The 46,239-nt window shown below is 52.4% G+C and carries 44 protein-coding genes; 23 read left to right on the forward strand and 21 right to left on the reverse strand.

Annotated features, from left to right (window positions below; genetic code table 11):
- The first annotated feature begins 53 nt into the window (after positions 1 to 53).
- From J1781_RS15660 to J1781_RS15670, 3 genes are all read left to right on the forward strand, one after another.
- A complete protein-coding gene (locus tag J1781_RS15660) occupies positions 54 to 275 on the forward strand; it encodes a YdgH/BhsA/McbA-like domain containing protein (RefSeq protein ID WP_129990942.1) in 222 nt (73 codons plus the stop codon).
- Between the two features lie 192 nt (positions 276 to 467).
- Entirely contained in the window at positions 468 to 1,034 is a 567-nt protein-coding gene (locus tag J1781_RS15665; RefSeq protein WP_238483559.1) for a phosphatidylinositol kinase, read from the forward strand.
- Positions 1,031 to 1,504 (forward strand): helix-turn-helix transcriptional regulator, encoded by a 474-nt coding sequence (locus tag J1781_RS15670; RefSeq protein ID WP_217157607.1) that lies wholly within the window; start codon positions 1,031 to 1,033, stop codon positions 1,502 to 1,504. Before J1781_RS15665 ends, J1781_RS15670 begins: the two co-directional genes overlap by 4 nt.
- A 59-nt stretch (positions 1,505 to 1,563) precedes the next feature.
- On the opposite strand, the gene J1781_RS15675 is transcribed toward J1781_RS15670, so the two are convergent.
- The 3 genes from J1781_RS15675 to J1781_RS15685 all read right to left on the reverse strand — a co-directional run bounded on the left by J1781_RS15675 (position 1,564) and on the right by J1781_RS15685 (position 4,250).
- Positions 1,564 to 1,884 carry a DMT family transporter gene (locus J1781_RS15675; protein WP_129990941.1) on the reverse strand — a complete coding sequence of 107 codons (321 nt, stop codon included), beginning with the start codon at positions 1,882 to 1,884 and terminating at the stop codon, positions 1,564 to 1,566.
- 173 nt (positions 1,885 to 2,057) lie between these two features.
- Positions 2,058 to 3,524 carry a sensor histidine kinase gene (locus J1781_RS15680; protein ID WP_217138831.1) on the reverse strand — a complete coding sequence of 489 codons (1,467 nt, stop codon included), beginning with the start codon at positions 3,522 to 3,524 and terminating at the stop codon, positions 2,058 to 2,060.
- A 3-nt stretch (positions 3,525 to 3,527) separates the two neighbouring features.
- Positions 3,528 to 4,250 carry a response regulator transcription factor gene (locus J1781_RS15685; RefSeq protein WP_129953692.1) on the reverse strand — a complete coding sequence of 241 codons (723 nt, stop codon included), beginning with the start codon at positions 4,248 to 4,250 and terminating at the stop codon, positions 3,528 to 3,530.
- A gap of 153 nt (positions 4,251 to 4,403) precedes the next feature.
- Here J1781_RS15685 and J1781_RS15690 point away from each other — a divergent pair, with 153 nt between their 5' ends.
- Genes J1781_RS15690 through J1781_RS15700 form a run of 3 tightly spaced genes read left to right on the forward strand, consistent with a single transcriptional unit; the run spans position 4,404 to position 6,161 of the window.
- Positions 4,404 to 5,030, forward strand: a complete 627-nt coding sequence (locus tag J1781_RS15690) for a cytochrome b/b6 domain-containing protein (protein WP_129953693.1) — start codon at positions 4,404 to 4,406, stop codon at positions 5,028 to 5,030.
- A 9-nt stretch (positions 5,031 to 5,039) separates the two neighbouring features.
- A complete protein-coding gene (locus tag J1781_RS15695) occupies positions 5,040 to 5,843 on the forward strand; it encodes a molybdopterin-dependent oxidoreductase (RefSeq protein ID WP_129953694.1) in 804 nt (267 codons plus the stop codon).
- Between the two features lie 51 nt (positions 5,844 to 5,894).
- Complete coding sequence (locus J1781_RS15700) at positions 5,895 to 6,161, forward strand: pentapeptide MXKDX repeat protein (RefSeq protein WP_129953695.1); 267 nt, start codon at positions 5,895 to 5,897, stop codon at positions 6,159 to 6,161.
- 113 nt (positions 6,162 to 6,274) lie between these two features.
- Here J1781_RS15700 and J1781_RS15705 read toward each other — a convergent pair whose 3' ends face one another.
- Complete coding sequence (locus tag J1781_RS15705) at positions 6,275 to 6,664, reverse strand: hypothetical protein (protein WP_129990938.1); 390 nt, start codon at positions 6,662 to 6,664, stop codon at positions 6,275 to 6,277.
- Between the two features lie 158 nt (positions 6,665 to 6,822).
- Between J1781_RS15705 and J1781_RS15710 the strand changes: the two genes are divergently transcribed.
- Together J1781_RS15710 and map are read left to right on the forward strand one after the other, a co-directional pair.
- Positions 6,823 to 7,077: a ParD-like family protein gene (locus J1781_RS15710; protein ID WP_129953697.1), complete on the forward strand. Its 255-nt coding sequence runs from the start codon at positions 6,823 to 6,825 to the stop codon at positions 7,075 to 7,077.
- A gap of 37 nt (positions 7,078 to 7,114) precedes the next feature.
- Complete coding sequence (gene map, locus J1781_RS15715; protein ID WP_377427219.1) at positions 7,115 to 7,870, forward strand: type I methionyl aminopeptidase; 756 nt, start codon at positions 7,115 to 7,117, stop codon at positions 7,868 to 7,870.
- Positions 7,871 to 7,931: 61 nt separating this feature from the next.
- Here map and J1781_RS15720 read toward each other — a convergent pair whose 3' ends face one another.
- Together J1781_RS15720 and J1781_RS15725 are read right to left on the reverse strand one after the other, a co-directional pair.
- Positions 7,932 to 8,414, reverse strand: a complete 483-nt coding sequence (locus J1781_RS15720) for a PadR family transcriptional regulator (RefSeq protein WP_238483256.1) — start codon at positions 8,412 to 8,414, stop codon at positions 7,932 to 7,934.
- A gap of 2 nt (positions 8,415 to 8,416) precedes the next feature.
- Positions 8,417 to 9,229, reverse strand: a complete 813-nt coding sequence (locus J1781_RS15725; RefSeq protein ID WP_217233856.1) for a siderophore-interacting protein — start codon at positions 9,227 to 9,229, stop codon at positions 8,417 to 8,419.
- A gap of 417 nt (positions 9,230 to 9,646) precedes the next feature.
- Between J1781_RS15725 and J1781_RS15730 the strand changes: the two genes are divergently transcribed.
- The 3 genes from J1781_RS15730 (at position 9,647) to J1781_RS15740 (ending at position 13,903) form a co-directional block, all read left to right on the forward strand.
- Positions 9,647 to 12,019, forward strand: a complete 2,373-nt coding sequence (locus J1781_RS15730; RefSeq protein ID WP_408004161.1) for a TonB-dependent receptor domain-containing protein — start codon at positions 9,647 to 9,649, stop codon at positions 12,017 to 12,019.
- Positions 12,020 to 12,167: 148 nt separating this feature from the next.
- On the forward strand, positions 12,168 to 13,202 hold the full coding sequence (gene dctP, locus J1781_RS15735) for a TRAP transporter substrate-binding protein DctP (RefSeq protein WP_014341798.1): 1,035 nt from the start codon (positions 12,168 to 12,170) through the stop codon (positions 13,200 to 13,202).
- A gap of 314 nt (positions 13,203 to 13,516) precedes the next feature.
- Positions 13,517 to 13,903, forward strand: a complete 387-nt coding sequence (locus tag J1781_RS15740; RefSeq protein ID WP_013578081.1) for a methionine-R-sulfoxide reductase — start codon at positions 13,517 to 13,519, stop codon at positions 13,901 to 13,903.
- A 211-nt stretch (positions 13,904 to 14,114) separates the two neighbouring features.
- Here the strand turns inward: J1781_RS15740 and bamA are convergent, their stop codons facing one another.
- Both bamA and J1781_RS15750 read right to left on the reverse strand, forming a co-directional pair.
- On the reverse strand, positions 14,115 to 16,538 hold the full coding sequence (gene bamA, locus J1781_RS15745) for an outer membrane protein assembly factor BamA (protein ID WP_217219959.1): 2,424 nt from the start codon (positions 16,536 to 16,538) through the stop codon (positions 14,115 to 14,117).
- 221 nt (positions 16,539 to 16,759) lie between these two features.
- Complete coding sequence (locus J1781_RS15750) at positions 16,760 to 17,692, reverse strand: fructokinase (protein ID WP_129953702.1); 933 nt, start codon at positions 17,690 to 17,692, stop codon at positions 16,760 to 16,762.
- A gap of 250 nt (positions 17,693 to 17,942) precedes the next feature.
- Here J1781_RS15750 and J1781_RS15755 point away from each other — a divergent pair, with 250 nt between their 5' ends.
- The 4 genes from J1781_RS15755 (at position 17,943) to J1781_RS15770 (ending at position 23,453) form a co-directional block, all read left to right on the forward strand.
- Positions 17,943 to 19,523: a carbohydrate porin gene (locus tag J1781_RS15755; RefSeq protein WP_129953703.1), complete on the forward strand. Its 1,581-nt coding sequence runs from the start codon at positions 17,943 to 17,945 to the stop codon at positions 19,521 to 19,523.
- A gap of 73 nt (positions 19,524 to 19,596) precedes the next feature.
- The gene (locus J1781_RS15760) at positions 19,597 to 20,970 is read left to right on the forward strand and encodes a sucrose-specific PTS transporter subunit IIBC (RefSeq protein ID WP_129953704.1); all 1,374 of its coding nucleotides are present in this window, start codon (positions 19,597 to 19,599) and stop codon (positions 20,968 to 20,970) included.
- Positions 20,967 to 22,376, forward strand: a complete 1,410-nt coding sequence (locus J1781_RS15765) for a sucrose-6-phosphate hydrolase (protein WP_217233858.1) — start codon at positions 20,967 to 20,969, stop codon at positions 22,374 to 22,376. Before J1781_RS15760 ends, J1781_RS15765 begins: the two co-directional genes overlap by 4 nt.
- A 30-nt stretch (positions 22,377 to 22,406) precedes the next feature.
- Positions 22,407 to 23,453, forward strand: coding sequence for a LacI family DNA-binding transcriptional regulator (locus J1781_RS15770; RefSeq protein ID WP_129953706.1), 1,047 nt, complete (start codon positions 22,407 to 22,409; stop codon positions 23,451 to 23,453).
- On the opposite strand, the gene J1781_RS15775 is transcribed toward J1781_RS15770, so the two are convergent.
- On the reverse strand, positions 23,445 to 24,092 hold the full coding sequence (locus J1781_RS15775; protein ID WP_129990931.1) for a hypothetical protein: 648 nt from the start codon (positions 24,090 to 24,092) through the stop codon (positions 23,445 to 23,447). The two genes, J1781_RS15770 and J1781_RS15775, sit on opposite strands and share 9 nt — an antisense overlap.
- A gap of 272 nt (positions 24,093 to 24,364) precedes the next feature.
- Between J1781_RS15775 and J1781_RS15780 the strand changes: the two genes are divergently transcribed.
- The 3 genes from J1781_RS15780 to J1781_RS26515 all read left to right on the forward strand — a co-directional run bounded on the left by J1781_RS15780 (position 24,365) and on the right by J1781_RS26515 (position 27,363).
- Positions 24,365 to 25,594: a sensor histidine kinase gene (locus tag J1781_RS15780; RefSeq protein WP_129953708.1), complete on the forward strand. Its 1,230-nt coding sequence runs from the start codon at positions 24,365 to 24,367 to the stop codon at positions 25,592 to 25,594.
- Positions 25,595 to 25,611: 17 nt separating this feature from the next.
- Entirely contained in the window at positions 25,612 to 26,664 is a 1,053-nt protein-coding gene (locus J1781_RS15785; protein WP_129953709.1) for a response regulator transcription factor, read from the forward strand.
- A 225-nt stretch (positions 26,665 to 26,889) separates the two neighbouring features.
- Positions 26,890 to 27,363 (forward strand): BMC domain-containing protein, encoded by a 474-nt coding sequence (locus tag J1781_RS26515; protein ID WP_129953710.1) that lies wholly within the window; start codon positions 26,890 to 26,892, stop codon positions 27,361 to 27,363.
- Positions 27,364 to 27,432: 69 nt separating this feature from the next.
- Here J1781_RS26515 and pduF read toward each other — a convergent pair whose 3' ends face one another.
- From pduF to pduL, 12 genes are all read right to left on the reverse strand, one after another.
- Positions 27,433 to 28,242: an MIP/aquaporin family protein gene (pduF, locus tag J1781_RS15795; RefSeq protein ID WP_217218754.1), complete on the reverse strand. Its 810-nt coding sequence runs from the start codon at positions 28,240 to 28,242 to the stop codon at positions 27,433 to 27,435.
- 55 nt (positions 28,243 to 28,297) lie between these two features.
- Positions 28,298 to 29,215 (reverse strand): glycyl-radical enzyme activating protein, encoded by a 918-nt coding sequence (locus tag J1781_RS15800; protein WP_217233859.1) that lies wholly within the window; start codon positions 29,213 to 29,215, stop codon positions 28,298 to 28,300.
- Positions 29,216 to 29,292: 77 nt separating this feature from the next.
- Positions 29,293 to 31,839: a glycyl radical diol dehydratase GrpM gene (gene grpM / locus J1781_RS15805; RefSeq protein ID WP_217233860.1), complete on the reverse strand. Its 2,547-nt coding sequence runs from the start codon at positions 31,837 to 31,839 to the stop codon at positions 29,293 to 29,295.
- 62 nt (positions 31,840 to 31,901) lie between these two features.
- Positions 31,902 to 32,207: a BMC domain-containing protein gene (locus J1781_RS15810; RefSeq protein WP_129953714.1), complete on the reverse strand. Its 306-nt coding sequence runs from the start codon at positions 32,205 to 32,207 to the stop codon at positions 31,902 to 31,904.
- Positions 32,208 to 32,216: 9 nt separating this feature from the next.
- Positions 32,217 to 33,755: an aldehyde dehydrogenase family protein gene (locus tag J1781_RS15815; protein WP_217233861.1), complete on the reverse strand. Its 1,539-nt coding sequence runs from the start codon at positions 33,753 to 33,755 to the stop codon at positions 32,217 to 32,219.
- 42 nt (positions 33,756 to 33,797) lie between these two features.
- Positions 33,798 to 34,583 carry a propanediol utilization microcompartment protein PduB gene (gene pduB, locus J1781_RS15820; protein WP_129953716.1) on the reverse strand — a complete coding sequence of 262 codons (786 nt, stop codon included), beginning with the start codon at positions 34,581 to 34,583 and terminating at the stop codon, positions 33,798 to 33,800.
- Between the two features lie 21 nt (positions 34,584 to 34,604).
- Complete coding sequence (gene grpH / locus J1781_RS15825; RefSeq protein WP_095925478.1) at positions 34,605 to 34,886, reverse strand: propanediol utilization system shell hexameric protein GrpH; 282 nt, start codon at positions 34,884 to 34,886, stop codon at positions 34,605 to 34,607.
- 199 nt (positions 34,887 to 35,085) lie between these two features.
- Complete coding sequence (gene tdcD / locus J1781_RS15830; RefSeq protein WP_217233862.1) at positions 35,086 to 36,297, reverse strand: propionate kinase; 1,212 nt, start codon at positions 36,295 to 36,297, stop codon at positions 35,086 to 35,088.
- An 11-nt stretch (positions 36,298 to 36,308) separates the two neighbouring features.
- The gene (locus J1781_RS15835; RefSeq protein WP_217219577.1) at positions 36,309 to 36,800 is read right to left on the reverse strand and encodes a GlcG/HbpS family heme-binding protein; all 492 of its coding nucleotides are present in this window, start codon (positions 36,798 to 36,800) and stop codon (positions 36,309 to 36,311) included.
- A gap of 9 nt (positions 36,801 to 36,809) precedes the next feature.
- A complete protein-coding gene (gene grpN / locus J1781_RS15840; RefSeq protein WP_217233863.1) occupies positions 36,810 to 37,076 on the reverse strand; it encodes a microcompartment shell vertex protein GrpN in 267 nt (88 codons plus the stop codon).
- Between the two features lie 13 nt (positions 37,077 to 37,089).
- Positions 37,090 to 37,785, reverse strand: coding sequence for a flavoprotein (locus tag J1781_RS15845; protein WP_331252984.1), 696 nt, complete (start codon positions 37,783 to 37,785; stop codon positions 37,090 to 37,092).
- Positions 37,782 to 39,521 (reverse strand): phosphate propanoyltransferase, encoded by a 1,740-nt coding sequence (pduL, locus tag J1781_RS26345; RefSeq protein ID WP_205952640.1) that lies wholly within the window; start codon positions 39,519 to 39,521, stop codon positions 37,782 to 37,784. Before pduL ends, J1781_RS15845 begins: the two co-directional genes overlap by 4 nt.
- A gap of 266 nt (positions 39,522 to 39,787) precedes the next feature.
- Between pduL and J1781_RS15855 the strand changes: the two genes are divergently transcribed.
- From J1781_RS15855 to J1781_RS15875, 5 genes are read left to right on the forward strand one after another with little or no spacing between them, the layout of a single operon-like run.
- Positions 39,788 to 40,606: an ATP-binding cassette domain-containing protein gene (locus J1781_RS15855; protein WP_217219578.1), complete on the forward strand. Its 819-nt coding sequence runs from the start codon at positions 39,788 to 39,790 to the stop codon at positions 40,604 to 40,606.
- Entirely contained in the window at positions 40,606 to 41,421 is an 816-nt protein-coding gene (locus J1781_RS15860) for an ABC transporter ATP-binding protein (RefSeq protein ID WP_217233864.1), read from the forward strand. The genes J1781_RS15855 and J1781_RS15860 overlap by 1 nt, the downstream gene beginning before the upstream one ends.
- Positions 41,422 to 41,425: 4 nt before the next feature.
- On the forward strand, positions 41,426 to 42,664 hold the full coding sequence (locus J1781_RS15865; protein ID WP_129953723.1) for an MDR family MFS transporter: 1,239 nt from the start codon (positions 41,426 to 41,428) through the stop codon (positions 42,662 to 42,664).
- Positions 42,665 to 42,677: 13 nt separating this feature from the next.
- On the forward strand, positions 42,678 to 44,186 hold the full coding sequence (locus J1781_RS15870) for an ABC transporter substrate-binding protein (protein ID WP_217233865.1): 1,509 nt from the start codon (positions 42,678 to 42,680) through the stop codon (positions 44,184 to 44,186).
- A complete protein-coding gene (locus tag J1781_RS15875; protein ID WP_217233866.1) occupies positions 44,186 to 45,985 on the forward strand; it encodes an ABC transporter permease subunit in 1,800 nt (599 codons plus the stop codon). Before J1781_RS15870 ends, J1781_RS15875 begins: the two co-directional genes overlap by 1 nt.
- Positions 45,986 to 46,239: the final 254 nt, after the last annotated feature.

Here is a 46,239-nt window from a genome sequence, read left to right on the forward strand (position 1 = left end):
CTCATCGAAGGCACATGGCCTTCCCCAAACAAACATTGAGAAGGAATTACATCATGAAATCTATCAAAACTTTCGTTGTTGCTGCTGCACTCGCCACGGTTTCTTTCGCCAGCTTCGCAGCTGAAATCGGCACTGTATCTGCTTCTGGCAATACGTTAGAGGGTCTGGAATCCACCTTCGCAGCCAAAGCCGCTGCCGCTGGTGCAACCTCTTATAAAATCATCGAAGCCGGTGGTCAGAATCGTCTTCACGGCACTGCCGTATTGTACAAATGATTTGCTGAAGTCCTGAGATACAAAACAAAAGCCGCTCCTTTTACGAAGCGGCTTTGTCATTTAACATGAGAAATAATGAGTGATATAAAACGCAATAAATTCAAAAAACCTTATAATGGGTGTTTTAGGTAACGTTAAATAGACTATTCTTTATTAACGAGTAATATACCACTCATAAGTAAAGAGGATCTTATGGAAGAATTAACGTTACAAGCTTTTCTCAATAATGAGTGGGTTGATATTGCTAACATCACCTTTCCCGACAGCGAACAAAACAACTATCGCCTGACTGAACTTAATTATCTTTTCGATTATGCGATCGATAACCTAGACCGGGACGATAACCGCGCCGTATCACTTAATCATCCGGTTGCTCTCTTTTTTGAGGATGACGGTCAGCGCGGTTGGCTGAAGTTTCTCGATGACATCATTCCCAGCGGCTCCAGCCGTCGTTATTGGGCCAACTATCTTGACCTCGAAGGGCTGACCGCTGATGAGCAAAATTTTGTATTGCTCAAGCATGGCACCCTGTCCCCTGTCGGTAATCTGCGCATAAAAGAGTCATTACCCGAATATAACCCGCTGGCTGAAAAGCTTTTCTTCACTGTAGAGGATGTTAAAAACCGGGCAGGTGACTTTCTGGACTACGCACAACAGCGCGGTGCAGCAGCCGGTGGCATACCGCAACAGATCCTGCACATGCCTGCGATAAGTTTCAGTTTTATCCCTGAAAAGTTACGCCGCTGGGGGTTGCTATGAAAGAATCAGACATCGCGGCTCATTCTGCGAGAAATACCATTGATAAAATACGGGCGAAACAAAATGACGCGAATCATTCGCGGCGTGATGCCGGACAAATGCTGGCTCAGGGAAAAACCTCTTCCACGGTAAAAAAACAAACCCGGCGAAGAGTATCAAGCCTGACGAAACCGGTCAGCGCCAATGACAGAAATGAAGCCCGACTCAACATCATGCGGGCGTTACTTTTGGGTGAAATAACGCAGGGACAAGCGTTAAAAGCATTGCGGATCACTGTGCTGGGATTAAAGCAGGACACTTTTGCGAAATTGGTTTCCGTATCGCGTAAGTCACTGTCAGAAGTAGAAAATGATAAAGGAAATTATACTCCTGACATCATCAACAGACTGTTCAAACCCTTTGGTCTGAAAGTCGGGCTGGTGCCTGTTTCTCAGCAGATATTCAGGACTCTCTTTGAGAGCAGTGAGTAAGATGTAAAAAAAGCCGCTCCTTTTACAGAGCGGCTTTGTCATGTTTCGCGTTCCCGCTGCTATCCTTTCGTCGCCACTTTCAACAAAATGACCCCGGCGAAAATCAGCAGGACGGCGATGACGCGCAGTGGATTAAGGCTTTCGCCGAACATCACTACACCGAGAATAAATGCACCGATGGCGCCGATGCCGACCCAGATGGTGTAAGACGTGCCGAGGGGCAGCGTTTTCATGGAAATCGCCAGCAAAACGACGCTGAGTATCATGAAGAAAACGGTAAGAATACTGGGAATAAGACGGGTGAAACCATGAGATTCTTTCATCGCGGTCGACCAGACCACTTCGAAAATACCGGCGAAAAGCAGATAAACCCAGGCCATAAAATTTCCTTAAAACACGCAAGGTCGTCCCTGCATCAGTATGGCTGAGTCTCTGGTCGTCCAGTCAGCATGAAGAGTGGGGATTATAGTTCACTCTTTCCTGACTTTACAAAATCTACGCCTCAGGCGGAAAAGTTTCCCTTCGGTTCCGTTCCGAATTAATGGAAAACACTTTAAACCGGGACGGAAAACTGAAAACAGGCACCGTGTTTCGGTTGTTCAATCAGTCGGATATCGCTGCCGTGGAGTTGCAGAATGCGGCGGACAATCATCAGCCCCAGCCCGCCCGCGCGGTGTTTATTGGTACTGAGAATTGACGGACGCACGAACAGGCTGTCTTTCAGTTCCGGCGCAATCCCCGGCCCGCTGTCTTTCAGTTGCACCATCACCTGCCCTTCCTGTTTCCACAGTTTTATTTCGATCACCCCGCCTTGCGGCGTAAAACGAATGGCGTTATCCAGCAGATTAGTCAGCACCCGTTCAATCATGCCCAAATCGGCATTCACCAGCGGAATACCCGGCGTAATATCGGCCAGTAATTTTTGCCCGCGGGTTTCGGTCGCCAGTTCAAACTTCTGAAAAACATCCTGCACTAATTCACTCAGTGAGAAAGGTTCTTTCTGCGGTTTCACGACGCCATATTCCAGCCGTGCCAGCTCAAATAATTCCTGCGCCAGTCGCCCGACTTTTTTACTTTGCATCAGGGCAATATTCAGGTAACGCTGCCGGTCTTCATGACTCAGATGGTCTGATTTGACCGACAACGTTTCCAGATATCCGTGCAGGGAAGTCAGCGGTGTGCGCAGGTCATGGGAAATATTGGCGATAAACTCCCGTCGCTGCTGATCCTGCACCATCAGGCTTTGCCATTGCTGATCGATGCGTTTTGCCAGTGCGACAAACGCCTGTTGCAACTGCGTGACTTCATCGCGGGCAGCGCCTGCCGGTGCATCGCCTTTTGCCAGCGCCTGGATCGCTTCCATGCCACCGGTATCAAGTTGGGCAATCTGCGAGGTCAGTTTACGCACCGGGCGCGTCACCCAGCGGAATGCCAGCGCACCGGCCAGCAGGCCAAACAGCGCCACCAACCCCATAGACCGCAGCGCCAGAGAAATCGCCGACTGGTACTGCGCGTCGCTGGTCAGCGCGGTGTATTGGTCACCGAGAAGCACGATATACACATACCCTTTGATGATACCGTCTACCCGTAACGGGGCGGCGCTGAATACCTGACGCGTTTGCGGATCCCGCGGATTCTCGCCATATACCGGCATTTTCGCACCGTTGAGCAACGCGTTAACCGGTGTTAAGTCGATCTTCTGCTGTTGCAGTCGCCCGGGCGGTGCCGCATTACCGACGATATTGCCGTCTTTATCGAGCAGATACACTTCAACGCTCGGGTTCACCGCCATCAGTTGATCAAACAGCGTATGTACCGCTTTGGGATCCCAGTTTCCCTGGCTGAGCAGCGGATTATTTGCTGCAATCTGCGTCGCCAGATTGGCCGACAGACGTTGGATCACCGACTGGCTGTACTGATTACTCGAGCGCACCTGCATGTAGCCGGAAAACGCGCAACACGCGATCAGCAGCACCATAAACACCAGGGTCAGTCTTTGCGCCAGCGTGAGATTTTTCATGATTTACCCTTGTGCTTCTTCAGCAGAAGACACGAATTTATAACCTTTTCCCCACACGGTCAGAATACGTTCCGGCTCGGCCGGATTGGCTTCTATCTTAATGCGCAGACGGTTGATATGGGTGTTTACCGTATGTTCATACCCTTCATGTTCATAGCCCCAGACCTGATTTAACAGGCTGAGCCGGGAGAACACTTTGCCGGGATTTTTGGCAAAGAAATACAACAGATCAAACTCGCGCGGCGTCAGTTCAACCGGCTGATGGTTCAGCATCACGTCCCGTGCAATCGGGTCGATGACCAGACCGGAAAAACTCAGCGTACCGGCATCCATTTTCATATTACGGCTCATGGCTTCCTGCCGCCGGAACAACGCCTTGACCCGTGCGACCAGTTCCAGCATGGAGAAAGGTTTGGCCAGGTAATCGTCCGCGCCCAGCTCCAGCCCGAGGACACGATGCACTTCGCTGGAACGTGCGCTGATAATAATGATCGGCGTGTAACGCGTCATATTACGGGCGCGGCGACAGATTTCCAGACCATCGATACCCGGTAGCATCAGGTCGAGGATCAGCGCGTCCCAGCCGCCTTTTTCCAAATGTGCCACGCCCAGATTGCCGTCAGCAGCATGGGTAATTTCATAGCCTTCATCGCGCAGATGCAGGCTGAGCAGTTCCGCGATATCCCCGTCATCTTCAACGATCAGGATCTTCTTCGTCTTATCCATGTGTTATCCCAAAACGTGGCATTCCCCAATGGTTTGAGTCTACACAAGCAAAGCCCGCCGAGTTATCACATTTTATTTAACTTTGCGTGAGGTCTCGGGGAACAAATCCGCTCAATACTCGCTACATCACAGGACGGACAGCCGGATTTCATCATGACAATACACACGGACTTACCCGATCAGGCCAAACAAAAACCCGCCATCGTGCATCCATTATGGCTGCGGCTGTCGCACTGGCTGAACGCGCTGGCGGTGCTGATTATGGTGACCAGTGGCTGGCAGATTTATAACGCCTCACCGCTGTTTGATTTTGCTTTCCCGCCGGGGGTCACATTGGGTGGCTGGCTCGGCGGCGGAATTCAGTGGCATTTTGCCGGTATGTGGCTGTTCGGCTTCAACGGCCTGTTTTACCTGCTGATGAACATTTTTACCGGACGGATGAAACGAAAATTCTGGCCGCTGACGCCGCGCGGCATCTTCAATGATTTGTGTGCTGCCCTGCGCGGCAAGCTGAAACACGACGACTTACGTCACTACAACATGGTGCAGCGCGCGGCATATGTGTTCGTGATGTTCGACGGCATCGTGCTGGTACTTTCCGGGCTGGTGGTGTGGAAATCCGTGCAATTCCCGTTGCTGCGCGAACTGATGGGCGGCTTCGATACAGCGCGTTACGTACATTTTCTGGCGATGGCTTCGCTGGTGGCATTTGTGGTGCTGCATATCGTGATGGTGGCACTGGTGCCGAAAACGCTGATTGCCATGCTGCGCGGTCGCTGAGGAAAGCCCATGAAAAAACTCATTAAAAAAAGCATCAGCCAGATTTTCAGCACCGCCGACAGCGAAGCGATTGTACAGGAAGCCAAAAAACAGATTATCCGCGAACTGGATGCGCCTTCCCGTCGCCTGTTTTTACAGCGCGGGCTGACGCTCGGCGGCGTCGCGATGCTGACCGGCTGCGATATCAGCGATAACGCCAGCGTGGAAAACGCACTCGGCAAAATCTCCGGTTTCAATGATCGCGTACAGGGCTGGCTGTTCGGCTCAACGCGTCTCGCGCCGGTGTATGCCGAATCGATGATCACCCGTCCGTTTCCGTTTAATGCGTTCTATGCCGAAGACGACGCGCCACAAGTCGACGGCAACGACTATCGCCTGAAAATCGCCGGTCTGGCACTGGATAAACGCGAATGGTCACTGCCAGCGCTGTACAAAATGGCGCAGGTCAGTCAGGTGACGCGACACATTTGTGTCGAAGGCTGGAGCGCGATTGGCAAATGGGGCGGCGTGCCGTTCGGTGATTTTCTGCGCCTGATTGGGGCAGATCTCACGGCGGAATATGTCAGTTTCAAATGCGCCGACGAGTATTACACCAGCATTGATATGGCGACGGCGCTGCATCCGCAAACCCTGTTGGCGCTGACTTATGACGGCCAGATTTTACCGCGTAAATACGGTTTTCCGATGAAACTCAGAATGCCAACCAAACTCGGCTACAAGAATCCAAAACATATAGAAGTGATTGAAATTACAAACAAATTTACCGGCGGCTACTGGGAGGATCAGGGCTACAACTGGTTCGGCGGAAGCTGAACATTATCCATAAAACCCTTTGTATATCAAAACCTAAGAGAAGGATTTACCATGAAAAAGTTAACTGTAATGATGATGTCGGCTTGTCTGATGATGGGCGCAGTGAGCACCACTTATGCCGCTGACGCAATGGCGAAGAAAGACACCATGGGCCACATGTCGAAAGATTGCATGAAAAAAGACAGCATGAGCAAAGACAACATGGCGAAAGACAGTATGGGCAAAGACTGTATGTCGAAAGATCACATGAAGAAAGACAGCATGTCGAAAGATTCCATGTCCAAAGACAACATGAAAAAAGGGGCAATGAGCCAGTAAAGCGCTTTCCCCTTCGACTCTGTAGCCAAAACGCCTCCGTCTGTTCAGCGGGGGCGTTTTGTTTTTTGTTAAACCTGAATAACCCGATGATGAAGTCTTAATTCAAATATTCATTACTTTGTGGCACTGGACGCCAGGCGAATCTGAATATCATTGTTGAGATTATTCACCCAATGGTTATAACTGCGGTGGATCTCGCCTTTCTCTGCCAGCAGGTTAGTGCTGCCGACATAATTAATGGTGTAGCCGCTGGTGTTATAGGTAATACGGATATCGGCTTTGTGCTCACGGTTATTCAGATGACCGTTAATTACGCCCGGTGCGCCATCCGTCATTATCCAGCCACGTTTTTGTCCTGCGTCGATAATAGCGGTCCTGATCTGACTTTCTGAATTATGTGTTACCAGCGTGGTATGCGGCGTGGATACCGGCTCGGTACGCGCGCAGCCAGAAAGCGCCATGACACAAACAAGGCCGATAAGTAACTTACTTGTAGATTTCATGTGAACCTTTTAGAGTGAAAATTTCAGATAAGAGATTGAAAAGTCACCACAATATACGCCAATGTCCCAAAGGTGTCATGAAACGTGCCGGTTGAGTTTAATCTATTTTATGCGTAGTATATAAAATATATATGATTCGTATACTGCTGAGGCAACCCATGGGTATCATTAAGATTTCAGAACTGATGCACGAGAATTTGCGTATTGCCAGCATGGCTTATACGCGTTCGATGAACGCACAGGCCGAGCACTGGATGAAAATTGGCATGCTGATGGAAACGCACCCCGACATGACGCACAGCGAAATTTCGCAATTGCTGGTGCGGTGTAGCGTGGAATCGGATGAAAACGCAGGCAGTATCCGCACGTTGTTAAACGTGGGCGCCACACACAGGAAGGCAAGCAATGAATAATGCTTTAGATAGCCGGTATTTCGTCAATAATAACCGCATGGTCAAAACGCCGGAAGGCCTCGATAAAGCCCGTATTGCCGGCAAACTGGCAGCGCGTGTATTGCATATGATCACACCCTACGTTGTACCGGGTGTCACCACCAATGAACTGGATCGCATCTGCCACGATTTTATCGTGAATGAATTGCAGGCGATCCCGGCCAATATCGGTTATCACGGCTATCAGAAAACCACCTGTACCTCCGTCAATCACGTCATTTGTCATGGCATTCCTTCTGACAAAGCGCTGAAAAAAGGCGACATCGTCAACATCGACGTGGCGCTTATCAAAGACGGCTGGTACGGCGACACCAGCCGTATGTATTACGCGGGCGAACCGGGTATTCTGGCCCGCCGTCTGGTAGATACCACGTTTGAAGCGATGATGGCGGGCATTGAAGTGGTGCGTCCGGGTGCAACGCTTGGCGATGTGGGTTATGCGATTGCCGCTGTCGCCAGACGCGAAGGTTTTTCCATCGTGGAAGAGTATTGCGGACACGGCATCGGTATGGGTTATCACGAAGATCCGCAAGTGCTGCATTACGGCGAGCAAGGCCGCGGACTGGTTTTACAGGAAGGGATGTTATTTACCATCGAACCGATGCTGAATGCCGGTAAAAAACAAAATAAAGTCATGCCCGATGGCTGGACCGTAGTCACCAAAGACCACTCGTTATCCGCACAGTGGGAACATATGATTGCGGTAACGAAAACCGGTTACGAGATCTTAACGCCGTGGCCTGAAGAGATGTGACTATCCTGAAAGTATAAAGCCTCCGACCGGAAGGCTTTATACTTTCTTTCTGAGGTGCGGCTTAACTGCGCTCAATTTCTTTGGTCGCACGATCTAATGCATCCGTGATTTTATACAAGGTTTCCTGTTCGATCGGGCCTTTCGCCAGCCGCAGATTAAGCGCCATGCGGATATTATTTATCGCACGCTGCATTTCCGGAATACTGCGATTGTTTGACAAAATCGCCAGTGAATGCAGTTTCTCTGTCACTGAGCCGAGCAGTTCTTCCTGCCCGGCCAGTGACTGCGCACCTTCCGGTGTGATCGAATATTGCTTCTTCCCGCCCTCTTCCTGGCTGGCTGAAATCAGCCCCTGTTCTTCTAAAAATGTCAGATTCGGATAAATGATACTGGCACTCGGCGTGTATTCACCTTTAGATAATTCTTCAATGGCTTTGATCAGCTCATAACCATGGGCGCAACGCCGCTGCAAAAAATGCAGCATCAGCAGACGGATATCACCCGTTTCGAACATTCTTTCACGGCGGTGTTTATGATTCATCATCGTTACTTATTATGCCAATAAGCCACACAACGCACGAAGTTTGGATCGAGTCCGCAGGTTTCAACGAAATAGTCATTCAGCCCTTTCGCGAATTTGCCTTCACCGGTCGCCCAGATGTAGTAATCACTTTCCGGCAGAAGCAGGCTTTTCACCTTCTTCACGACCGCATCCTCTTCCTGATAACCGCCGTGCGTATCGCTGATAATCCAGTCGATGCTGACATCATTTTCTTCATCTAAGTAGCTGACACAACTCACATCTCTCACTTTCGCCAGCACGGTGATATTGGCATCTGAACCGGCCTGTTTCAGTTCGCGCAGACGGCGTTTCACCGCCGGAAGACCGGTTTCGTCGCAGATATAGAGCTGCCATTTGTAACCGGCAGGAATAATCAGTGAACCACGCGGTCCGCCAATGATCAGTTTATCGCCCGGCTTTGCGCCGGCCGCCCATTCGCTGGCGACACCACCGTCGTGAATATAAAAATCCAGTGTCAGTTCGTTGCTCTGAGCATCAAAGTGCAGCGGCGTATATTCGCGGTTCAGCGGGCGTGCTCCTTCACCCCACACAATGCCTTCTTCGGTCACTGCCGATGGCGTAATCACATCCCCCGGATTTGCCGGAAAAAACAATTTGATATGGTCATCAAAGCCGCCTGACGTAAAACCTTTCAGCGCGTCACCGCTTAAAATAATCCTTTTATAACAGCCTGATAGGCTTTCACTCTGTTTGACCGTGATATGACGGAAAACCAGATCATTTTTGACACGGACCGGCAAGTTTGCGGCAGGGGTTTCAGTGCGATGTTGTGCCATCAGTTTCTCTCTTATGCGTAAGTTTTGTTGAAAGATATATCTTAGTTATATTTTATTCAACCCCACAAAGTGTAATGCGCTGTCTTCTTTTCCCTGTGTTTTTCACCTCACCTTTATCTCTCCCTGAGAACAGACGGGATAAATTTTGTTAAGGAATGCATTTTTTTATATCATTTTGTTGATAACAATTATCAGTATCATTATCATTCTCAAAAAGCCAGGGTGGGCGTTGACGCCAGGTAAGCCCATACTTTATAAGGATAATGGCTTTTTCAGGGAAGAATTGAATGCAGATGACCAGTGCGTCTGTTTTGTCGAAAGGCAGTAAATGCGAGCAGAACTCTAAAAATTAGTGCAGGACAAAAACAAATGTTCACATCCTTTACACAGCAGGGTTTAGTGAAAAACGTCATTTTCATGGGGACGATTCTCACCACCACATTTCATGTAAATGCAGCGGAAGCCGTGAAAGACAATACCGATCTCACCGCAAACAATACGCAATCTTCTGAAGCCATCAAAAAAAAACCGGCGGTGCGTACAGCTCAGGATCTGGCGCAGAACAATGAAGAAGTCATGACGGTCACCGAAACGATGCCGGATAAAAAACCGGGTTCGAAAACCACCCTCACAGCAGCCGAAATGCAGCGCAAAGGCGGTAATGATTTCGGGACTATTATGCGTTATGAGCCACTGATCGCCGCGACCGGCGCGAGAGGCGGCTCCGGCAACGGCAAAAGCGGTTTTGACCGTAGCGGATATACCGGCTATAACATTCGCGGCCTGGAAAGCAACCGCGTAGGCATTGATGTCGACGGTATTCCGCAGCCAAGCGCCACCGGGCGCAGCTACGTCAGTCGTGCGGGGCTGAATACCTTTGGTATTGGCCGTGATTACATTGACCCGTATATTTATGGTCAGGTGGATATTGAATCCGGTGCCACATCAGCCGACCGTGCCAACACCTCAATCGGTGGTGCCGTTTCCTTCCTGCCAAAATCTGCCGACGATTACCTGCGTCCGGGCAAGGAAACTTATTTCGGTTACCAGTCTGATTATGATTCCTCAGACCGTTCCTGGCACAACGGCATCACCGCTGCCGCCGGTGACGAAACCCTGCGTGGCCTGATCGCCATCAGCCGCCGCGACGGTCAGGAAACCAGCAACAACAGCGGAACGCTGGATGCGTATCCGGCCAACTGGCACTCTGACGCCATCATGACGTCGGTAATCTGGCAGCCTAATGACGCCCATAAAGTCACAGGCACCCTTGATTACTACGAAAAAGTAAACCACACCCATTACGATACCTGGAACAACGCGGGCAGCGCGATTCTTGGCACCGCACAGCAGCAAAGTAACACCCGCCGCTGGGGTGCAAGCCTGAAAGACGAATGGACGCCGTTCAACGATTACGTGGATGCCATCGTCTCGAAAGTCTATTACCAATATACTCAGGCGCACGACAACACTTATCTGCCAAACGAAAGCAAGCAGATGATGAATGTCTACTCGAACTACGACGTAAACACCTACGGCGCAGAAACCAGCTGGCTGAAAACGCTGGGTCGCCATGAGTTAAGTGCCGGTATCAACGGTCGCGTGTCCAACACCGAACGTCCGTTCCGCGAAAGCCCGGACCAAAGTGCTTTCACGACCATCATGCAACCGGAAGCCAACAGCCGGACGTATATCCTCGGCGGCTTCCTGCAAGACACCGTTAAGTTTGACCTCGGCGGCCATAACTTCTCTGTAGTGCCTGCGGTGCGTGTCGCATATCAGAATACCAAGGCACAAAATCTGTCAGACTTGTCTAACAGCATCGTTTCTGAAGATCAGGTTTCCACCCTGTACGGTAAAGCCAACTCCGATACGCAGGCTCTGCCATCGCTGGCCTTCACCTATGACATCACCCCTAAACTGATGACTTATCTGCAGTACCAGCGCGGCGCGCAGTTCCCGGATGCCAGCCAGCTTTACGGTTCCTGGAACCTCGGTTCTAACTATGCAGGACGTGGTCAGTATGCGCTGATCGGTAACACTGACCTGAAAACCGAAACCAGCAATAACTTTGAATGGGGTATGAAAGGCGAAGCCACGGAAGGCGTGACCTTCAGGACTTCCCTCTTCTATAACACCTACAAAAACTTCATTGCTAATACCCGTTACACCCGCGCGGGCAGCCCGGGTATGTTCACCAACGTGCCATCCAATATCTATACAATTTATCAGGCAGAAAACCGCGATGAAGCGTTTATCTACGGTGGCGATCTGAGTACCAAAATTAACTACGGCACCTGGTTTAGCCGCGTTGATGGCCTGAGCACCACCTTCGCACTGGGTTATGCCAAGGGTGAATCGAAATCCAGCTACGACGGTGACAAATACGTGGATCTCGACAGCGTACCGCCAATGAAATTTGTGGCAGGCGTGGCATGGGATGCGCCATCCGGCGTCTACGGAACCGCCCTGACGGCAACCTTCGTGAAAGGCAAAAAAGCCGAAGCGACCAGCCGACAGAGCTATACCAATGCCGGTACGCCAATCACCGGCTCCACCACCGAATACATGAATGTGCCGGGTTACGGTATGGTGGATGCAACGGCCTACTGGAAAGTCGCGAAGAACGTCAAACTCAGCGGCGGTGTTTACAACATCACCGACCGCAAATACTGGGATTACCTGAGCAGCCGTACGCTGACCGAAACCACTAATCAGGATGAATATAATAAAGCGCTGGCCGTGATGCCGGGGCGCAGCTTCCAGCTGGGTGTGAACGTCGATTTCTAACCGATAATACTCAACCGGGCAAAATCAGGAGCGTCATGTGCAAACATGACGCTTTTTTAATTTTACGCAAATAACCTGTTTTCACGCACGTCCACATTGGGGTTCAGCAAATAAACTCTGGTTTTACCCAACCGAAATGTGAGATTACATGGACTTAATCAGAAAACCTCTGGCACTTGCCCTCGCTTTACTCTTGTTACCGGCGGTTGTTTCTGCCACGACCTTGCGATACACCGATCACGAACCGCTGGGCGCAATGCGCACCCGCTTTATCAAAGATGTATTATTTCCGGCGATTGAAAAAGAATCCCATGGGCGCCTGAAAATTGAAGAGCACTGGGGTGGCGAACTCTCTACCGGCTACGATGCATTGCGCACTGTGCGCGAAGGAAACAATGCAGATATTGGCATTGTGGTGCCGGAATATACCGCCAAAGAGTTACCACTGCATCAGCTTTTCAAAAGTTTTCCGACAGGGCCATCCGGCGATAAACAGATAGCGTTCTTCCGCCGCGTATACGCCGAAATCCCAGCCTTCCCCGCTGAACTGGCAAAGAATGGTGTGGTAGATATTTTTCTCTCAACAGGTTATCCGGTGGCCTTTTTCAGCACACATCCGCTGGAGAAACTGCAGAATATCAAAGGCACCGCTTGGCGTTCAGCCAGTTTTTGGCATCAGAACTTCCTGCGTAATGCGGGCGCGACCCCAGTGACCACACCGTGGGGCGAACAAACGGTAAATGCATTTAAGACCGGTAAACTCGACGGCATTTTGGTCAACATTGACAGCGGTTATGATCTGAAAATCCAGAAGATGGCACCGGAGGTTATAGTCTCGAAAGAACTGTGGTTGGGTCATCTTTACCTTCTGGTGATGAACCATAAAGTCTGGAACGGACTGGCGCAGGAAGATAAGGACGCCATCACCCGCGCCGCTAATACCGCTTATAAAGTTGCCGGTTCGATGATGGATCACAGCGTTGAACCGCAACTGGATGCCCTGCGTAAAGACGGTGCAAATGTCCGCGTTCTGCAACACAGTGAAGTCACGTACTGGCAGGAAGTGACTGGCTATCAGGACATCCAGGCCAACTGGGTGAAGAACCAGGAAGCCGCTGGTGTTAAGGATGTCGCATCCACCCTGCAAAAAGTCAGTAAAGTCATGGAAGAAGAGATGAAGTAAAAATGCCTTATTCTGCGGCAGGAGGGGATCCCCTGCCAGGATCCCATTCTGATTATCAGGTTCTCTGAAGCAGCGCTGACGCCATCTGTATTATCTGCCGGTACTGGCTGAGCCGCGTTCTCTGTAGTCGGCGCAGGCTGATCTGATCACCCTGTGCAGCAGACCGATTTTAAAAACCGTATCACCCCGTGGCAGACGCTGCGTAGCGGCGTCAAACAACACGGTTTGGCATGAAGGCACTTGCAGCTTGATATATCGCCCCAATATAGAGCTACACTATAAAGTTGCAATGTCACCTGCCAGGAGCAATGATAATGAACAGAGAACTGAATGATTTTGAACGTTTTGTCATCGAAAACAAAGGGACAGAGCGCCCGAATACCGGTGAGTATAACGACCACTTTTCACCGGGCCGTTACGTCTGTAAAAGATGTTCTGCACCGCTGTATTCCTCAGAACACAAATTCGAATCCCATTGCGGCTGGCCAGCTTTCGACGATGAAATTCCGGGTGCGGTAGAACGTGTGCCGGATGCCGATGGCCGCAGAACAGAAATTGTTTGTGCGAACTGTAAGGCACATCTGGGGCATGTCTTTGAGGGAGAATATTTGACCGAGAAGAATCTGCGCCATTGTGTAAACTCCGTTTCAATGATTTTTGAAAGTGCCGACGCGCAGGGAAATTACCACAAAGCAGAATAATCGCTTATTTCTGATGTGATAAACCCATAAAAAGAAGGGCCGCACAGGGGCAGCCCTTAAAAGGAAGAACTCCAACAATATTATAATGGCATGATGTTTTACCCTAAGGGTTGCTCAATAAACATCATGCCGGCATTATAATTGAATCTGATTTATTTTCTATTCTCATTGCGTCTGTAAAAAGTAATAACTTTGTAAGACGGATTTATTATCACCACGTTTTACCGATATTAAACTGGAATTGCTCAGCGCTGTCCCCTTCATATTTCACCAGCGGCTGCGCATAAGAGAATACCAGCGGGCCAAGCGGGGATTGCCATTGCAGCGCTATACCACTGGAAACACGAATATGTGTCGGGTCACTGTAATCCGGAATACCCGCGGCTTCGGTCGCTGAGGTATTTTTCCATTTTGTATCCCACACCGTGCCGGAGTCGACAAATAGTGATGTACGGACCGAACTGGCGTATTTCTCGCTGATGAACGGCGTCGGCACATACAGTTCCGCGCTGGCAATCGCCATCGCATTACCGCCCACCGCATCAGTCGATTTGGTCACCGGACAGGTGGAATACGAGTTGTCAGCGCTGCTGCATTTGTAATACGCCGCTTTCGGCCCGATGGTGTTGGAGGAGAAACCGCGAACCGAGCTGGAGCCGCCCGCGTAGAAGTTGTCGTAGAACGGCACTTCGTTGCTGCCAATGCCTGCCGCATAACCGGCTTTGGCGCGGCCCATTAATACCCAGTCCGATTTGTCGCTCAGCGGGATGTAATGGTTGGCATCGAAGGTGATTTTGTAATAGCTGTCGTCCGAGCCCGGCGTGGTAACTTTTGCTACCAGACTGGCGCGCGTGCCGGATGACGGGAAGAAGCCGCGGTTAAGATCGTTATACGCCCAGCCGGCGCTGGCGAAGAAGTCATTGGTGCTCAGTTGTGCATCACTGCTGGTAGACGTCGTCACCAGCCCCGGCTGTACGCCGCTGGCATTGAGATAGCGCCAGACCGCCACCTGCGGCTCCATATCACTCAGCGTACTGTGAACGTAATCCAGCCCCAGATTCAGCGTATTATTTTCGCTGACCGGCAGACCGAGATTCACTCCCGTGCCGTAACTTTGCAGGTTATACGCCGCCAGATCGTTATCTTCTGCGTCGTAATGGTTGTAGAACACTTTACCGCCGAGGCTGATACCATCAACGGTGTAATACGGGTTAGTCGCCGAGACTTCGACATAAGTCTGATAAGCGTTGCGTGTACCGCTGAAGCTGACCGTATTACCGCTGCCCAGCCAGTTATCCTGCGTCACACCGAGTTGATAACTGATGCCACTGTCAGTGCCGTAACCCACACCCACGTTGAATGTACCGGTATTGCGTTCTTTGACTTTGTAAACCACATCAACCTGATCTTGTGAACCCGGTACCGGCTGCGTATCCACATCGACCGACTCGAAATAGCCGGTACGGTTCAGCCTGTCTTTGCCCTTTTGCACCAGATCATTGCCCAGCCACGCGCCCTCCATCTGGCGCATTTCACGCCGCAATACTTCATCTTTCGAGGTGTCATTACCTTCAAAACGAATGCGTCGCACCGAATAACGGTTGCCGGTATCCACGCTGATACGCAGTTTCACGGTTTTATCCGTTTCATTAATGTCGCTTTGCGTCGTGACATGCGGATAGGCATAGCCGTAGCGGCCCAGCAGATTTTTGATATCACTTTCCACTGTGGTGACTTTCGCGCCGTTATACCACTCACCGGCAGGAATAGTGGAAAGTGTTTCAATTTCGGAAGAATGTCCGGCCATATCACCGGTCACCACCACGCCGGACACGGTATATTTCGCACCCTCGGTAATATTGACGGTAATATAAATTCCTTTTTTATCCGGTGTTAAACTGACCTGGGTGGAATCAATATTAAAACGGGCATAACCGCGGTCGAGATAAAAACTGCGAAGTGTTTCTAAATCACCTGATAATTTTTGTTTTTCATATTTTTTATCGCCAATCACATTCCACCACGGCACCTCATCGCGCAGCTGGAAATGGGCGATTAAATCGTCACTGGTAAAAGCTTTATTGCCCACAATATTGATTTGTTGAATTTTTGCCGACACACCTTCGGTAAAAACCAGTTTCACGTCCACGCGGTTACGCGGCAACGGCGTCACCACCGCTTTTACACTCGCGCTGTATTTGCCGACGCTGTAATAAAAATCCTCCAGCCCCTTTTCAATCGACGAAATGGTGGTGCGGTCCAGCGCTTCCCCGACGCGGATCCCTGAGGCTTCGAGGTTCTGCTGCAACATTTCATCCTTTATGGCTTTGTTGCCTGAGAACGTAATGCTGGCAATCGTTGGCCGTTCTTTCACCTGGACAATCAGCGTGTTGCCATCTTCAAGCACCTTCACATCGTCAAAATTGCCGGTCGCAAACAATGCACGGATCGTCTGGCTGATATCGTCATCGGATACCGTATCTCCCACGCGCACAGGAATGCTCAGCAACGCCGCACCCACAGTGACCCGCTGCAATCCTTCGACGTGAATGTCTTTTACGACAAACCCGCCGGCAGCAAAAACCGGGACACTGCTGAACAGCAGCGACGCTAAGAGTAATTTTTTCATTGTCATGTGATCCGTGCTCGCCGTTTTTCAACTCACAAAAATTCCTGTTAACAAAAGATTTTGCTATCAGAAGAAATAACCTCGCTAACAGACTGTGAGATATAGGCGAGGTTCAGCGGCTAACTTTTGATTTTCGTAAAACATGACATTGGATTACGCATTACTTACATTCTTTTCGCCGGAAGAACAGTTGCAGTCCGCGTAAATTCATCGGGCGCGGACCCGGTTTAAGACGAAAACGCCTTTAAGGTATCGCTATCGGGTAATGCGGTCATTGCGCCTCTGGCAGTGGTGGCCAGTGACCCGCATGCCAGTGCCTGCCGGATAATAGATTGCCAGACATTGTCCGACCTCAGCGGCCAGTGTTGCGCCAGTCCGGCCAGCAATCCGGCAACAAATGCATCTCCGGCACCGGTGGTATCCACGGCCTTCACTTCGGGCGCGGGGTAGTGTTTCAGACCCGCATTATATTTCCGGTAGACCGAAACCCCTTGTTTCCCCTGCGTGACCAACAGCAGTTCGGGTTTATACACGTCGCACAGGCGCAGTACCCCTTCTGATAACAACGCTTCACCCGTCAGAAATTCCAGCTCATCCTCTGAGATTTTAATCACATCAGCCAGCGACAAGGCGCGGGCAAGATTGTCACGCAACAGGCCTTCATCAGACCACAAGTCATGCCGGATATTGGGGTCAAAACAAATATACCCCCCTGCTGCTTTCATTTTTGCCATAGCCAGAAAGGCGGTAGAACGTGAAGGTTCCGCAGATAATGCTATCGAGCATAAATGTAAAAAATCCCCGGGCTTGAAAGCCGGGATGTCGTTGGGCTGCAGAAAGAGATCAGCGCCCGGACGTACCATAAATGTGAAGGTACGCTCTCCGTCAGCATCGTTTTCCACGACGACGGTGGAGGTTCGGTGATGAGCATCAAGGTACATACAATCAATATTCACCCCCTCATCACTGAGTGTTTTTCGCAGAAACTTTCCGAACGGATCGTCACCCACACGTCCGATAAATGCGCTGTCACCTCCGAGGCGGCGGATCCCGACGGCAACATTCGCCGGTGCCCCGCCCGGACATTTTAATAAGCGGCCATCTTCTTCAGCGATCAGATCCACCACGGCATCGCCCAATACCCAAACCCGGTTAGTCATCTTCATTCCTTTTTTAAATCCTGATAAATCGTCTGTTGATAAAATAGAAGAACCGGTTTAGCTATTCAAGTGCAAATGAAATTTCAGGCTTAGAGAACATTTTGCCAGCAAGATCACAATCCCACGACAAGACCTTAAAAATTCATTGCCTGCATGCCATGCGAATGCTTATTGTGCTCAGGAAAACCAGTTTAGCAATTTAGCTAAACAGTTTTCCCCATAATAATTAAACCTCTTCTGAGTGATAAAAATGATGATGAAACCCCGCTATCTTGCTGTTGCAATTGGATTAATTTTGTCATGCACCGCCCAGGGCGCCGATATTTCAGCCAGTGCCATTGAAGCCCGCTTTGCCGCGTTAGAAAAAAGACTACAAGTCGCCGAAAATCGCGCCGCCAAAGCAGAGAAACGTGCCACTGAAGCTGAACAGCAGGTCAAAACACTGGAAGCGCGCACAACCAGTAATGAACAACAGACACGGCTCGTGGCGAAGGATGTTGAGACGACCGGGCAAAAAACAGCAGAGGTGGCTAAACGTACTGAAACGTTAGTCGCTGACAACAATAAAAACAGCAGTGATAACAGCGGGTTCAAATTTACGGGATATGCACGTTCAGGCGTGATCATGAATGATTCGGGGACCTCAACAGAAAGTGGTCCTTATGTTACGCCTGCCGGGCAAACTGGCGGTGCGGTAGGACGTCTGGGCAATGAAAATAATACCTACGTCGAGCTGAATCTGGAGCATAACCAGACGATGGCCAGCGGCGCGACCTCCCGTTACAAAGTCATGCTGGCTGATGGTCAGCGCAGCTACAACGACTGGACCGCAGCCACCAGTGAATTAAATATCCGTCAGGCCTTTGTTGAACTCGGTTCTTTACCCACGTTCAGCGGCCCCTGGAAAGATTCCACCCTCTGGGCGGGTAAGCGCTTTGACCGCGATAATTTCGACATTCACTGGCTTGATTCCGACATCATCTTCCTGGCAGGCACAGGCGGCGGGATTTACGACGTTAAATGGGGGGAGAACCTGAAAAGTAACTTCTCGCTCTACGGAAGAAACTTTGACGATCTTGAAGACAAGAATAGCGATGATACCCGCATCGAGAATTACATTGTTACGGCCAATAACTATGCCGGACCTTTCCAGTGGATGCTAAGCGGGCTGCGGGCCAAAAACAATCAGGATCGCGAAAATACCGGCACCAGGGGGGTCACCAATGCGGCGGATACCGGCTTCCATACCCTTCTGGCGTACCACGGCGACAGTTTTTACGGCCTGCGTGAAGGGACATCCAAAACAGCACTACTTTATGGTCACGGGCTGGGAGCAGAGGTGAAAGCACTGGGCTCTGACGGACATCTGACTGACGATGCCAGTACGCTTCGTCTGGCCACATACGGTATCACGCCGATCAGCAAAAACTGGAGCATCGCACCGGCTGTTCTGGCTCAGCAGAGTAAAGACCGCTATGTCTCCGGAGATAACTATAAATGGCTGACGTTTAATACCCGGCTGATCCAGCAAATTACTGAGAATTTCGAGCTGGCGTATGAAGGCAGCTATCAGTATATGGATCTCGATCCGCAAGGTTACAGCGATTACAACAAAGTGAAAGGGGGTTTCTACAAACTAACCTTTGCACCGACTTTCAAGGTGGGCGATATCAGCAACATGCTGAGCCGTCCTGAAATACGCTTCTTCGCCACCTATATGGACTGGAGCAAAGAACTTGACAGTTACTCCTCCAGCGATTCCTTTGGTACTGATGGCTTTACAGCGGGCGGACAGTGGAATTTCGGCATCCAGATGGAAACCTGGTTCTAAACAGCAGGGTTTGATTCAAAAAAAGCGCCCGGCCTGACCGGGCGTTAACGATAATGATAAATTAAGGGATTCTATGAACATCAATGCAATCGCGACTGAGCTGCTTCCGCTGTTGGGTGGGAAGGACAATATTGCCAGCGCGGCACACTGTGCCACACGTCTGCGCCTGGTGCTGGCAGATGACAGTCTGATCAACAAAAGTGCTATCGAAAAAGTGGAAGGCGTAAAAGGCTGTTTCAGCAATGCCGGACAGATTCAGATCATTTTCGGTACAGGGTTAGTGAACAAGGTGTACGCCGAGTTTATTAAAGTGGCCGGTATCAGCGAATCAAGTAAATCCGAAGCCGCCGATATCGCGGCACGGAAACTCAATCCCTTCCAGAGACTTGCGCGCGTACTGTCGAATATCTTTGTGCCGATTATTCCGGCAATCGTCGCCTCCGGCCTGCTGATGGGGCTGCTCGGTATGGTGAAGACCTACGGCTGGGCCAACCCTGAGAGCGCGATTTTTATCATGCTTGATATGTTCAGCTCGGCGGCATTTATCATTCTGCCGATCCTGATTGGTTTTACTGCCGCACGGGAATTTGGTGGCAATCCGTTCCTCGGTGCCACCCTCGGCGGTATTCTGACACATCCGGCGCTGACCAATGCCTGGGGCGTTGCCAGTGGTTTCCATACCATGAATTTCTTTGGTATTGAGATTGCGATGATCGGGTATCAGGGCACGGTCTTCCCGGTTTTACTGGCCGTCTGGTTCATGAGCTTCATTGAAAAACGCCTGCGCAAAGTGATCCCCGATGCACTGGATTTGATCCTGACACCGTTCCTGACGGTCATCATTTCCGGTTTTATCGCTTTCCTGATCATCGGCCCTGCGGGTCGTGCGCTCGGTGACGGTATTTCGTTTATTCTCAGCACATTAATCTCCCATGCCGGTTGGGTGGCAGGGCTGGTGTTCGGCGGATTGTATTCAGTTATCGTGATCACCGGTATTCACCACAGCTTCCATGCAATTGAAGCGGGTTTGCTGGGGAATCCGCATATCGGCGTAAATTTCCTGCTGCCTATCTGGTCGATGGCCAACGTTGCACAAGGCGGGGCCTGTCTTGCCGTCTATTTCAAAACACGTGATGCAAAAATTAAAGCCATTGCGGTGCCTTCGGCCTTCTCCGCGATGCTGGGCATCACCGAAGCGGCAATTTTTGGTATCAACCTGCGCTTTATGAAACCTTTCCTCGCGGCGCTGGCAGGCGGTGCGCTCGGCGGTGCCTGGGTGGTGGCAATGCATGTCAATATGACAGCGGTTGGTCTGACCGGTATTCCGGGGCTGGCCATCGTGCAATCCAGTTCGATTCTCAGCTATCTGATCGGGATGGTGATTGCCTTTGGCAGCGCATTCCTGCTGTCATTGCTGCTCAAATACAACACGGAGAGTGAAAAATGACGGAAGCCGGATTGCTGAAAAAAGCGCTGCACAGCGTGGTGGCGGGTCAGGTTAACGCGGCGGCAGATCCTTACCGTCCCGGCTGGCATCTCGCTCCGCCGGTCGGGTTGCTCAATGACCCGAATGGTTTTATCCAGCATAACGGACGTTTCCATTTATTCTACCAATGGAATCCGCTGGCCTGCGCGCACGGTGCCAAGTTCTGGGGGCACTGGAGCTCAGCAGATTTGCTTCACTGGCAGCATGAACCGCTCGCGCTGGTGCCGTCAGAAGAATTCGAAACCCACGGATGCTATTCCGGTTCAGCCGTGACCGATAACGGCCAGCTGACACTCATTTACACCGGTAATGTGAAATATCCCGATGGCAGCCGCACGGCATTTCAATGTCTGGCACGCGAAAACACAGAGGGCCAGTTTGATAAAACCGGCCCGGTACTCTCCCTGCCGGCAGGTTATACCGGACATGTCCGGGATCCCAAAGTCTGGCGACATGAAAACCACTGGTACATGGTGTTAGGGGCTCAGGATCTTAACCTTCAGGGCAAAGTATTATTGTTACGATCCGACAACTTATTAGCCTGGGATCTTCTCGGCGAAATGGCCGGTTCAGGTTTACACGGGCTGGGTGAATTCGGCTACATGTGGGAATGCCCGGATTTATTCCGGCTGGGCGATAACGACATTCTGATTTGCTGTCCGCAAGGTTTAGCGGCGGAATCTGACCGTTATCTGAATACGTTCCAGTCGGGTTATTTTGTCGGGCAACTGGATTACGACAATGCGACCCTTGAGCACGGCGAATTCACTGAGTTAGATCTGGGGTTCGAATTTTATGCGCCGCAAACTACGCAAACGGATGACGGGCGACGCCTGCTCATCGGGTGGATGGGCATACCGGACAGTGATGAATTTTTCCAGCCGACAATACAAAATGGCTGGCTGCATACAATGACCTGCCCGCGCGAACTGACGATGGTGGCGGGTAAAATCATGCAAAAACCGGCACGGGAACTGCAACAACTCCGTCGTGATGAGCAGGCATGGCAGGGAACTGCCGACGATTGCCCTCATCTGGACATCACAAAAGCCGAGACGGAAATTATCACTGAACACGCTTTCAGTGCGGATTTAGGTGGCGACATGACGCTCAGCTTCGACGGAGAATGGCTGCGTTTAACGCGAAAAAACCGGCGTACTGGTTTGCCGGAACACCGTGTCTGGCGCGGCGCGCTGCACAAGCTGACGGTATTAAGCGATGCGTCGAGCCTTGAGATTTTCATTAATGACGGGGAAGCTGTGATGTCCTCACGCTATTTCCCTGCTTTACCTGCCCAACTGACCGTACGGGGTTCTCATCAGATTGCGCTGCGCCACTGGTCGTTGGCTGAATGCGTGATAGAATAAATGCCCTTTCGGATAACAGAATATGGCGCAGTGAAAAAGACCAAACGCATCACTATCAGTGGCATAGCCGAACTGGCTGGCGTGTCGAAATCGACTGCCAGCCAGGTGCTTAACGGACACAGCAAGAAGTTTCGTATCTCCGATCTCACCCGGGATCGGGTACTCGCCGTGGCAGCAGAACATCATTATCAGCCGAGCATTCACGCCCGTTCGCTCAATGTCACCCGCAGCTTCACGCTTGGGCTGGTGGTGCCGGAAATGACCAACTATGGATTTGCCGCCTGCTCTAACGAACTTGAAATGCTTTGTCGTGAGAACGGCATGCAGTTGCTGATTGCCTGTACGGATGAAAACACCAGCCAGGAAACGATGGTTGTTAATAACCTTATCCAGCGGCAGGTCGACGGGCTGATTGTGGCATCAAGCATGCTCAGTGATGCGGAATACGTAAAAATCAGTCAGCAATTACCCGTAGTCTTATTTGACCGCCATATGCAGGACACACAGCTCCCTATGGTTGTCTGTGAAGCCATAGAATCTTCAGCAGAGCTGGTCTCCCGGATAGCCCAAATCCAGCGTGATGAGTTTTATTTTCTCGGTGGACAGCCGCGAATTTCACCGACCCGTGACCGTCTCGCGGGTTATCAGCTTGGGCTGCAACGTGCAGGTGTCAGCCTGAATCCCGATTGGGTTCTGTATGGTAATTACCATCCCAGCTCCGGTTATGAAATGTTTGCGCAACTTTGTGCCCGCCTTGGACGCCCGCCCAAAGCCCTCTTCGTTGCGTCATGTGGCTTGATGGAAGGTGTTTTGCGATATATGAGCCAGCATCAGTTGCTGGAGAGTGATATCCACCTGTGCAGTTTTGACGACCATTATCTTTATGACTCCCTGTCTGTGAAAATTGACACGGTCGCACAGGACTGCCGTGAACTGGCCATGCACTGCTTTAGTATGATAAGTGGGCTGATGAATGAACAACCCGTAGAACAGCCGCAATGCTTTTTAACCCCTAAATTGCACTGGCGCTCCCCGCCTTTTACACAGATTAATTATGGAACGCTACCGCTACGCTAAATGAAATAATCTCGATAACGATGCTGACCAGTCTGGTTCTGAGCGAGGAATATATTGCTGCCAGAACCCGCTGTTATCACTCGCCCAGGGTGGTACAGTCGGAGAACCTTTTAACCAGAACTGGATCTTTTTCATTACCTGAGGATTATGCCTGTTTCGATATATCCATCTTAACTCCACGCCCGTGAAAGATCTCCCGTGCTGATCCCTCGGATGAGACTTTTCTGCCACCATATTCAAATCTATTTCATCAAGAATAAAATGAACCGTGGTATTATCCTGTAACGTAGAAACCCAAAATAATCCTGCCTTACACTTTCTCCCAATAACCTGGTGATGATGTACTGCTCTGCCATTCATATTAAAACCTTGGGCCTCACATATTGTTTTATATTTTGAATGAGAGGATAACGTACGCAAATAGTCAGCCTGCTTTAAAGGCTTTACTCTCTCGTATTTATGCTGGAGCGTCTGTTCAACCTTTGTCGCGGCATATTGGTCTATCGTTGAAATATTCTTCGGGGTAGCCGAATTTTTGAAAAATTCGAATTTATTAGAATACATCCCCCTTTGCTCATGCATCCCGTAAACCAAATCCCCTTCCTCAAACTGCTTTTTGAATGGCGGAAAAAATGGCATTTTGATCTCCTTATGCTCTACATATCATTGTCCTCCCGTAATTTTATCATCCTCCTTCAGAGACTGCACCAATAAAAATCAGGTCCTGCCACTCCTGTACTGCTCTCTCCGCTTACTGCCCTAACTTCCGTATTAATTAACATAACCTCATGTAAGTTAACATCCTCGGCTAATTAAATTTGTTCCGCTGTGACGGGTTTCAAAATACCCGCAGATGATTTCCTGTATATTGATATAGTGAATGATTTCAATTACCACTACAGGTAATCGTAATGAATAACAAATATAAATTGCATGAGTTTCTTGATATAAAAAGACTTCAAACCCTCCAGGATAATTTCAGTAAATCAATGATGATTGCTTTAGTCGTCGTCGATCAGGATGGTGTGCCGGTCACGCAGGCGAGTGGTTTTTCAGATTTTTGCGCCCGTTCAAGGTGTAACCCATCTCTGGCAACGCATTGTTACGAAAGTGATAATGCCGGTGGCCGGGCCGCTATGCGGGCCGGAAAACCGGTAGTTTACCGCTGCTACTGCGGGTTTGTTGAGTTCGCCGTGCCGATCATGATAAACGATCATTATCTCGGGGCATTTATTTCCGGTCAGGTGAAAGTCGAGGAGGAGAAAGAGCGCACCATTCCTTATATCCTCGATAACAACCAAATATGGAAAGAGAATGCATGGCTGATCGATTTACATCAGGACGCTAAACGTATGCCATATGATCGTTTTGAATCTACGGCCTCCACGTTACTGCACGTCTCTTCTTATCTGGTGGAACAGGCGCATACCAATAATATTCAGCGCGAACTGCACAGGAAAGATCTGGAACTTACTGACGAATTACGTAAAAGAGTGGAAACAGAACGTTCACTGCATGAGGCAGAATTTAAAGCCCTGTCATATCAGATTAACCCGCACTTTCTCTTTAATGTATTAAATACCATTGGCCGCCTGGCATATCTGGAAAATGCTCAGCGGACAGAAAACATGGTACATGACTTCTCGGACATGATGCGTTATTTGCTGCGTAAAAGTAATCATGGCCTGATTACGCTGCGGCATGAAATTAATTATGTCACCAGTTATATGTCGATTCAGAAAGTGCGCATGAATGACCGTTTTGATTATCAGTGCGATATTCCTGAAAAGTATGCGGAAGTCGTCTGCCCGTTTTTGATATTGCAGCCCCTGGTCGAGAATTTTTTCAATTACGTCGTCGAACCGCGTGACACCCCCAGCTGGCTACGCATCAGCGCCAATGACGACGGGCATGATGTCATTCTGCAGGTGACCGACAACGGCGACGGTATTTCACCAGCCGACATTGCCAACATTTTATCCGGTGATGAAAATCGCCAGAAAGGCGGCATCGGTATTAATAATATAAAAAACCGGCTTCAGCTGTTATTTGGTGAAAGCTATGGACTGGGCATTTCCAGCCTCCATCAGCCACAAAGGGGAACCACCATCACCCTGAAATTCCCCATGCTGCAAGCCTGATAAACGGAGACGTGAGCATGTACAATATTGTGATTGTAGAAGATGAACTCATTGAATCTGAATCTTTGCGGCGGATTGTGTCTGAGTCCGTCGGTAATTCCATAGTACATGAAGCCAGTACCGGCAAGAAAGCCATCCAGCTGATCGACAAGCTTGATCAAATCGACATGATGTTGGTCGATATTAATATTCCGCTACCCAATGGTAATCAGGTGATTGAATATCTGCGGACCAAAAGCGCCAGTACCAAAGTGATTGTCACCACGGCCAACGATGATTTTGATCTTGTGCGCAGCATGCTCAACCTGAAAGTGGATGATTATTTGCTGAAGCCGGTGAAGAAAAGCACCCTGACCGATGCCATTCGTAAAACCCTCGACGTCAGTGATGTGGATATTGTGGCGTCGCGGGCGCTGAAACAAACCGTCGGTACGATGATCGAACGCTGCGATTATCCTCAGTGGCATAACTTCCTGTTTGACGCACTGGATAATACCTGCGCTGCCACGCCATCCGCCATAAGCCAGCGCAAAATACTGACAGATGTGCTCGAATTAATGCATCAGCACCTCATATCATGGGGGGAGAAAGGCCAGCCAGCGGCAAAGACAGTGACGGCGCTAATCCAGGAAATCAGCCAGTCCGGTATTTCCGCCAGCACCTACTACCGCATCATGTCCCGGCTGCTGAGCATCGGGGAAACGGTTTTCGACCATGCACTTAAGCACTTCACTGGCTCGATGAGCTTTATCGATCGCGCAAAATTCCACATCGAAAAAAACATTCTTGATAACCTGACGCTCGACGACATTGCCGCACGATCCTTTGTCAGTTCCTGTTATCTGAGCCGGGCGTTTAAGAAAATGACCGGCGCCGGTTTCTCAAACTACATCGCCGGCCGCAAGATAAACGTTGCCAAATCGCTGCTTCAGTGCAGTGACCTGAGGATCAATACCATTGCGCTGGAGCTTTCCTGGCAGGATGCCAACTATTTCTGCCGGATATTCAAAAAGGAAACCGGTATGGCCCCGTCTGATTTTCGTAAAATCGTCGCGCCTGTACCTGCTTAATGCGCAGACCGGTTAATTCTGTACGCGCACTCAGCGTGAGGGCAAAAAAATCCCCCCTGTCCGCAAGATAGTGTACGTCGCTTTCACCGGCCGCCTCTACCATAGGTGAGCCGTTGAACAACGTGACACAACTTCAGAGCGTATCTGTTGCAGGATCCTCGACCCGCGTTACCGTCAGGCCGTTTGCGACGCACTTCACTATGAATCTGGTAACAGGAGCGATCTATGCCCGGACAAAGTTTGGGATTAATTGAAACTGTCGGTCTGGCCGCTGCGGTGGAAGCTGCGGATGCCGCGATGAAATCCGCGCACGTCACGCTGGTCGGTTATGAACTCACTCAGGGCGGCGGTCTGGTTACCGTCAAACTGGCAGGCGAAGTCGGCGCAGTCAACGCGGCCATCGCGGCGGGAGTGATGGCAGCCAGCAAAGTCGGCACAGTCTTTGCGCACAAGGTGATTGCCCGCACGGCGCAATATCTTGAAAGCATGATTTATTCCACAGAAACCACCGGCATGACGCCCGCTAAATCTACGTTCACAACGCAGAAAGATCCGCAAAGCATACCCGTGGTTAATGTGGAAGCAACGCCAGCTCCGTACTCATGCATGGATTTTCAGGAAGAAGTGAAGAAGGAAGAGGAAGCGCCGGTCATCGTGAACAAAAGCCAAAAATCCCGTCGCGGCAACCGTAGAAAATAAGCGTTACCTGCACATAAAAAACGGCGATGCCACTGCACCGCCGTTTTTTATTGGTTGGGTTAGAAAAGCCTAAGATTTGGCGACATCCGCCACCGGTGCGTTTCCCGGCAGGTTTTTACCGATACACAGGCGATATACCGCAGCGCCCAGGCAGGCACCGATCACCGGAGCAATAATCGGGATCAGGAAATAGGGAATGTCGCGACCACCGGTCATGGCGATGTTGCCCCAGCCCGCGAAGAAGCTGAACAATTTAGGGCCAAAATCACGCGCCGGGTTCATGGCAAAACCGGTCAGCGGGCCGGTTGATGCGCCGAGAACGGCGACCAAAATGCCAATCAGCAACGGCCCCAGCGGACCACGCGGCACACCGTTACCGTCGTCGGTCAGCGCCATAATCAGCCCCATCAGAATTGAGGTGATAACCATTTCAATAAACGCCGCCTGCCACACGCTTATCGCCGCCGACGGATAGGTACTGAATATACTGGCCAGTTGCAGGCTTTCCACGCTGCCGCGCACCATATGATTGGCGTTTTCAAAATTAACAAACAAGTTGTGATAGAACATGTACGCCAGCAGCGCACCACCGAAAGCGCCAGCCACCTGCGCTATAATATAGGGTATTACTTTACGCGCGGGAAAACGGGCAAACAGCCACAAGGCTATCGTGATCGCCGGATTAAGGTGTGCGCCGGAAATGCCCGCCGTGAGATAGACGGCCAGTGAAATCCCCAGCCCCCATACAATACAGATTTCCCACAAACCGAAACTGGCCCCCGCCACTTTCACTGCTGCCAGACAACTGATGCCGAAAAACAAAAATAAGCCGGTACCGAGAAATTCCGCAATACATGGCGTCTTCACTGAATCATGCATACAACGACCTTATTTTGATTATATTTTTGAAAAGCTGAATATCCTGACCGGAAACTCAGCCGCCGATATGGCAATGAAAACCGGACGACTCCACTTCTTTTTTTAATAATTCCATTTTGGATCCAGCAATACTTTCCACGTCCCCCATCGGATAAATACGCCCAAGCAGATTATATTTATTTTCGCCAAAAGCGTGATACGGCAATAAATGCAAAGTATCGACATGGGACATCAGTCGCGCAAATTTCACGATATGACGTATTTCTTCCGTATTATCATTCACCCCCGGGATCACCGGTATACGCACTATGGTTTTTGTCATGAAAGAAATACGTAACAGATTTTCCAGGATCTGGCGGTTATCCATACCGGTATTGGCCTGATGCACTGCCGGGTTGATCGCCTTGATGTCAGTCAGCGCCAGATCGACATAAGGGAAAACGTCAGCAATTACCTCGGTTGTGGCGAAGCCGGTCGTTTCCATCGCCGTGTGCCAGCCCTTCTCCTTACAGGCTTTCAGCAATTCCCGGGCAAACGCAGGCTGCGCCAGGGGTTCTCCGCCGGAGAGCGTGATCCCGCCACCTGAACGCCGGTACAAATTTTCTTCTTTCTGCAATTCCCGCATCACTTCCGCCACCGTCATGCGTTTACCTTTCATTTCCAGTGCCTGAGTCGGGCAGACCTGGGTGCATTTACCACAATCAATACACCGTTCACGATCTATAAAAGAAGCGTTATTAACGGATAATGCCTGTTGCCGGCAGACTTCAATACATTTACCGCAACGAATACAATCACTCTTTTTAAATAATAATTCCGGTTGCGGATGTTGTGATTCCGGATTACTGCACCATTTGCAGGCCAGCGGACAGCCTTTAAAAAAAGGAATGGTGCGGATACCCGGTCCGTCATGCAGAGAATAGCGCTGAATATTAAATAATACGCCTTCCGTTTCGTAATCGACTTTATTCATAACTTTACCCGCCATCAGCGCCACAGGTTATTTAAAAAACGGGCCATGTGTTGTACATAGCCCGTGAAGGTAGCTAATCAGAATTGCTGTTCTGTGCGGCTGATAATGTCGTCCTGCACTTCTTTCGCCAGCACCACAAACTGCGCACTGTAACCGGCGACGCGTACCACCAGATCCTGATGTTGCTGCGGATTGTTCTGCGCTTCGATCAGGGTTTTGCGGTCGATGACATTGAACTGGACGTGCATCCCTTTCTTATCAAAGTAGTTACGTACCAGCCCGCTGAAATGGCGCAAACCCTGTTCTCCGGCCAGTGACGACGGCAGGAATTTCTGGTTGTAAAGCGTGCCGTTAGAGGCAATGAAGTGATCGAGTTTGGCCACTGAATTAGCTGCTGCGGTTGGCCCCTGGGTATCTTTACCCTGACGCGGTGAAACGCCGTCGGCCAATGGTTCTTTCGCCATGCGTCCGTCCGGCAGTGCTGCCACGTCTTTGCCGAACAAGACGTTAGCAGAAACCGGATAGATACCGGCCTGAAACTGACCGCCGCGCGGGTTGGTATATTTCTCGACTTCCTGGCAGTAAATCAGCGCACATTCACGTGCCACGAGATCCACTTCATCGATGTCGTTCCCGAAGCATGGGCTATTTTCAAGAATGTGTCGGATCTCTTCGAAACGTGAGTTGCTCCCTGCCGGAGCTGCGGAAGTGCCGCTGGCAAGCTGACGGTAAACTTCATTTTTGATCGCCGTCGGATCCAGTGAACCATGCTGTTCGATGATACGTTTCACCATCTCATGAATTTCCTGTTCTCCCAGCGATGACTTACCGTCTGCCGCGTGAGGTGCGCAGCCGACTGCATGACCAAAGTTAGTGTCGAGTGCGCTTTTCAGTTCAGTCAGTGTCAGTTTGCGGTCTTCAAAGACTTGTTTCCGGAGGGCATAAACGGAGTCCCCGGTGTCAGCGATACCAAAGGCCTGCGGGCCGGTAAAGTTGTAGATCGCGCCGCCTTCCTGTAACGACTTACCGCGACCGATACAGTCATCGACCAGCGCGGAAAGGAACGGCAACGGGCAGCGCTCGCCATGGGCGATATCTACACTGTTACAGGCTTCCACCAGCTGATGCACGAAATGCACCATCTGTTTTTTGAAGGCGGTAAAGAAATCATCAATGCTGGTGTATCCGGTCATTTCGCCGGTCACCGGCCCTAACTGTTTGTTGCCAGCGCGGCCATTGTTGAGCGTGATTTCCAACACTTTTGCCACATTGAAGAATGCCGCATCGTGCCAGCCTTCGGTGCGGTGCGGCGACTGCGGCTCCACGCAGCCAATGATGCAATAATCACGGGCATCGTGCAGGGAGACACCACGGTTTTGCAGCGCCGGGATAATCACTTCATCGTTGTACATCGCCGGAACGCCCAGCCCCATGCGTACCAGTTCACAGGCGCGGAACAGGAATTCATCCGGCGTACCCTGCCAGACGCGAATAGAGAACGACGGTTGCGGCAGACGCACATGCGCCGTCGCTTCCATGCACATGTAAGTCAGCGGGTTGGTGGCATCACGGCCGTCTTCAGTCTGACCGCCGACGCACAGGTTCTGGAACACGGCGTATCCGGCAAACGCCTGGGCAGAAATTTCGTCGCGGGTCTTGTTGATATCGTTGAGCTTTATCCAGCAACAATCCACCAGTTCCTGGGCAAACTCTTTCGAAATGGAGGTATCGGCAGCCAGATATGGGTACATATACTGGTCAAAACGCCCCGGCGATATAGAATGCCCGCTGGATTCAATCTGCAACATGCTTTGCAGGAACCAGAAGGTCTGGCACGCTTCCCAGAACGTAGTGGCACCGTTTTCCGGTACACGGCTACAGTTTTGCGCAATCTGTTCCAGTTCGCGTTTACGTGCCGGATTGCTTTCCAGCTGTGCCAGACGCGTAGCTTCCTGCGCGTAACGGTGCGCAAAAGTGATAGCTGCCTGATAACTGATTATTACCGCGTTATAGAATTGTTCTTTTTTAATATATCCCGGTTCTGAACGATCCAGATTTTCCAGTTCGCAGCTCACCCGATTAATAATGCCGCGAAAACCGATTTTCAGTATTTTTCCGTAATCTACACTCACATGTCCGACACCGCCGTAGAAATAGTTACCTACGGTAAATACGCCGCTGGCCATGCTTTCTTTGGTGCCTTCCGACATATAAGATGCGGCCAGCGAACTGGTGGTTTTACCCGGCCAGTATTTAAAAGCTTCGTGAAGTTCGTCAGCCGTTTTTTCCGGAATAATAAACGGATCGGCGACCCGGTGCTCCATAGTATTAAATTCTTTTTCCACCCAGTCATAAGAGAATTCAGGGCATATTTCGGTAGAGCGAGGATTAATGGTCACCGCACCGACAATCAGTTCGTCAGGACGAATAGTGACCGGCAGCTCATTAAATATTTTTTCGACCACGCGTGCCCGGCGCATAATGGCAGGCAGTTGTTCATTTTCTTTATAAGCCTCCGTCGCTAATACGGCGCGCTCAGATTCTACATAGGGTTTAGCATGCAGGATCATATTTTTGAGTCTTACAACACGTTCGGTCGGATTAGAAAAGCCTTTCTCTAACATAGAATAACTCCCGAAATTAATTATTAAACCTTGCGGCAGTAATCGTTTTTATCAGCGTATAATCAGAAAGCCGTATTATTGTTGTCGTCTTCTATTATTCGCATGGCTTCATTCACGGCGGCGACTTCACCGAATATGGCCAGTGTTGTAATATGTTGCGGGCAACTGCCGAATATTTCCGAGACCACCACATTGGCACTTTTACTGGCGGCATCTGCATAGAAATAAAGATCCGGCACCGGTAACATAATCATGCCAATCGCATCGATACGGATAAGATCAAGCCGTGAACGAAATTCCCCGGGCATCCTGCGTTTTATCATTGCCACGATGTCCGGCGTGGGTGCGTTTATGATGCGTTTTTTCATCGCCGCGCCTTATCTGACGTTAAGGGCCTCGACCATCACGCAGCGACGGGCTCTGGCGAAAGAACGCGCCGACGTCAGCCCTTCTCCGGTCGGTCCGGCAATGGTAAACGTGGCATGCCCTTCGCCGCCAACACCCAGCCCGGCATAGGAAGGCCCATTTTTCACAAAAATCGTAGTCTGGATCTGACGTGCCATTTTGGTGAGCTTTTCGACATTGGTGGAATGCATGATGGCGGTATGGCGATTGCCATGCTCGACCTGCACCGCCAGTTCGATGGCTTCATCGACGTTATCGACCCGCACCACCGGCAACACCGGCATCATCAGTTCATGTACCACAAATGGATGATTTTTCGCCGTTTCCACCAGGATCACTTTGGTGTCTTCCGGCGCAATGATGCCCAGTTGCTGCAGGATATAGCGTGCATCTTTACCCACAAAGGCGGTGTCCGGGCCGGTACCTTTCTCGTTCAGTACCAGTGACTCCATCTGGCGAAGAAGCGCTTTGTCACCCAGCAGATAACCGCCACTTTTCTTCATGCAATGGATCAGATAATCCGCAACCTGATTGACAACAATGACTTCTTTCTCCGCCACACACGGCAGATTGTTATCGAAACTGCATCCGCAGATGATGTCACGGGCGGCCTTTTCGATATCGGCGGTTTCATCGACGACCACAGGCGGATTCCCGGCCCCCGCGCCAATGGCTTTTTTGCCGGATGACATTACCGTTTTCACAATCGCCGGGCCGCCGGTGGCCACCAGCATGTTGATGCGCGGATCACTAATCAGGGTGCTGGTGTTGTCGATGGAAGGCTGCGTAACAGTCACCACCAGATTGGCCGGTGCGCCCAGACTGGCGAGTTTGTGGTTAATCAGTTCCACGCAATAGAGGGAAACCTTGCGTGAGCGAGGATGCGGGCTGAACACCACGGAATTTCCCGCCGCCAGCATGCCGATACTGTTGTTGATAATGGTTTCTGTCGGATTGGTGGTCGGCGTGATTGAACCGATTACCCCGTAGGCAGAAAACTCCGTCAGGGTCAGCCCGCTGTCGCCGCTCAGCGCGCCGGTAATGAGGTCTTCCGGCCCCGGTGTTTTCTGCGCAGCAACACGATTTTTAGTCAGCTTATCGGCGTAATTCCCCATGCCGGTTTCTTCCACTGCCATACGCGAAATAGTCTGTAAGACCGGTTCCTGCAGGAAAACATCGCGGATACCCTGAACAAATGTCGCCCTCTCCTGCATCAGACAGTGGCGATACTGAACCTGCGCGAGCACCGCTGCGGCGATGGCTTCATCCATTGATGCAAATGCGCCATTACCCGGTTCGCAGGCCGGTGACGGGATCGTCGTGACCCGTTTCTGCGCCAGCGCTCTGGCAACAATGGCGTTGAGAGAGGCGCTGGCCGGTGCCGGAGGGCGTTCCGGCGCAGGCGGCGGCGCGGTCTCTGCAGCACTGTTTATTATCGCACTCTCCGGCGTCATTTTGGTAAACCTGCTCAGCACGCTGGAGACCGCCTGAGCAATTTCAATATCATTCATGCTGTTAATTCCTTACTGCACGTCACTTCGCAAGGTTAACCCTCAAATATAGGGTTTGGTGGTGGAACTGATCGGTGACGGATCCAGCGTGGCAAGCAGTTGCAGCCCCACTTCACGCGCGGCAATCACTGCCTGACGCACCGCACCGGAATCACCGGCAAAGGTGAAAATGACTTCGTTACTGAAGCTGGTGCCTTTTGACGGACTGGCGTAACCCACCGGTTCGATCACCGCCGATTTGGCCGCCACATCGGCAATCACTACGCCGATGGCCGCAGGCGAGGCACAGGTCATGCCAAAGGCTTTACCGACAGGTGCACCAAAAGCTTTATTCAGCGCAAAGCTGGCGCGGGCGGTGTACTGGAATTCAAGGTGTCCCGCCGGTGAACCGTACACATCGCCCATGGTGCGTTCAATTTCAGACAGCGCCACTTCAATGGCACGGCGGACATCAGACACATCAGATGCACCGAAAATAATTAAGCACCCATGTCCGCCGCCCCCTTGCGTATCACGCGCAAGTTCAACCGATAATATTTCACTGTTGGTGGCTTTCACCGCTTCGTCGGCCGCAAAAATATGCGGGCCCGCACCGGTTCTGGCGCCAAGAATACCAATAGAGCGATATTTCTTGTCGATATTCATGACGTCATGTAATTGATTATCGACATTGGCAATAACCAGACCAATAGTATGTCCGAGAGCGGTTCCGACGAATTCCGTTAAACCACAGCCCGCAATACTGGCGGCTTTTTTATCTCCGGCATTTTCACTGGTCTGCTGATTCACTGCTTCAGATATAATCTGCTCAACAAGATTATCTCTCATGGTCAGTATCCTCTGAGGTTATTAACCAACGGCTTTTGGCAGGATTTTTTCCACTTCGATATGCGGACGCGGAATAACATGCACAGAGACCAGTTCGCCCACTTTGAGTGCTGCCGCAGAACCGGCATCAGTCGCCGCTTTAACCGCGCCAACATCGCCGCGCACCATTACCGTAACCAGCCCTGAACCTATTTTTTCATAACCGACCAACGTGACATTGGCAGATTTCACCATGGTATCTGCCGCTTCAATTGCAGAAACCAGACCTTTTGTTTCAACCATACCTAATGCTTCTTGTTGCATAAAAACCTCGAATAATGAGTGGGGACGTTAATTAACGCAGGCGTTATTAATACAGACCGCCAGCCCGCGTATGTTTATCCTGCCGGCAAATTCTTCACGCAGGATGATAATAAAGATTTCATGACCAAATGTTTTGCCCGCCAGCCGGACTTTCTTGTTATTTCTTCAGGGAGCCGGACAAGAAAATCTCTCTGTTTTCTTATTTATTCACTGTCTGTGCGTGACAAATTGCCAGCGCATCCAGCGCAATCATTTTTTCTTCATCAGTCGGGATCACCGCCACATAAGGAGAGTTTTGTGGCGATATCACACCGGCCCTTCCGCCGCAGGTTTGCTGGTTTTTATGTGAGTCCAGCTTCAGCCCCAATACGCCAAGGCGTTCAAGCGTCAGTTCCCTGATCAGCGCCGAATTCTCACCAATCCCGCCGGTAAAGATCAGAGCATCAAGACGTTTCAGAGATGTCAGATGCGCACCCAGATGGCGTGCCAGCCGGTGAACCATCACATCAATCGCCAGTGTCGCCCGCTTGTCGCCCTGGCTGCGCGCATCCTGTAACGTGCGGCAATCGCTGGAAAGACCGGATATCCCAAGCAGGCCGGACTGGTTATTCACCATTTTGTACAGCGCGTCGATACTCTGGCCGGTACTGGCCGCGATATGCGCCGCTGCACCAAAATCCAGATCGCCGCAGCGCGTACCCATCACCAGCCCTTCAAGCGGCGTCATGCCCATCGAGGTATCCACGCTGCGTCCGTTCTGCACCGCACATACCGAAGAACCGTTGCCGAGATGGGCAATCAAAATGCCGTGATCTTCAGGGTCTAGTTCCAGCATGCTCAGCGCTTCGCCCGCAATATAACGGTGAGAGGTGCCGTGAAAACCGTAACGCCGCACCTGATAACGCCGCTGATATTCCAGCGGGATCGCATAAGTGTACGCCGCCGCAGGCAGCGTCTGATGAAACGCCGTGTCGAACACCGCGACCTGTGGCACCAGGGGCAACAGTGCAATGGCCGCTTCGATGCCGGTCAGATTAGCCGGGTTATGCAGCGGTGCCAGCGCCGACAGTGTGCGGATTTTTTCAATCACTTCAGACGTCAGGCGTACCGAATGTTTGAATTCGCTGCCGCCGTGGGCGACACGGTGTCCGATGGCCCGCACCACTGGCAACCACCGACGTTCAGTCAGTTCCATGAACAGCACTTTCAGTGCGCAAACATGGCTGGCTTCACTCAGCGCGACGCGGGTTTTCTGCCCGTGGCAGTCTTTCAACGTCATGCTGGCATTATCCAGCCCCAGCCTTTCTGCCAGTCCGGAGAGAACCGGCGTGCCCGTCTCAGACGCGATCAACGAAAACTTCAGCGAGGATGACCCGCAATTGATAACCAAAACCAGTGAACCGAAGGACATATTGACCCCTGTTAATCATTTTCAGTTATGAGTGCGAAACGGGCTGTGCTGAAACGGCGCAATGTATTGCGTGCAACCGTCAGATCCTGTTCCACCGTGCCACCACTGATGCCAATCCCGCCAAGTAACACGCCCTGTGACCAGCACGGTAAACCGCCGCCAATGCAGCAAATACCGCTCTGATGCTGCAACCCGTAAAGCGCTGCGCCCGGTTGGATCAGCGCGGCGAGTTGGTGAGTGGACATTTTCAGCACCACGGCTGTCAGCGCTTTTTCGGGCGCAAGGCGGTGGCTTACCAGCAATGCATTCTCCATGCTGAAAAAATACCGCTGATGCCCGCTGGCGTCGGCCAGGCTGAACACCACCGGCACACCAATGGCCTGCGCTTCTTCTTGCGCAAACCGGGCCAGCAACGCACAGTCGTCAAGGGTCAGCGCATGCCGTTGTCCGGCTTGCTGTCGGGAAATGGCCGCGCTTATCCAGCTGTCCAATTGTTCAGACATAGGGGTTCCTCAGGAGAGATCCTGTGGATCGACAATGCCGACCACGGCTGCATCAATCACAGAATGCTCTTTGCTGTTGCTCATACGCGCTGAACTGCCGGTGGAAATAATGACGATTTCGCCATTTCCCGCACCGACGAAATCCACCGCCACCTGAGCACTGCCGGTGGGCTGATAATGCTCATCAAGCCGGGCAACCATCAGTAATTTGGCCCCGTTTAACGAGATGTGTTTGGTGGTGGAGACCAGCGCACCGGTCACTTTTGCCAGATACATAACTCCTCCCCTTTCACCGGATCACGGTGATGTTCTGTCGGCGAATTTCATCCTGCGCAGCAGGCGTAATCAGCGTGTTGCGGCCAATACGTAAAACGTCTGTCACGCGGTGAAGACGGATATCGTTCAGCGTGATCAGCCGTTTTTGACAGACGCTTTCTCCGCTGCCCGTTACCGCGATGCCGTATTGCCTGAGGGTGTCGATGTATTGCTCCAGCCTCACCTGCAACGGCAGCGCAAAGCCACTGTCACCGAGATGCATAAGTTCAGGGTTCAGGGTGACTATCACCGGCGTCTTAGTGCTCAGTGCATGGAAAACCTGCACAGTCGCGAGATTGTCGCGGATACCCAGCGCAATTTTGCTCAGGCTGTTGGTGGAAAGTGCGGGTAAATACAGACTGTCGACAACCTCAGCGGTCAGCGGAGCAAAATCATCAGCGAGGTATAACGGATCGATGTCAGGCAGTAATGCTGCTTTCAGGCCGGACTGGCTCGCACTATGTGAAAACGCCACACGTAGCGCATAACCCGCATTGTCCAGTGCCCGCAGGCTTTGCAGCGTCATCGGCAATGTCGTCAGATCGTCCCCGCTGATCAGCACACGCACGGTTTTGCCTCCGGCCTTCAACGCAGCACGCTTGCGCACCAGTAAACCGGCAATTGACCGGTCGATCAGGCGAGATAAACGCTGGCGTTCTCCAGGAGTCACAGGTGAGATCCCCGGCCAGACCGGAATACCAGATCGCCGTTGCGCAGCCCCAGGCCATTGGCTTCCTCCACATCAATATGCAATTCCAGCACCGCACCGGCGCTGATCCGCACCAGAACGTGGCTGAGAATGCCCGCACGTTGCCCCTGTGCCTCTAAATCAATTTCCATACCCTCGCGCAGGCCGTAGCGTGCCGCTTCCTGTGGCGAAATATGAATATGACGCCAGGCGACAATTGTTCCCTGTGATTTACTGACGCGCCCTTTCGGCCCGACAAGTTCAATACCCGGTGAGTTTTCCAGGTCACCGGACATTCTGACCGGTGCCTTCACCCCGAGCACAAAACCATCGGCTACCGAAATCTCGATCTGCGTGGTGCTGCGCAGCGGTCCGAGCACCCGGACATTCGCGATTTCGCCTTTCGGGGTGCGGAGTGTCACGGTTTCTTCAGCAGCAAACTGACCGGGTTGCCTGACTTTTTTCAGGCATGTCAGCGTCGAGCCGTAACCGAAAAGAACATCCATATCTTCACGGCACAGATGCACGTGACGGTTAGAAATCCCGACCGGCACGGTAAACTGCGGTGCAGGGTATTCGCCGGTTTCAGCGATACAGGAAAGCAACTGGTCTATATCCCGCCCGCAAGGCGTGTAAGGGTTGGAAGCAGTGCAACCATCCGCTAACGCGGTTTCTGTCAGGGACAGACGCATTGTTTCAAATACGGCTAAATCCGTGCCGAGCTCTCTTAACGTGCGGGGAATACCAAACTGCAGATTGAGCTGACGGATTTTCTCCACCAGTTGGGAAATCATCTGTTGCGGTTCAGCGGGGGCAATACCCGGAATCATCCTGGCACACTGGCAGTAACGGGCAGTGGTTTCGGGTGAGGCGTGCGCGGCGTTAAATTCAATGACTAACGGCAACAGCATGGCGTTAATTTTACCGTGCGCAATATGCAACATGCCGCCGACAGCATGCGCCATACCATGCACCAGACCCAGTCCCGCCGAGTTAAATGCCATGCCCGCCATACAGGAGGCATTATGCATATGCGTACGCGCTGCGACGTTTTTTTCATCAGCATAAATCTGCGGCAGAGACTGCCACGTGATGGCAATGGCTTTTTCGGCCAGGGCGTCGCTGAAATCATTGGCACCCGTTGAAACCAGCGCCTCGATGGCATGCGTCAGCACGTCCATTCCGGTATCAACGGCGATATGCCGCGGTAGACTCAGCACCAGTTCCGAGTCGAGAATAGCGGTATCCGGCACCAGCGCCTGCGAAACCAGCGGATATTTGCGGCCATTCTGCGGGTCGGAAATGATCGCGTAAGAAGTCACCTCGGACCCGGAACCGCTGGTGGTAGGAATGGCAATCAGCTCAATGCTCTTTGACTGACCGCCAGTCTGCTGATAATGGTCCTCCAGCGTGACCCTGATACCTTTGGCGGCATCAAGGGATGATCCCCCGCCCAGTGCAATAATCACATCCGGCCTGAAGGCTTTAAACTGCGCCGCCCCCTCCAGCAAAATATCCGTACCCGGATCCGGTCTGACCTTGCCGTATATCGATACCGTTGCCTGCGGCATCTGGTCAGTCACATACGCCGTTCTGCCCGAAGTCAGCATAAATTCATCCGTGACGATCGCGACTTTTTTGTTATTCAGGCGGCTTAACACGTTGACTGACCCGTTGCCAAAATATACCCGCGGGCTGGAGAAAAATTCACTTGCCATTATTTCAGCACCCTTACTCAGATTAGCGGCATACGAAATGCAGCGTAAAAAAGATGCCGTTAACCTAGCATTCACTGCCTGAAAGGGGATTGCGCACGGTTGTGCAGGTGAAGGACTTTTTTGCTCTGTTGTTTTCAGGGCAGGCAAGAAAATGCAAGGTGGAAAATTTTTCCCGGAGAAAATCGCAAAAACTTTTGCATTAAATTGACACATTTTGTTATGTTATCACATATCAAAACACGCAAAACGGTGTACAGGCTTAGGGAATGACACGCAACAGGACGCAAAACACTGAACCGGTGCTCGCCGTGGAAGGACTGACAATGCGGCTTGCCGGTGAAACACGCATCAGCGGGCTGAGTTTCAGCATCGGTGCCGGCGAGCGCGTTTGCCTGCTGGGCGCTTCCGGCTCCGGTAAATCGCTGACTGCCAGAGCGGTCACCGGCACGCCGCCTGCGGGTGCAATACTCAGCGGCAGCATTCGGGTGAATGGCGTCGAGGCGTGCGGAATACATCCGGTGTCACGCTGTATGACCAGCCGCGTCGCTACCGTTTTTCAGGATTCCTCTACCGCGCTGAACCCGCTGATGACACTCGGAAAACAGTTGCGTCTCGCCCTGCCCGCTGCCAGCGAGGACCAACTCTGCGCGATGCTGGATGCCGTAGGGCTGGGCGATATTGCGCAATTTTACACCCGCTATCCGGCAGAACTTTCCGGCGGCCAGCGCCAGCGTTTGTGTCTGGCGCTGGCCATGCAATCCACGTCTTCGCTGCTGGTAGCGGACGAGCCGACCACCGCGCTCGACGTGCTGACCCAGCAGCAGGTCTTACAGGCTATGCGTAACGCCTGCGCCAGCCAGCCATCGCCCCGTGCGCTGTTGTTTATCACCCATGATATTGCCGTCGCCGCGCAGTTATGCGAACGCGCACTGGTGATGGAAAACGGCGTACTGGTGGAATCTGCCGGTATGGCGCAGTTGCTCAGCCATCCGCAACATCCTTATTCCCAAAAACTGGTTCACGCCGCAAGACAGGCCGCCGTGTTGCATCAGAATACCGGGTCACGGTACGGGGTTGCCGTCTGATGGAACCTTCACTGCCTCGGGTCACCGGACCGTTTCTGCATCTGCAAAATATCAGCCGCCATCTCACCCTGCCGGGTTCTTTCTGGCGCACGCAGCGCACTGCCCTTTTTGAGGACCTGTCGCTGCGTATCGGCCGCCATGAAACCCTCGGGCTGGTCGGCGCGTCAGGCTGCGGAAAATCCTCCCTGCTGAGGATCCTGCTGGCACTCGAAGCGCCCGACAGCGGCGATGTGTATTGCGCCGGGGTCAGGATCCGTCCCGGTTCTGCGCGTTCTCTGCGCGAATACCGGCAGCGTGTACAGTATATTCCACAGGACCCGGCCAGTTCGCTGCCACCGGTTCAGACCCTTTTTCAGATTATTGCCGAGCCGCTGAAACGCCTCGGGTTTAGCGGTGATATTCGCCTGCGCGTGAGCGAGGTGATGGCGCAGGTTCACCTGAGCGAAGGGTTAATATCGCGTACGGCAGGTGAACTCTCAGGCGGACAGGCGCAGCGGCTGGCGATCGCCCGCGCGCTGGCGATAGGCCCGCAATTTCTGGTCGCCGACGAACCGGTCAGCGGGCTGGATATGCCGCTGCGCAGGCAGGTCAAACAGTTACTGCATCAGGTGACCCGGCAAAATGGCATGGGCCTGCTGATGGTCACGCACGATATTTCGATGGTCGCCGGGCTATGTGACCGTTTGCTGGTGATGCACGGCGGCAAAATTGTAGAAGACCGTGCCACACAGGATGTTTTGCGCACCCCGGACCATACGCATACCCGGCAACTGCTACAGGCCATTCCTCATTTACCTTTAACTGTTAACGGATAACCGGATGCTGACCCGATCCATTGCACGCACTTCCGCGCCCAAACCGCCGCTGCTGCTCGCCAGCAGTCTGGTATTTAACATTGGCTTTTATGCCGTGGTGCCGTTCCTGGCGATTTTTCTGCGCGATGATTTATTGCTTTCCGGCTGGGCGATCGGGCTGGTGCTGGGCCTGCGGACATTCTCGCAGCAAGGGATGTTTTTGCTTGGCGGCGCACTGTCTGACCGCTACGGCGCACGGGTGATCATTCTCTTGGGCTGTGTGGTGCGTATCGCCGGTTTTCTGCTGCTCGGGCTTTCCGACACGCTGGCACCGGTTATTCTCGGCGCCTGCCTGACCGGCATCGGCGGCGCACTGTTTTCTCCTTCGATTGAAGCCCTGCTGGCGCAGGCCGGAACGCACAGCGAAAAAGCCGGAAAACGCAGCCGGGCTGAATGGTTTGCGCTGTCCGCCGTGTGCGCTGAACTGGGCGCGGTGCTGGGGCCATTACTCGGATCGCTGCTGTCCGGTTATGGTTTTCAGCCGGTGGCGCTGGCCGGTTCTGGCCTGTTTCTGATTGCGTTGCTGGTGTTGTTTTTCACCCTGCCCGCCACGCCAAAACGCGCCGCTGAACTGAAAATTGTGCCCTGGTGGCAGACCTTCCGTCAGCCGCGTTTTGTGGCCTTTATCATTGCCTACAGCGCTTACCTCTTCAGCTACAACCAGTTGTATCTGGCGCTGCCGGTGGAGCTGCGCCGTTCAGGTGGCAGCGAACAAGATCTCGGGCCGCTGTTCGTACTGGCCTCGGTTCTGGTGATCGTTCTGCAAATGCCGCTGGCGCGATTTTCCCGCCGGATGGGTGCCGCTCGGATTTTACCTGCCGGCTTCGGATTGCTGTCATCCGCGTTTATCGCCGTGGCGCTGTTCGCCTGGACGGTTCCGCCGGAAGGCTGGTTGCGGCTGCTGCCTTCCGTATTGCTGATTACTCTGCTGACTGTCGGACAGATGCTGATTGTGCCGGTCGGCATGGATCTCATTCCGCGCTTTGCCGGGCAACATAATCTCGGCGCGCATTACGGTGCGCTGTCGTCAATGGGCGGCATTGCGGTGCTGACGGGGAATTTCCTGCTCGGCGGCCTGCTCGATAACGCCCTGACGCCCTCTCCGGGCGCAGTGATCCCGTGGCTGGCACTGGCCGCCGTTCCCTTTTTAAGCGCGCTGGCGATGTGGCGAATCTGCCGCCAGTTGCCTCCTCCTGCAATCTGACAAGGAATTTGTGATGTCTCTGAAACATGTAAGCCCGCTGGCCGGGCTGCTTTCTGCTGCGCTTTTACTGACCGGATGCTTCAGTGAAACCGATAAAAACCCCGGCAAAACTGCGGATCAGCGCCTGCGGCTGGCGATGTTACAACCGCCGCGTTCCGGCCTGACGCCGCTCAGCGACGATGCGTTTAAACTTTCGCGCTGGAGTACGACAGAGACGCTGGTGACGCTCGATAAACTCGGCGAAGCGCAACCGGCGCTGGCGACAAAATGGCAGCAAACCGGTAATAACAGCTGGCGTTTCGAGCTGCGCCATGGCGTCAGATTCCACGACGGCAGCCTGCTTGATGCCGCCACCGTGGTAAATGCCCTGACCGTCGCCGCTCATGCCGCGCCGAAACCACGCATTCTGGATGGTGTGCAACTGACCGCCGTAGCGGACGGCGAACAGGCTGTTAGGGTGACCACCGCACAGCCGGATCCGTTGCTGCCACAGCGGCTCTCCAGCCCGCAACTGGCTATCCTTTCGCAAAAAGCCTACCGCCCCGGCGGCGTGGTGGATCCGCGCCATGCCGGTTCCGGCCCGTTTGAACTGGTGCAGGTGAACGGCACCAGCAACGCCCGGCTGGAACGCTTCGGCGGTTACTGGGGCGAAAAGGCCAAAGCCAGCGGCATTGATGTCAGTTTCGTGCCGGACGGCACCGCACGCGGCGCGGCGTTACGCACCGGCGCGGCAGATATTGTCGAGGCCATTCCGGTGTCTCAGGCCCCGTTGCTGGATCAGACACTCATCCATGAAGTGCCAATGCCGCGCACTAACACGCTGTATCTCAATACGCGGCTTGGAGTGATGCGGGATCCCGCGCTGCGTGCTGCCGTTCGCGACGCCATTAACCGCCAGCAACTGGTGGATAACGTCTACGAAAAACGCGCCGATGTGGCACTGGGGCTGCTCGGCCCGGCATTGCCGTGGGCCGCACCACTGCGCCAGCCCGTAAGCCCTCCGGTGGCCGCCCGTAAACCGGCTGGTGAAACCATCACCTTAGCAACCTTCAGTGACCGTGCCGAACTGCCGGAGGTGGCAGTGTATCTGGCACAGCAACTGACGGCAGCCGGTTTTAGCGTGAAACAGGTGGTGCGCGAATATTCACAAATCGAATCTGATGCGCTGGCGGGCAAGTTCGATGCGTTTATTTTATCCCGTGCCACTGTGCTGGATTCCGGTGACCCGGTGGCGTACATGTACAGTGATTTTGCCTGCAAAGGCTCGTTTAACATTGCGCAGCTTTGCCGTCCTGATATCGATCAGGCCCTGCAAAAGGCTTCCGTTATTCCGGCAGGTGCTCAACGCCGTCAGGCGATCATGCTTGCTGAAAACCTGATCCTCGCCACGGATGCCGCCATTCCGATGTTGCATGAGCGGGTGATTCAGGGCGAATCGGCAGACATCCGTGACGCGGTGCGCGACCCGCGTGAACGCACGTTAATCAATGCCGCGACACAGCGCGTGGTGCAGGCCGACTGATGAGTGAATCTCTGTATTGCCGCACCTGCGCGGGCGTCAGTCGTCTGCGTATGAGTCAGACCCGTGGCGCAGGAGTGCCGCTGATTTCTCGCTGGCTGACGCTGGCCACCATCGTGGTGTTGACCGGCCTGCTGCCGTGGTTGTCGGGCAGTGATCCGGCGCTGTCATTGCTGCGCGCACGCTCCGGCGAACAGGAAGCCACGCCGGAAGCGCTCAACGCGATCCGCCTGTCGCTCGGGCTGGATCATGGGCCAGGGTACGCACTCACGCACTGGCTTGGCGGATTACTGAGCGGTGATGCGGGCGTTTCCTGGGTGTCTGGTCTGCCAGTGTTACCGGGCCTGCTGCAGGCAACAGGTGTTTCACTTACGCTGATGGCAGCTTCCGCCGGCGTGGCGTTTCTGATTGCGCTGCTGTTATGCGCAGGGACACTGATTGGTGGTTTACAGGGCAGAGTGCCCCGGCCCGCGGGTTTTCTGGCGGCGCTGCTAACGGCGCTACCTGAATTTTTACTGGCGTCGGTGCTGCTGATCACCGGCGCTGTCTGGCTGAAACTGTTCCCGCCTTACGGGTGGACCGGCTGGCATAACGCGGTGCTGCCTTCGCTGGCGCTGGGCATTCCGGCGGGCGGTTATCTCGGGCGACTGTATTCCGATGCCCTCAGCAGTACCTTTAATGAAAACTGGCTGACCACCTGGAGTGTACTGGGAATTTCACGCCGCCATACCGCACTGGCCATTATCCGGCGCACATTGCCCGGCGTGATACCTTTAACCGGACTGGTGCTGGTATCGCTGACCGGCGGCGCAATCGCGGTGGAAAAAGTCTTTGCGATACCGGGCATCGGGCGCGCTACCCTGGGCGCGGCGGCAGCCGGCGATTTACCGGTGTTACAGACCGGCGTGCTGACCCTGCTGTTGCTGGCTTGCGTGATCGGCATGCTGACGGGCGGCATCCGGCGGATATTACTGGGCCGCGCATTGTCATTGGGCGCAGTACCCGTTCCGCAACCGGTAACCCTGCCTGAAAAACAGCGGGTATGGTTACCATTGCTTTGTCTGAGCGTTTTAGTGGTTATGGTTCTCGCCGGTTTGCCGCGCGATCCGCTGACATCAGCGTATCTGCGCCTGCAATCGCCTTCTCTCGTTTTACCCTTTGGCGCTGATGCTATGGGTCGTGACCTTCTCGCACGTGTGGCACATGGCACAGTCAATACCTGTTTGCAGGCGCTGATGGTTTCACTGATTTGTCTGTTCGCAGGCGTGATTGCCGGCGCTTTCCCCCGTGCGATGACCGGCCCGATTGAAATCACTAACGCGCTGCCACCGGTCATTGCCGGTCTGGTGATCGCCGCCATCAATGGTCCGACCGCCACCGGCGCGGCAATTGCCGTCACCGCCGTCAGCTGGGCACCGCTGGCGGCACATACTGCCGCGCTGGTGGCCGAAATCCGCGCAAGGCCATATATGCAGATGCTTGAGGTCATTGGCGTAGGCGCACTGCGCCGTAATGTATTTTATGTGTTTCCTGCGCTGGCCGGTCCGCTGTTACGTCACGCCCTGCTGCGTTTACCGGGCATCGCGCTGGCGCTGGCATCCTTAGGTTTTCTCGGGCTTGGTGCCCCCCCGCCCGCGCCGGAATGGGGACGCGTGCTGGCCGAGGGTATGCCTTACATCGAGCGGGCGGTGTGGAGCGTACTCGCTCCGGCCGGGGCACTGGCGCTGTTGTCTGTAATGATGGTGACAATGAGTAATTTACGTTGGAAAAACCGCGCTCAGCAGCCAGGAGCGCGGCATTAATAACTTTTCGACTGAGCTATCCAATATTGAATTTTCAGTTCAGGAGAGCATGGAATAAGCTCAGCAGGAATATCGGGTTTCTGTAAAAAGTCTCTGATAAAAGTTTTGTCACTTCAGGAAGATAATTATTGCGGATTGCTTCTATGTGTATCCCACCTCATTACGTGCGGCATTTTTCCGGAAAAAATTTACAAATTAACAGTAAAATAAATAACCTCAGCTTATATGAATAAACTTATTAGAAACATCTAAAA

The organism is Rahnella perminowiae, from assembly GCF_019049695.1.
In the GTDB taxonomy this organism is placed as follows: domain Bacteria; phylum Pseudomonadota; class Gammaproteobacteria; order Enterobacterales; family Enterobacteriaceae; genus Rahnella; species Rahnella perminowiae.

Excerpts from the sequence above, each read along its gene's own strand:
- J1781_RS15765 (WP_217233858.1), top strand. The coding sequence starts at position 20,967 with ATGACGGAAGCCGGATTGCTGAAAAAAGCGCTGCACAGCGTGGTGGCG.
- pduL (WP_205952640.1), bottom strand. The coding sequence starts at position 39,521 with ATGGCAAGTGAATTTTTCTCCAGCCCGCGGGTATATTTTGGCAACGGG.
- J1781_RS15780 (WP_129953708.1), top strand. The coding sequence starts at position 24,365 with ATGAATAACAAATATAAATTGCATGAGTTTCTTGATATAAAAAGACTT.
- J1781_RS15815 (WP_217233861.1), bottom strand. The coding sequence starts at position 33,755 with ATGAATGATATTGAAATTGCTCAGGCGGTCTCCAGCGTGCTGAGCAGG.
- grpN (WP_217233863.1), bottom strand. The coding sequence starts at position 37,076 with ATGTATCTGGCAAAAGTGACCGGTGCGCTGGTCTCCACCACCAAACAC.
- J1781_RS15755 (WP_129953703.1), top strand. The coding sequence starts at position 17,943 with ATGATGATGAAACCCCGCTATCTTGCTGTTGCAATTGGATTAATTTTG.
- J1781_RS15865 (WP_129953723.1), top strand. The coding sequence starts at position 41,426 with ATGCTGACCCGATCCATTGCACGCACTTCCGCGCCCAAACCGCCGCTG.
- J1781_RS15700 (WP_129953695.1), top strand. The coding sequence starts at position 5,895 with ATGAAAAAGTTAACTGTAATGATGATGTCGGCTTGTCTGATGATGGGC.
- J1781_RS15690 (WP_129953693.1), top strand. The coding sequence starts at position 4,404 with ATGACAATACACACGGACTTACCCGATCAGGCCAAACAAAAACCCGCC.
- pduB (WP_129953716.1), bottom strand. The coding sequence starts at position 34,583 with ATGAGAGATAATCTTGTTGAGCAGATTATATCTGAAGCAGTGAATCAG.
- J1781_RS15860 (WP_217233864.1), top strand. The coding sequence starts at position 40,606 with ATGGAACCTTCACTGCCTCGGGTCACCGGACCGTTTCTGCATCTGCAA.
- J1781_RS15855 (WP_217219578.1), top strand. The coding sequence starts at position 39,788 with ATGACACGCAACAGGACGCAAAACACTGAACCGGTGCTCGCCGTGGAA.
- J1781_RS26515 (WP_129953710.1), top strand. The coding sequence starts at position 26,890 with ATGCCCGGACAAAGTTTGGGATTAATTGAAACTGTCGGTCTGGCCGCT.
- J1781_RS15775 (WP_129990931.1), bottom strand. The coding sequence starts at position 24,092 with ATGCCATTTTTTCCGCCATTCAAAAAGCAGTTTGAGGAAGGGGATTTG.
- J1781_RS15810 (WP_129953714.1), bottom strand. The coding sequence starts at position 32,207 with ATGAAAAAACGCATCATAAACGCACCCACGCCGGACATCGTGGCAATG.
- J1781_RS15785 (WP_129953709.1), top strand. The coding sequence starts at position 25,612 with ATGTACAATATTGTGATTGTAGAAGATGAACTCATTGAATCTGAATCT.
- J1781_RS15685 (WP_129953692.1), bottom strand. The coding sequence starts at position 4,250 with ATGGATAAGACGAAGAAGATCCTGATCGTTGAAGATGACGGGGATATC.
- J1781_RS15665 (WP_238483559.1), top strand. The coding sequence starts at position 468 with ATGGAAGAATTAACGTTACAAGCTTTTCTCAATAATGAGTGGGTTGAT.
- J1781_RS15725 (WP_217233856.1), bottom strand. The coding sequence starts at position 9,229 with ATGGCACAACATCGCACTGAAACCCCTGCCGCAAACTTGCCGGTCCGT.
- J1781_RS15750 (WP_129953702.1), bottom strand. The coding sequence starts at position 17,692 with ATGACTAACCGGGTTTGGGTATTGGGCGATGCCGTGGTGGATCTGATC.
- J1781_RS15720 (WP_238483256.1), bottom strand. The coding sequence starts at position 8,414 with ATGATGAATCATAAACACCGCCGTGAAAGAATGTTCGAAACGGGTGAT.
- grpH (WP_095925478.1), bottom strand. The coding sequence starts at position 34,886 with ATGCAACAAGAAGCATTAGGTATGGTTGAAACAAAAGGTCTGGTTTCT.
- dctP (WP_014341798.1), top strand. The coding sequence starts at position 12,168 with ATGGACTTAATCAGAAAACCTCTGGCACTTGCCCTCGCTTTACTCTTG.
- J1781_RS15710 (WP_129953697.1), top strand. The coding sequence starts at position 6,823 with ATGGGTATCATTAAGATTTCAGAACTGATGCACGAGAATTTGCGTATT.
- J1781_RS15695 (WP_129953694.1), top strand. The coding sequence starts at position 5,040 with ATGAAAAAACTCATTAAAAAAAGCATCAGCCAGATTTTCAGCACCGCC.
- J1781_RS15760 (WP_129953704.1), top strand. The coding sequence starts at position 19,597 with ATGAACATCAATGCAATCGCGACTGAGCTGCTTCCGCTGTTGGGTGGG.
- J1781_RS15705 (WP_129990938.1), bottom strand. The coding sequence starts at position 6,664 with ATGAAATCTACAAGTAAGTTACTTATCGGCCTTGTTTGTGTCATGGCG.
- bamA (WP_217219959.1), bottom strand. The coding sequence starts at position 16,538 with ATGACAATGAAAAAATTACTCTTAGCGTCGCTGCTGTTCAGCAGTGTC.
- J1781_RS15835 (WP_217219577.1), bottom strand. The coding sequence starts at position 36,800 with ATGTCTGAACAATTGGACAGCTGGATAAGCGCGGCCATTTCCCGACAG.
- J1781_RS15870 (WP_217233865.1), top strand. The coding sequence starts at position 42,678 with ATGTCTCTGAAACATGTAAGCCCGCTGGCCGGGCTGCTTTCTGCTGCG.
- J1781_RS15730 (WP_408004161.1), top strand. The coding sequence starts at position 9,647 with ATGGGGACGATTCTCACCACCACATTTCATGTAAATGCAGCGGAAGCC.
- J1781_RS15670 (WP_217157607.1), top strand. The coding sequence starts at position 1,031 with ATGAAAGAATCAGACATCGCGGCTCATTCTGCGAGAAATACCATTGAT.
- J1781_RS15680 (WP_217138831.1), bottom strand. The coding sequence starts at position 3,524 with ATGAAAAATCTCACGCTGGCGCAAAGACTGACCCTGGTGTTTATGGTG.
- J1781_RS15675 (WP_129990941.1), bottom strand. The coding sequence starts at position 1,884 with ATGGCCTGGGTTTATCTGCTTTTCGCCGGTATTTTCGAAGTGGTCTGG.
- J1781_RS15740 (WP_013578081.1), top strand. The coding sequence starts at position 13,517 with ATGAACAGAGAACTGAATGATTTTGAACGTTTTGTCATCGAAAACAAA.
- grpM (WP_217233860.1), bottom strand. The coding sequence starts at position 31,839 with ATGTTAGAGAAAGGCTTTTCTAATCCGACCGAACGTGTTGTAAGACTC.
- J1781_RS15800 (WP_217233859.1), bottom strand. The coding sequence starts at position 29,215 with ATGAATAAAGTCGATTACGAAACGGAAGGCGTATTATTTAATATTCAG.
- J1781_RS15660 (WP_129990942.1), top strand. The coding sequence starts at position 54 with ATGAAATCTATCAAAACTTTCGTTGTTGCTGCTGCACTCGCCACGGTT.
- tdcD (WP_217233862.1), bottom strand. The coding sequence starts at position 36,297 with ATGTCCTTCGGTTCACTGGTTTTGGTTATCAATTGCGGGTCATCCTCG.
- map (WP_377427219.1), top strand. The coding sequence starts at position 7,115 with ATGGTCAAAACGCCGGAAGGCCTCGATAAAGCCCGTATTGCCGGCAAA.
- pduF (WP_217218754.1), bottom strand. The coding sequence starts at position 28,242 with ATGCATGATTCAGTGAAGACGCCATGTATTGCGGAATTTCTCGGTACC.
- J1781_RS15875 (WP_217233866.1), top strand. The coding sequence starts at position 44,186 with ATGAGTGAATCTCTGTATTGCCGCACCTGCGCGGGCGTCAGTCGTCTG.